Here is a 55,262-nt window from a genome sequence, read left to right on the forward strand (position 1 = left end):
GCGTAGTCGACGCCCTCGGCCCAGTCGTAAAGCACCGACGACGACTCCTTCGTTCGCGCATCCGCCCAGGCGAGACCGCCGCTGGCGTTCATCCAATCGAGCTGGCTCTCCATCAGCAGCAGCGTTCCGATGGCAGGAGTGTTCAGTGTCTGGTTCTGCCGGGAGTTGTCGATCGCGTTCTTCAGGCTGAGGAACTCGGGGATGTAGCGCTCGCCTGCGGCGATCCGCTCCACCCGCTCGATCGCGGCGGGTGAGAACAGGGCGAACCACAGCCCGCCATCGCTGGCGAAGTTCTTCTGCGGTGCGAAGTAGTACACGTCGGTCTCGGCCGCATCGATGTCGACCCCGCCCGCCGCACTGGTCGCGTCGATGACGGTGAGGGCGCCGGCGTCGCCGTCGACGCGCTTCACCGGGGCCATCACACCCGTCGAGGTCTCGTTGTGGGGCCAGGCGTAGACATCCACGCCGCCCCGGGCCTCGATCACAGCCAGTGAGCCGCCGGGCGCCTCGGCGACCTTCGGCGTCTGCAGCCAGGGTGCGCGTGCCGCCGCGGCGAACTTGCTGCCGAACTCGCCGAAGCTGAGGTGGGAGCTTCGCCGCTCGATCAGCGCGAAGGCGGCCGCATCCCAGAATGCCGTCGAGCCGCCGTTGCCGAGCACCACCTCGTAGCCGTCCGGCAGCCGGAACAGCTCGCTGAGGCCGGTGCGCACCCGACCCACGAGGTCCTTCACCGGGGCCTGACGGTGCGAGGTGCCCAGCAGCTCTGCGCCCCTGGTGGAGAGCCACTCCACCTGCTCGGGGCGGACTTTGGATGGGCCGCACCCGAACCGTCCGTCGGCGGGCAGCAGGTCGGTCGGAATCGTCAGAGCCGGCATGGGGTCGATTCTATTGACGCATCCGAGGGCGGGGCTCACTGGGGGCGCCCTCCGGTTCGCCCCGATGCGGAACGCTACGCTGGGTGCGAGCCGTAGGGAGGAGAGGCATGTCGGACCTCGTCGACACCACCGAGATGTACCTGCGGACGATCCTGGACCTCGAAGAAGAGGACATCGTCCCCCTGCGGGCACGCATCTCGGAGCGACTCGGGCACTCCGGCCCGACGGTGTCCCAGACCATCGCCCGCATGGAGCGCGACGGGCTGGTGCGGGTCGAAGGCAACCGTCATCTCGAGCTCACCTATGAAGGACGCCGCCGCGCCACACATGTGATGCGCAAGCACCGGCTGGCCGAGCGCCTGCTCGCCGATGTCATCGGCCTCGACTGGGCGTACGTGCATGACGAGGCCTGCCGCTGGGAGCACGTGATGAGCGAGAAGGTGGAACGCCGCCTGCTCGAGATGCTCGACCACCCCACCGAGTCCCCGTACGGCAATCCCATCCCGGGCCTCGACGAGCTTGGCGACCAGCCGGCCGGACGCTTCATGGAGGGCGTCGTGCGGCTGCTCGACTTCGCCCGCAGCAATGAGGACGGCGCCAGTGCCGTCGTGCGGCGGCTGGGGGAGCCGGTGCAATTCGACCCCGACGTGCTGCAGCAGCTGCAGAGCGCCGGAGTCGTGCCGGGTGCGACCGTCACCGTGACGGGATCCGGAACGGCCGTGACGCTGTCGGTGGAGGGATCCGAGGCGCCGCTGCAGCTGCCGTTCGCCATCGCGTCGCACGTGTATCTCGCAGCCTGATCTCTGGGATTCGAGCGTTCCTGGGCAACGCCTTACATGTCGCTCAATATTCACCCTTGGATCACCCACGGCGCGTCGGAATGTGACATATCCGTTACCTTCCGGTACCTTGGCAACGTCCACCCGGCCAGACCAGGCCAAATGGGCCCGGCTCGAGACGTCTCGTACACCTGTCTCTCAAGCCGCGAGAACCCGCGATCCACGAGAGGGACGGGGCAGCATACGTAGGGCTGTCGAGACGCAGGAGGCTTCCTCTTGACCCACGTAAGACCAGAACTCGAGCCGGACGACGCGAATCGCGGCGACGGCGCCGAAACTCCTCGGACGACCCGCAACCTCACCACCGCCACCCGGAGCGGCAGGCTCGCCCTCCGCAAGGCCGCCGCCACTCCCGCGGTCGTCGCCCCGGCCGGCCGCAGGTCGGCTCCGGTGCAGAAGAAGCACTCCGGCGCCGCGAAGAACGTCGCCGTGATGGCGCTCTCCGCGGGGATCGTCGCCACGCTGGCCCTCCCCGCCTACGCGTTCGCGCCGAACGCCAACAACACGGGCACCGACTCCGGTGCCGCGCTCACCGCGCTCACGACCGAGAACGCTCAGAACGTCATCGTGGCCAAGGGCGCCGCCGCCCCGGTTGCCGAGCGTGACGAGTTCTCCGCCACGACGCCTGAGGAGCTCGCCGCGAGGAAGCGTGAGGCCGAGCTCGCCGAGCAGCGCGCGCAGCAGCGTGCGGCGCTCGCCTCCTACTCCGGGCCCAGCGCCGCTGACCTCCTGGCCAACGCCGAGGCGGCGCCGCCCGCGAACGCCGGTTCGGTCGTCGCGGTCGCCCGCCAGTACATCGGCGTGCCGTACGTGTACGGCGGCGCCACCCCATCCGGCTTCGACTGCTCTGGCCTGACCATGTACGTGTTCGCACAGTTCGGCGTCTCCCTGCCGCACTCGTCCGCCCGTCAGGGTGCGAACGGTGCACCGGTGGCCGCGTCGGAGGCGCAGCCGGGCGACCTCGTCATCCTCGACGGCGGAGCGCACGTCGGCATCTACAGCGGCAACGGCATGATGATCGACGCGCCGATGCCCGGTCGCGTGGTGACGGAGCGGGGAATCTACAGCGCCAACCACTACTTCGTGCGCTACACGATCTAGCCCCTTCGGGACGAATCGTCAAGCGGCGTGCCAGCAGGCGCGCCGCTTGTGGTTTACCCTGTAGCGCAGGAGTTCCACCAACGGGAGAGCCAGATGTCCGGAAGCCGCACCATCCAAACCGTGGATGTGCGCGCGCCTTTCCGGATATGGCACAGCATTCCGCCGATCGTGCCCTGTCACGATCGTCTCCTCTAGGCGCAGCCGTTCGCGGCCGCGCCTTTTGTTTGCCTCCTCGGAGGAGCTCTGCACCAAGGGTCGAATGCCTGGAAGCCGTCCAGGCCGGTTCGAGAGGCAGAAGATGCGCACACTGGTCCTGAACGCGGGATACGAGCCGTTGGCAGTCGTGTCCTTCAAGCGAGCGCTCGTGCTCGTGATGAACGGCAAGGCGACCATCGTCGCCGCCGACCGCGATCACCCCGTCTTCGGCTCCTCGTCAGCGTGGGACCGGCCGTCGGTGATCCTGCTGCGGCGGTACGTCCGCATCCCGAACGGCAGGGCAGTGCCGGTATCGCGCAGGGGAGTGCTACGGCGCGACAACCACCGGTGCGGCTACTGCGGCGCCTCGGCGGCGACGATCGACCACATCCTGCCGCGGTCGCGCGGTGGCGCCGACAGCTGGGAGAACCTGGTGGCGTGCTGCCTGCGCTGCAACAACATCAAGGGCGACCGCACTCCGCAGGAGATGGGCTGGACGCTGCGGCACAAGCCGCGCGCCCCGCACGGATCGCACTGGCTGGTTCGCGGCGTCGAGCGCACGCAGCCCGACTGGGAAGAGTACCTCGCCCCCGCCGCGTGAATCGGCTCCGCCACACGCGGAGATGCCGCAACTCGCTGGATGAGGCGTGCTCATGCGGCACGGTGCGGCAATTCGTCGGCGCGAGTCGTGCCGAGATGACGTGGGTCGCTAGCGGATGCGGGGTGCCCTGCGAAGGCGCGGCAACAGGGCGAGGGTGAGTCCGCCTCCGAGCAGCAGGAGCATGGACGCGCCGAGGGGGAGCCTGAGGTCTGCGCCCGTCTCGGCGAGTTCGGGCGCGGAGGCTGCGCCGTCCCCGTCCCCACCAGCGTCACCTCCGCCGATGTCGCCACCCGTGTCGGTGTCATCGGGGCTGTCGCCTCCCGTGTCGGTGTCATCGGGAGTGTCGCCGTCATCCGTCGGCTCTTCCTCGTCCACCGGCGCTGAAGCCAGAGCGCATGCGGACGAGGCGTCGACAGTGGTGCTGTTCATCGTGACGGCGCCGCTCTGCGCGAGCAGCCGGCCGGCGACGTCGGTGCCCGCGTTCGCGGTGATCGACGCGGAGGCCATCACGGTGCCGACGAAGTCGGTCGCGGTGTCCAGCGTGGCGGAGCTGCCCACCTGCCAGAAGACGTTGCACCAGGTGGCGCCGCCTTCGAGCAGCACCTCGGCGTTCGGTGCGGTGACGAGCGTGCTCGCCGCCTGGAAGATGAAGACGGAGTTCGCGTCGCCAGTGAGTGTCAGCGTGCCGGTGACCTGGAGGGCGCCTCCCGAGTACGTGCCTGGGCCGAGGTCCAGGCCGCCGAGCTCCGTGAGCCCGGACTGCAGCGGGGTGCGGCCGGCCGCCTCGACGATCGCGGTGCCCAAGTCGGTCTGCGCATCGCCGGCGACGGCGTCCGCCTGATACGCGGTGCCGGTCAGCAGGGCGGGCGGGAAGCCGGTGATTGCGGCGGGATCCGGCTCGGGGCTGAGCCCGAGGTCGCCGGTGATCACGGTGCCGAGGTCGACTGTGCTGGTGACGGCCGAGCCGGCGAGGACGCCGAATCCGCTGGCACTGCCGAGCTCGATCGGTCCGTCGGCGGCGGCGCCCGCGCTCATGGCCGATCCGACGCTCAGTGCGACCGCGATGCCTGCGCAGGCGGTGACCCGGGCGGCGTTCCGTGCGATTGATGTGGTCATGGTGCGATTCCCCCGAACGATGCGGAGTGGCTGCACTGGATTCAGCTGTCATCACGCCATGAGCGACTCGGGTCAACGTATCACCGGGCGGCGGATCCTCCGGGATCCGGCCGAACTGGGGGTGCTGTGCCGCTGCGGCTAACGTAGCGACGTGGACATCCCCGGCGCCTGGTCGCGAGTCGCGAGCGGAGCGATGCTGCTCTCCGCCGACGGGGTGCTGCGACCGACGATCTTCGCCGAGATGAGCGCGCTGGCGCTTCGCACCGGCGCCATCAACCTCGGACAGGGCTTCCCCGACGAGGACGGCCCTGCACCGGTGCTCGAGGCCGCTCGCGCCGCGATCGCGGGGGGCGCCAACCAGTATCCGCCGGGCATCGGCATCCCGGAGCTGCGCGCCGCGATCGTCGAGCACCAGCAGCGGTTCTACGGGCTGAACGTCGACCCGGACGCCGAGGTGCTCGTCACCGCCGGGGCCACCGAGGCGATTGCGGCGACGATCCTCGCGCTGTGCGAGCCCGGCGACGAGGTCGTCACCCTCGAGCCGTTCTATGACAGCTACGCCGCCACCATCGCACTCGCGGGGGCGAGGCATGTGACCGTCCCGCTGCGCGCGCCGGATTTCCGGCTGGAACCCGACGATATCCGTGCCGCGGTCACGGATCGCACCCGCATCATCCTGGTCAACTCGCCGCACAACCCGACCGGCACGGTCGTCGGGCGAGAGGTCCTCCAGGTGGTCGTCGAGCTCGCGCACGAGCACGACGCGCTCATCGTCACCGACGAGGTGTACGAGCACCTCACCTTCGGCGTGGAGCACGTGCCGATCGCGACGCTGCCCGGTGCGCGGGACCGGACGATCACCATTTCGAGCGGCGGCAAGACGTTCAGCACCACCGGGTGGAAGGTCGGCTGGGTGGTCGCTCCGCCGGCGCTGACCAAGGCGATTCTCACGGTGAAGCAGTTCCTCACCTATGTGAACGCCGCACCGTTCCAGCCGGCGATCGCGGTCGGGCTGCGGCTGCCGGATGAGTACTTCCGCGATGCGGCAGAGACGCTCGGCCGGAAGCGGGACATCCTCTCGACCGGCCTCCGAAGAGCGGGCTTTCGCGTCTCGAATCCGGACGGCTCGTACTTCGTGATCGCGGATGCTGCGCCGCTCGGCTTCACAGACGCCGACGACCTGTGCCGCCGCCTTCCGGAGCTCGCCGGTGTGGTGGGCGTTCCGCTCGGGGCGTTCGTGCGCGAGGAGCATCGGGAGGGCTACCGCTCGCTCGTGCGCTTCGCTTTCTGCAAGCGGATCGACGTGCTGGAGCGGGCCGCTGCGCAGCTCGCCGGGCTGCGCTCCTGACCCTGGACGACGACGACGACGAGCCCGGGCCAGGGGCGCAGCCGCGAGTGGCGGTCAGGCTCCGCCCTCCGCCTCCTCTTCGGGTGATGCGGTGGCGTCGTCGGGTCGACGCCGTTCACCGAGGAAGGTGACCGACAACCCGCGGTCGGCGGGCAGAACGGCGCCGTTGATCGCCGAGGATGCTGGGCTGGTGAGGAACGCCACGACCTCGGCGATCTCCGCAGGGCTGAGGAGCATCCAGTCCGGGATCGGCTCGGCGTCCTGCGGCGCGAGCCGTCTGGCCTCCAAGGCCCGCTCGGTCATCACGGACCCGGGGGCGACCGCGTTGCAGCGGATTCCCCGGTCGCCGAGTTCGGCCGCCACCACGCGGCACAGTGCCTCGACCGCGCCCTTGCTCGTGTCGTACATGGTGCTGCCCGCGAACGACAGCCTGGCATGCACAGAGCTGATGTTCACGATCGAGCCCCGTGTTCCCTTCCGCACGAACTCCTCGGCGGCCAGACGGGTGCCGAGAACGACCGCTCGTACGTTGACGGCGAGCACGGCGTCGATGTGCGCCGTGTCGAGTTCGAGCATCGGCTGGCCTTGGAGAACTGCCGCGTTGTTCACCCAGGCCTCCAGCCGGCCGATGGACACGGCACGTTCTCGCGCCGCCTGCAGCACGGCGAGGTCGGACACATCGCCCACGACGGAGGTGAGCTGCGGGAGTTCGCTCTCGAGTGCGGCGCACGCATCGGCATCTGTGTCGACAGCCACGACCGTCCACCCATCCGCTGCGTGCCGCTCCGCGGTGGCTCGCCCGATCCCGGCTGCGGCTCCCGTGATTACGACGACGCGTTCATCCAACTGGGGCTCCCCTCGATGGGTGATGGAGGCGCTCATGCTACCCACCCAGCCCGACCGGTTCTCGCGCCGCGGCTAGAATCGACCGGTCAGCCTCTGTAGCTCAATGGAAGAGCAGTTCCGTCCTAAGGAAAGGGTTGGGGGTTCGAGTCCCTCCAGGGGCACCAGCCGATGGACGCCGCCTGCTCAACTCCGACCGCCCGCTTCAGCACCCGAACCTGCTCACCGCGTTACTCTCGAAACGAGAGGCTCGGGGGAACCACATGAAGAAGAGGTTCGCGGCGTTCGTCGCCGTGACACTGATCGCTGGAATGTTCAGCGGGTGTGCCGCAGCAGAATCGCAGTCGTCCGCTCCAAGCTCGCCACCCGCTGCACCAGTCGAGACTCGCGCCGCCGCTCCCGTCACCGCCGAACCGGAGCCCCAAGCCCGGCTCGTTACGGTCACCGCCGAGTCGATAGCCGTCACGGCCGACGACGGTATCGGAATCGCGACGTTCGACTATTTCCAGCCCACCGACGATCTTGTCGTCGGCTTGACCGAGATTTTCGGGTTCGAGCCCATGAAGCAGCGATTCGGGAACCAGACGTCCTGGGATTGGGGCGGATTCTTTCTCCTCGATAACGATGGCCCTGGTGATCCACCGCTCTACACCAACCACTTCGTTCAAGTGACCGTTCCCGCCGTCGGCGAGGCCGAAATCGAAACGGTGGACGGAATACAAGTCGGGGACGAGGCCGCCACTATCGAGCGGCGCTACCCTGACCAAGCGCACCGCGTGACGGCTGGTGATCAACCCGAGCGACTCGACGTATACGTCGGAGCCGTCCCACTACCGGCAACCGGCGACGACCCACCCGGGGCGAACGGGCGCTATGAATTCTCGGTCGCCCTCATCGCGTGGGACCCGGACGGTACCATCTCGGAGTATCGGGCGCCGTCACCGAACTTCGGCGTGTAGTCGAAGCGCTGCCGCAGGCGTTGCATCGTCCCGGCGATCGTTCGTCACCGCTTCCATTCATCGCGCGCTTACCAGGGCGCTAGGCGCCAGCCCTTCACTGTGCAATCTTGTGACGTCGGTCCAGGGGCACAGAATCAGAACGGTCGCCCCGGGCGGCCGTTCTGCTTCTGTCCTCTGGAGGATCCTGAAGCCGTTACGGTTCGTGGGCTCGTCGCCCTCCGGTCACCGCGGGTTCGCGTACCGGAACAGGAACGCAGCCGTCGCTTGACGGTTCACCACGTGCAGCGGCCGGAAGGTTCTCGTGCCGTCGCTCTCCACCCAGCCGGGAGTGATCTTCTTTGACACGAACCAGGTGATCTCCTTGTAGAACGTGTGCGTCCGCGGCACGTCCGTAAACGGCGACACCGATGGCGGCGTGAATTTGGGCTTCCCGGCGTAGCGGTAGAGGAAGGCGGCCATCGTCGCCCGCGATACCGGCAACTGCGGCCGGAACGTCCTGGTGCCGTCCCGCTCGGCGAAGCCGGCGGTGATGCCCTTCGCGGCAAGCCAGGTGATCTGCTTGTAGAACGTGTGCGTTCTGGGCACGTCGGTGTAGGGAGACCGTGACGGCGGGCTGAATGGCGGCGATCCCGCGAGGCGGTAGAGGAATGCAGCCATCGCGTCGCGGTTCACCGACTGCGCGGCACGGAACGTGCCGTCCCCGTACCCGGGAGTGATGCCGCGTGACGCGAGCCAGATGATCTCGTCGTAGAACGCATGTGTCGTCGGTACGTCGGTGAATGACGGCACCAGCCGCTGGTTGATCCCGGTCACCGTCGCACCGCCTGCCACGGGAACGGGATCGGCGTAGCCGAATGATGTCTGGTCGTGGTACCACACGGAGTGGTACGGCAGCACGGAGGGCTCCAGTCCTCCATCGATCGAGTTGCCGGACCGGCCGGTGGAGAAGCCGAGCTTGTAGCTGCCCTGCGCGAGTCCACCAAGGGTGTAATTGCCCTTGGCGTCGGTCTTGGTGCTGGTCACAATCGATTCCCCGTCCGCGGAGCTCGCCGCCGCGTCCCAGGCGACGACCCAAACCCCGGCCATGGGCCCGACCGTGTTGGTGACGGTGCCCTGCAGCCGCGACACCCGCTGCAGCACTGCATCCCTGCCGGTCACCGCGACGCCGGCTCCGACGGTGATGTGGTCGGCCGACGCACGGGAGAGCGAGTCTTCCCACCATTCGGAGGCGTGAGTCGTGTCGTAGGTGTAGAACTGCAGGGTGTAGCTGCCGGCTGGCAGCCCGCCGATCAGGTAGTCGCCGTTCGGGAGCACGTCCGTGGCGCCCGCCCAGCCGCCGGTGCTGGTGAACGCCGTGACGGAAACAGCGTTCAATGGCGCCGTTCCGGTTGCGCTGGCGCCGAGCACGCGCCCGCTGATGGATCCGCCCACCGACACGTAGCTGCGGAGGATGTCCTCCCCGCCGAACTTCTGTTGGCCGTTCGTGTCGGTCCAGCTGTAGTCGGTGAGGATCTCGACGAAGTACGTGCCGAGGGGCCGTTCGACGACCTCATGCACCGTGCCGGAACGGCCGAGGGTGCCGAGCACGGTGTGCTCTGTCTGGCCGTCGACGACCACCGCGATGTTGCCGTCGTCGGCGTTGGGGCCTTGCGACCAGTCGAAGTGAACCGTGATGCTCTCGGTATCGCTGGTGACCGAGACATTGCCGACCTGCACCTTGCTGACGTCCGCGTCGGGAACTGGGACTGCCTGGGCGGGAGCCGCCACAGTCCCCGCTCCGACGAGCACCGTGGCGATCGAGGCGGCCAGCAGGCGCCAGCCGCGAGTGTTCGTGGTTCGTGCGCGTTCAGACATCTGGCTCCCTCGGTGAGGACGGCTCATGTTAGTACTGAGGGAACCGCACGAGCGAGGGTTTTATGCCGAGTCCTTTTGGAGCGGTCCAACGGCCGGCACGAGAGTTCTGGTTGCGGGCGCGATCCTCTGTGCCGGTCGTCTCCCACCACCCGCGGGTATGGACGGCGAACACACCGGACGATCGCTGAGCGACCCGGCAGGGAATGTCATCCTTGCGGCCGATGCCCTCGCGACTCGCGACGGACGTACGCGTCGCGAGAAGCAAGGATGCTCAGACTATGAACAAGACAACCGCCCTCTCAGCCGTTCTCCTTTCTTCCCTCATCGTGCCCCTCACCGGGTGTGCGGCGCTGATGGATCAACTGGAGAATGAGGCATCGACGCAGTTCGATTCGACCGCCGACCTCGAAAAGAACTGGGGGAAGGCCGCGCCATGGCTGCCGTCCGACGCGACAGGAATCCAGACTCACGAATCGACCGCTGGAGATCCGGCGATTCTCAGCGCGAAGAGCGTGGCGCCGCTCGAGCCGTCTGTGTGTGCCGAAACAGAGCGGCATTCAGCCCCGGCCTTTCAGGAAGAGTGGTCGCCGTCCAACGTCTTCGTTGATCGGGTCTACGCGTGTGGCGACTGGACGGTGATCCCGACGGAAGACGGGTGGTTCGGGTGGACCCCCAATGACCCAGACGAGAAGGCGGCGTCACCCGCTTCGTAGTGGGCCTGCCCAAGCCGCGAAAGTCGCCGGTTGCGTCCCGGCTGCCCGCCATGGGCGGCGGGCGGCGTGCTGCCGTGCGCCTGCGCGGCGCACATCCGGGCACGGAACCATTTTCGCCGTGATCGCGCTCCTTGCGGCAGGCTTCGACATCGTCAACACGCTGTTGATGCGACGTCGAAGTCCGCGAAAATGCTGCTCGACTACACGCCGAGGGAGACTTCGTGTAGTGCAATGATCTGGATGTTCTGCTCGCGTAAGTCGGGCCGCCGCCTTCGAGGCGGGGGAGTGGTGGCGTTTGACGTGCTCGGATCGTGACCGTTCTCAGTGCTGGCGGAGCTTCTCCACCTCTGTTTGCGATTCACGTAGCGTCGCAGCAGGGGCTCAAGATGAACGGCCGCTCCCGGGCCGGCGGATCACCGCCGCATCCGGCGGTACCACGTGACCGTGCGCTCCGCCGCAGTCGTGTAGGGCGTCGGATCGGCTCCGAACAGGGCGGTGTAGCGACCGGCGTCGATGGTGAACGGCTGCTCGAACTGGTACACCATCTCCGCGCCCTCGCGGGCGAGCGGCCACACCACGCCGAGGGAGCGCGCCATCCGGCTGCTCACCGAGCGGTACCGCAGCCGTGACCCCGCCGCATCGAACGCGTCCGACATCAGAATGCGACCGGTGACCGGGGGCGGGGTGGGGATGTGCCACACACGACCGTCGGTTCGTGCGTCGTCGGCGAGCCTGATGAGTCCACGGGCGAAGTCGTCGATGTACAGGGGCGCCAGCGGCAACGTCGGGTCGCCGACATACGTCGCTGCGCGCCCTCGGGCGGCGGCGCCGAAGACATTGACCCCGAGCAGCGACCGGACTCCCGGACCGAACAGCTCTGGAGCGCGGCCTATGGCGACCCGCACCCTGCCGGACGCGTGAGCCCGCAGAAGGGACTCTGCGAGGAAGGCGCGAAGCGCTCCCTTGTTGCTGACCGGGAACGAGGGCATGTCTTCCCGCATGGGCGAGTCGACTCGGCCGTACATCCAGGTGTCGTCGGCGAAGACTATTTTGGCTCCGGCGTGGGCTGACGCTTCGATCAGAATGTGTGTGATTCGAGGGAAGTCGTTCAGCCACCGCGACAGGGCGGGCATCACGCAGTGATAGACCACGTCGGATCCGGCGATCGCCTCGCGGAGCGCCGGCGCGTCGAGGGCGTCCGCCCGAACGTGCTCCGCCCCGTCCGCCGCGACGTGAAGCGCACCCCTGGTGATCGCGCGCACGCGTGTGCCGCGCGCGGTCAACTCCCTGAGGAGCACTCGGCCGGTCGCGCCATTGGCTCCGACGATGGTGTGGAGGGGGCGGGTGTCGTTCATGACTTCTCCTAAAACGAATGTTCATTCTTTTTATCAGATCAGATGCTAATCTCAAAACGCACGTTCGTTTTTGGGGGGAGCGCGATGCCCAAGGTCACCGAGCAGCATCGCGCGTCCCGCCGCGAGCAGATCACCCTGGCGGCGTTGCGGACTTTTGCGACGAAGGGCGTCCAGCGGGCGACGATGGCAGACATCGTCGCGGAGTCCGGTCTCTCGGCTGGGGCCATCTACGGGCACTTCGACAGCAAGGAGGCGCTGACACTGGCCGCCGCGGAATACGTCCTCTCGGAGCAAGCGCGGCACGTGCGGAAACGCGACACGGGACGCGGTCTCAGCCCCTCCGACACGCTGACGAGCCTCATTGAAGGTGTCGGCGGTGTCGATCCGTCCCTGTTTCTCCAGTTTTGGGGCGAGGCGACGATGGACGAGGGAATCCGCTCCACCTTCGCCGCGTCCCTTGGTCCACTCCGATCCTCGTTCGAGACCGTGATCGCGCGGTGGGCTCGCGACCACCCCGAGGTGACCAGCGACCCCCAGCTTTTCGCCCAGCACACGCTTCGGGTGCTTCTCGGGCTCATGCAGGGCTACCTCGTGCAGCAGGCGATGTACAACGACTTCGATCGCGACGCGTACTTGCGCACGGCTCGCGCTCTTCTGCCGAATTGACGCGACTCGGTTGCGCTCACCCTGTCAGCCGCACGGCGGGCATGTCTTGATTTCGCGCGTCGACAGCTCGCATCCGGCACGGGACGCGATCGACGCATTTCGGAATGAGTGACGGCAGCGAGTCCGCTCGTCAGCCCCGGGCGAGCTCGGCCTCGTACGCGGCCCGCAGTTCGCCGAAGGCCGACGGTTGGCCTTCCGGGCGGGCGATGCCGAGGTGCTGCTCGCGCAGCTCGTCCATGAAGCGGTCCCAGAATGCGGGGCCGCCGCGCTCCAGCAACTCGGCGCGTACCGAGAGCTCGCGGCTGGCCGGAAGGTGGCGGATGCCCCAGGCGCCGAGATGGGCGAGCACCGGCACCAGCTGGATCGCCGGCTCGGCGAGGCTGTAGATCACCTTCTGCTTGTGGCTCGGGTCCGGCGCCCGGGTGATCATCCCGAGATCGACGAGGCGCTGCAGCCGGTCGGCCAGCACGTTGGAGGCGATCCGCTCATCCGACTTCGCGAGCAGTTCATTGAAGTGCCGACGGTTGCCGAACATCATGTCCCGGATGACGATGAGCGACCACTTGTCGCCGAACACCTCGAGCGAGAGGTTGATCGGGCACCCCGAACGGTGTTCCTCTGCCACGTGTGCTCCTTAGATAACCACTTGCAGTCTACAACCGGTCAAGGTACATTCAAACCAATTGCAATTTACAACTGGTTCGAAGGGACATCATCATGAGCAGAGTCGTCTGCGACATCTCCGTCTCCGCCGACGGGTATGCGGCGGGACCCAACCAGCGTGCCGACGCGCCGTTCGGCGACATCGACGAGGACCGCCTGCACGCCTGGATGTTCAAGACCGGGGATGAGAACCAGGCGGAGGTCGAGGCGATCGTCGACGCCGGCGCGTTCATCATGGGCCGCAACATGTTCGGGCCCGACCGCGGTGAGCCGGATCTGGAGTGGAGCGGATGGTGGGGCGACAACCCGCCCTACCACGGGCCGGTGTTCGTGCTCACCCATCACCCGCGCGTGCCGCTGGTGATGGAGGGTGGCACCACGTTCAACTTCGTTTCGGACGGCATCCACTCCGCCCTCGAGCAGGCGCGTGCTGCCGCGGGCGAGCGAAATGTCGCGATCGCCGGTGGGGCGTCGACGGTCAACCAGTTCCTCGCGGCGGGATTGCTGGATGAGCTCCGGCTGCACATCACCCCGGCGGTGATCGGCGCGGGCTCGAGGCTGTTCGACGGTGTGCCCTCGCTCGACTTCGAGCAGGTCTCGGTGCGAGGCACGTCGCGTGTGACGCACATCACCTACCGCGTGCTGCGCTGACGGGCTCCGTCGGTCCAGGGGCGTCTGCGAAGATCGACCGGTGACTTCAGGCTCAGACCCGCTGCTCGAAATCGCCGGATCGCTCGGTGTCTCCACGTCCTTCGACGACTGGCAGGGGCGCACGGTGGAGGTTCCCCGAGACGCCATCGAGGACGTGCTCGCCGCCATGGGTGTCGACCCGACCGGCTTGGGAAGTGGATCGGCGGTGCTCCCGCACTGCGTCGTCGTCCGCGAGGGCGAGGCCCGTGTCCTCGTCGCGCGTGTGTCGCCGGGTGAGCAGGCCGAGGTCTCGATCGAGTTGGAGGGCGGTGGCTCCCGAGCGCTCGGGGCCGGTGAGCAGAGGAACGCTGAGACCCGGGAGGTGCGCCTCGCGCTTCCCGACGACCTTCCCCTGGGCTACCACGCGCTGAAGGGACGCGTCGGTGACGCCTCCATCGAGACGGCCATCGTGGTGACCCCCCGCTGGCTCGGCCTGCCGGACGCGATGGGGGAGGAGCCATCATGGGGCTTCGCCGTTCAGCTCTACAGCGCACGCTCCCGCGACTCCTGGGGGGTGGGCGACCTCGGCGATCTCGGGGCGCTCGCGGAGTGGTCGGCGGAGCTCGGCGCCGACTACATCCTCATCAACCCGCTGCACGCGGCCGAGCCGGTCGCGCCCCTGCAGCCTTCGCCGTACCTGCCGTCGTCACGGCGATTCTTCAACCCGTTGTACCTCCGGGTGGAGGACGTGCCGGAGTACCGGCAGCTGGATGCGCAGGAGCGGGCCGGCATCGACGCGCTCGGCGACGAGGTGCGGGAGGAGACCGCGGGCAAGGACATCATCGACCGGGACACCGCGTGGGCCGCCAAGCGGGCGGCGCTCGAGCTGCTCCACCGTGTGCCGCGGACGGACGAGCGTGAGCAGCAGTACGCCGCATTCCGCGAGCTCCACGCGGAGTCGCTCAGCCGGTTCGCCGCCTGGAACGCGCTCGCCGTGGAGTACGGCAACGACTACCGCGAGTGGCCTGCCGAGCTTCAGGATGCCGCGAGCGACGACGTGGTGAGCTACGCGGTCCTCCACGAGTCGGAGGTCGACTTCGCGATGTGGCTGCAGTGGCAGCTGGATCAGCAGCTCGAGGACGTACAGCGCCGCGCCAGGCAGGCGGGGATGTCCATCGGCATCATGCACGATCTCGCCGTCGGTGTGCATCCTGGCGGCGCCGACGCGTGGCGGCTCCGTGACGCCTACGCCACCGGCATCCGGGTCGGCGCTCCGCCGGACGCCTTCAATCAGATGGGGCAGGACTGGCAGCAGCCGCCGTGGCGCCCGGACAAGCTGGAGGAACTCGCCTACCGCCCGTTCCGCGACCTTCTCGCCAATGTGCTCCGCCACGCAGGCGGTGTGCGGGTCGACCACATCATCGGGCTCTTCCGGCTCTGGTGGACGCCGGAGGGGCGCGCTCCCTCGGACGGCACGTACGTGCGCTACGACCACGAGGCGCTGATCGGCATCCTGGCGCTCGAGGCACAGCGGGCGGGTGCCGTCGTCGTGGGGGAGGATCTGGGTGTCGTTGAGCCGTCCGCGCGCGAATACCTCGCCGAGCGCGGCGTCCTCGGCACGTCGATCCTCTGGTTCGAGCGGGACGAGGATGGCAAGCCGCTTCCTGCCGAGCAATGGCGCGAACTGTGCCTCGCCTCCGTCACCACCCATGACCTGCCGCCGACCGCCGGCTACCTCGCCGGCGTCCACGTCAAGCTGCGGAACGACCTCGGGCTGCTCACCCGCTCCGTCGAGGAGGAGGCCGAGGCAGACCGGAAGGACCGCCAGAGCTGGATGGCCGAGCTGCGAGGTCGCGGCCTTCTGGGTGAGGACGCCTCCATCGAGCAGACGGTGACCGCGCTCCACCGGTACCTGACGCTTGCACCGTCGCGGCTGCTCAACATCGCGCTGACCGATGCGGTCGGCGACGTCCGCACCCAGAACCAGCCGGGAACGCTGGACGAATACCCGAACTGGCGCATCCCGCTGTCCGGGCCGGACGAGAGGCCGATCCTGCTCGAGGACGTCTTCGCGTCGGAGCGGGCCGCCGCCCTCGCCGCGGCGGTCGGAACACCGCGCCGGCGGTGATCTCGGCGTGCTCAGCGGCGCATCGAGCGGATCCCGGGAGTGCGCGGAGGCGGGAGGATAGCGTACTCGAATCCGCGTAACGTGCCGATCTTCTGAGAGAGGCACGCCGGGTTGTGATTATTTCGTTACCTGACGTAGTCTCGCCAGGTCCTCCCGGCCAACCCTGGGCCATTTGGACCCGGCGCGAGACGCTTCATTCATCCCGTCTCTTGTGCCGCGCAAGGTTGCGATTGAAAAGAAATGGACGGGGCAGCGTACGTAGGGCTGTCGAAGCGCAGGAGAGTTCCTCTTGACCCTCGTACGATTCAACCCGCCGTCGAACCATGTCCCCGAGACGGACGGCATCGGCACCACCTCAACCCCCGCCCCACTCCAGAACCTCTCCCGCCACGACCGGCGCGCGCTCCGCCGAGCGGCGACGACGCCCTCGTCCGCCGGTGGGCGCAGGTGGCGCGCTGCCACCGTCAGCAACGTCGCCGTGATGACGTTCTGCGCCAGCGTCTTCGGCACGGTCGCCCTCCCGGCACACGCCTTCGCTCCGTCCGCGGCTCCCGCCGCAGCCGAGGCTCAGACGACCCTGGCCGAGTTGACCGTCGAGGAGGCGCAGAACGTCATCGTGCCGGCCGGTGCGAAGGCGCCCGAAGCGACCCGGGACGAGTTCGACGCCACCACCATGGCGGAGCTCGAGGCCAAGCGAAAGAAGGAACGGGAGGCCCGTGAGGCCCGCGAGCGGGCAGAGCGAGAGGCGCGGGAGCAGGCCGAAGCGGCAGAACGCGCGCAGACGCAGGCGGCTTCCGTGGCATCGAGCAGCGGCCCGGCGCCCGTCGCGCCGAAGGCCGCCGCTGCCCCCGCCCCTGCCCCCGCGGCAGCCCCGAGCGCGAACGGCGGCTCGATCGTGAGCGTCGCCCGTCAGTACCTCGGCGTTCCGTACGTCTTCGGCGGCGCCTCGCCCTCCGGGTTCGACTGCTCAGGCCTCACGATGTACGTGTACGCGCAGTTCGGCATCTCGCTGCCGCACTCGTCCGCGGCGCAGGGCTCCGGCGGCACGCGGGTCTCGAACCCGCAGCCGGGTGACCTGGTGATCATCGACGGCGGCAGCCACGTCGGCATCTACACCGGCGGTGGCAACATGATCGACGCGCCGATGCCCGGACGTGTCGTCAACGAGCGGCCGATCTACAGCGCCAACCACTACTTCGTGCGGTACTGAGCCTATTTCGTGCGGTACTGAGCCGCCCGAGTGTGCACACCAGAACGGCCGCCTTCCGGGCGGCCGTTCTGCTGTCCATGACGATGGCCGCCGGGCGGTGACCAAAGGCCGGTGACAATCGCGCCGGTTCGGCGTACGCTCACAGAATCCATCCGGCCATCCCGAGGCCGAACGGGTCCGTCGCGCCGACGCGCTCAAGCGCATCGTTCGTCGACGGCACCTGCGACGAAACGGGATGGGCGGCGCAGGCTGTCGAAGCGCAGGAGGTCCCCTCGTGACCCGCGTCTCCCCAGCACGGCCGGACGTTCCGAACGGCAAGCCCCTCGGCCGACACGTCGACCCGAAACGGCATCGCGAGGGTGTGCTCGTCCCGTCCGCTCCGCGGCCACCCGCTCCGCAGGTCTCCGCTCCACACCTGTCCGATGCACGCGTCGCCGCTCCGCGCGCGAAGCGGCACAAGAAGGTCGCCTCGAATGCCGTGACGGTCATGTCCGTGTCCGCCGGCATCGTCGCAACCGTCGCGCTTCCTTCGCACGCCATCCCGCCCGACCAGCTGCACGCCGGCGGCCTGCGCGCCGGGACGGTCCACGCCGTCGAGGTGCAGAGCTTCGCCGTCCCCGCCGCAGCACGACCGGCCGACGCGGCGCGCGACCTGTTCAGCGCCACCACCATGGAGGAGCTCGAGGCGCAGCGGGCTAAGAAGCTGGCCGAGGAGCGCGCATTCGCGGAGGCGAAGCAGCACGCGATCGAGGCGGCAACGGCAGGCTGGCCCATCGCGCCGATCGCGACGACGTCGGTACCCCTGGCGGCGCCCGCGCAGGTTCCGTACGGCGCGCCGCCTGCTCGAGACGGCTCGGTCGTCGCTGTGGCCCGTCAGTACCTGGGTGTGCCGTACATCTTCGGTGGCGCCTCGCCCTCAGGGTTCGACTGCTCGGGCCTCACGATGTACGTCTACGCGCAGTTCGGGATCTCGCTGCCGCACTCTTCTCTCCGGCAAGCCGCTGACGGCAGCCCGGTGACCGACCCGGTGCCCGGCGACCTCGTCGTGATCGACGGAGGAAGCCACATCGGCATCTACAGCGGCGGTGGCTACATGATCGATGCGCCGATGCCGGGCCGCGTCGTCAACGAGCGTCCCATCTACACCTCGAACCACTCCTTCGTGCGGTACTGAGCGGGACTCAGCGCTGCACCCTGCGGTTGCGGCCCTGGAGCGCAACGATCCTCAGCCGCCACAGGTACGCGGTCGGCTGAGGATCGTGCCGGTCCAGGCTCAGGCGATCTTGCGCCGGTACACGACCATGGCGAAGACATAGGCGAGCACGAGCAGGCCGGTGCACCATGCGAGCGCGATCCAGATGTCACCCCCGACGGGCCGTTCGGCGAACAGGTTCTGGATCGTGTTGACGATCGCGGTGACCGGCTGGTTCTCGGCGAAGAACCGCACCGGGCCCGGCATCGTCTCCGTGGGCACGAACGCGGAGCTGATGAACGGCAGGAAGATCAGCGGATAGGAGAAGCCGCTGGCGCCGTCGACCGACTTCGCCGACAGGCCGGCGAGAACGGCGATCCACGTGAGCGCCAGGGTGAACAGCGCGAGGATCCCGGCGACGGCGAGCCACGCCAACGGGCTTGCCGATGTGCGGAACCCCATGGCGAGGCCGACGAGCACGATGATCACCACCGAGAGCCCGTTGGCGACCAATGAGGTCAGCACGTGCGCCCACAGCACCGACGATCGGGCGATCGGCATGGAGTGGAATCGCTCGAAGATGCCGCTCTGCATGTCGGTGAACAGCCGAACGGCGGTGTACGCGATACCGGAGGCGATCGCGATCAGCAGAATCCCCGGCAGCAGGTAGTCGACGTAGTTCTCTGAGCCCGTCTGGATGGCGCCACCGAACACGTAGACGAAGAGCAGCATGATCGCGACCGGCGTGATCGCCGTGGTGATGATGGTGTCCACGCTGCGGAAGATGTGACGCATCGAGCGGCCGAGAAGGGTGGACGTGTCTGAAAAGAAGTGTGTGCTCATGATCGCTCCCGAGATGACGTGTTCTTCTTGCTGTCGTTCCCCACGAGGGCGAGGAAGATCTCCTCCAGCGTCGGCTGCTTCTCGACGTACTCGACCGTCGCCGGCGGGAGGAGCTGCTTCAGTTCGGCGAGGGTGCCGTTCGCGATGATGCGCCCCTCGTGCAGGATGGCGATGCGATCGGCGAGCTGCTCGGCCTCCTCGAGATACTGCGTGGTGAGCAGCACCGTGGTTCCCTGCTCTGCGAGCTCCCGGATGACCTGCCACACCTCGATGCGTGCCTCCGGATCGAGTCCGGTCGTCGGCTCGTCGAGGAAGATCACCGTCGGCTGTCCGATCAGACTCATGGCGATGTCGAGGCGCCGCCGCATGCCTCCCGAATACGTCGACACCTTTCGCGTTGCCGCATCGCTGAGGCTGAAGCGGGCAAGGAGATCATCCGCCACCTGGCCAGGGGCGTTCAGATGCCGCAGCTTGGCGACCAGCGCCAGGTTCTCCCGCCCCGAGAGGATCTCATCCACCGCGGCGAACTGTCCGGTCAGGCTGATGGACTCGCGGACTCCGAGCGGATCCGTCGCGACGTCGTATCCGTTCACGGCCGCTGCGCCGGCGTCTGCACTGAGGAGCGTCGACAGAATCCTCACCATGGTCGTCTTCCCCGCCCCGTTGGAGCCGAGCAGGGCGAGCACGCTGCCTGGTGCCACCTCGAAGCTCACGCCACGCAGGACATGCAGCTGCTTATAGGACTTCTCGATGTTCTGCACGCGAATCGCGGGCTCGCGGACCCGTCCGGCTGTTCCGGTGTTGCTCATCAGTGCTTCCCTTCTGCGGTCGCCCGGGGTCACCGGGCGCGCTGGATCTGGATGTCGCCGTACTGAGTGCGCGCACGAACGGCGACCGCCTGCTCCGACTCGTCGGGGGCGCGGTCCCCGTCGAGCTGGTTGCGCACATGCCCGCCCTTCGAGGACAGGTCGAGCCAGGCGGGGACGCCGGGCGACACCCCGATGGTGATCTGGCCGAAGCCGCTCTGAACCTCGATGGAACCGCTGGAGACCTCGCGCACCTGGATGCTGCCGTACGCGGTCTTCGCCGTGACGGAGGCGAGTGCCTGGCTGATCTCGAGGTCGCCGTAGGAGAGCTTCGCGTCGAGGTCTCCGCCGGACACCCCGATCATGACGGTGCCGTGCGATGACTTGAGGATCGCGTCGCCGGTGACCCTCCCGACCCGGATCTGACCATGGTCGGCCGTGACCTCCATCCCGCCCTCGGCGGTGCCGACGGTGGCGTTGCCGTGCCCGGCGCGAAGCCACAGGTCGCCGGTGGTTTCGACATCGACCTCACCCATGGAGTTCTTGATGCGGGTGGCGCCGAGACGGCCGACGGTGCGCACGTTGCCGAGCGCGTTCTCCGCGGTGAGCCGGGAACCCGCCGGCAGCTCGACCCTCACGTCGACCGACTCGGTCGGGCCGATGAAGCTGATCCGGGGGCGCGGACCCTTGATGGTCAGCCGCTGGCCGTCGAACTCGACCCTGGTCTCCTCCGCTCCTCGTCGGTCGACCGCCTTCTCCGGGTTGGTGGGCGACACGGTCACAACCGTGTCGGCGCGGTCGCCGGCGAGCACATCGATCGCGCCCACCTGCAGGTTGATGGCGAGGTCGATGGGGGCCGGGGTGGTGAACGTGGGCATGCTGATAACTCCCTTTCTCTGGGCGTGTTCGTACTGCCCCGCGGGTCGCGTGGCCGATGGATGCTGGAAGGCGAGCGGTTAGCGCGCCCAGCCGGCGAAGCTGTCGCCGGTGCGCAGTGTCCGCTGCGCGGATCGTCGTTGCTTGGGCTGCAGTGCTCCCGCGATCGCGCGGACCAGCCAGGTGTTGACGGACAGCCCGTCAGCCGCCGCTGCGTCGTCCACCCGCGCCTTCAGCGCGTCCGGCAAGCGGAGGGTCGTGCGCGAGGTGCTGATGTCGTCGAAATCGACGGGTGCAGCGGGCGGGTCGTCGGTGTCGGCTTCGCCGCCGGGCTGCGTGACGACGAACTCGATCTCCCGCCCGCGCAGCCGCAGGTCGACCGAGCCGGGCGCGAGGTCGCGAGTGATCTCGCCGGCCGCGGCCGAGAGCACGTCGAGGAACACGAGCCGCGCGGCGGCGTCGAGCCCCGAGACCAGACGCTCCGCTGCCGCCCGGGTGTCCTCGTTGCCATGCTCGGCAGCTTCGACGAGCTGGCGCTGCAGGTCCGTGACGTACTGGCCGAGTTCCATGCCGTCAGCATGACACCATCGTGGTGTCATGTCAAGCCATGATGGTGTCATTCTGGCACCAGGCCGGGCGCAACCCCCGCGGTGCTGGGCATAGAAGCATCGTCGCCCTGGTTGATGCAGGCGTGGGTACCAACAATGAGGCCATGGACGCGTACTCGCGCGCGGTCATCCGCGTGGCGGAGCGGGTCCTTCCGAGCGTCGCAGCGGTGCGGGTTCGGGGACCTCGCGGGCAGGGGCTGGGCAGTGCGAGCGTGATCACCGTCGATGGCGACCTGCTGACGAACTCGCACGTCGTCGCGGGCGTCGACATCGCCGAAGTGGCATTCGGCGACGGCACCGACGTGGTGGCCGACGTGGTCGGCCGCGACCCGCTCTCGGATCTGGCGGTGCTCAGAGCCCGCGACGCGGTTCCGCCGCCGGTCGAGCTCGGCGACGCGGAGCAGCTCCGTGTCGGGCAGCTCGTGGTGGCGCTGGGCAACCCGCTCGGCTTGGCGGGCAGCGTCACGGCGGGCATCGTCTCCGGACTCGGCCGGTCGCTCCCGACGCCGGCCGGTCGCGTCATCGACGAGGTCATCCAGACCGACGCGGCGTTGAATCCCGGGAACAGCGGCGGTGTGCTGGCGGACAGCGCCGGACGGATGATCGGCGTCAACACCGCGGTCGCCGGCATCGGGCTCGGCCTCGCGGTGCCGATCAACACCACCACGCGGGGGATCATCGAGAAGCTCCGGACCGCGGGCCGGGTGCGCCGGGCGTGGCTCGGCATCGCCGGCGTCGAGGTGGCCCTCGCGCAAGAGGTCGCCGCCAAGGTTGGCTCCCGCACGGGGCTGCAGGTCGCGCAGGTCGTGGCTGACAGTCCCGCCGCTCAAGCAGGCGTCCACCGCGGTGACATCGTGATCCAGCTCGATGGCAGGGGAGTGGTGACCACGAGTGCGGTGCAGAAGCTGATGGTCGAGGACGCCATCAATCGTCGCATCGAGATGACGGTGTGGCGAAACGGCGCTCTCGTCGACGTGTTCGTCACTCCACGGGAGCTCCGCGACGCGTGAGCCTGAATTCGCCGTTGCTTATATAAGCGAACGGTGAAATACTCGCCGTGTGCACGCCTTCGACATCCTCGGGGATCCGGTCCGCAGGCGGCTGCTCGAGCTCCTGGCGACCGGCGAGCACGCGGCAGGCGATCTGGTGGTGGTGATCGGGGAGGAATTCGGCATAAGTCAGCCGGCCGTTTCACAGCACCTGCGGGTGCTTCGCGAGCACGGCTACGCGTCGGTGCGCGCGCAGGGCACACGCCGGCTGTATGCGGTGGAGGCGGACGCGCTGCATGAGGTCGACGAGTGGCTCGACGCGTTCCGCAGATTCTGGACTCCGAAGCTCGCGGCTCTCGACACTGAGATCGCGCGCGGCAAGCGTGCAGCGCGACACGACCCGAGCGGTCCAACCGAAACCAAGGAGAAGAATCCATGACCGACGCACCTTCGCTCGACGCGGCCGGACAGCTCGACAAGGTCGAGCGCCGCCTGACCGTGACGGAGGGCGGCCGCGAAGCCGTCCCCACCGTCGTGACGCTCCGCCAGGAGTACGGCACCGACGCGGCGGATCTCTGGGAGGCCGTCACCACCGCCGATCGGCTCCGCAGATGGTTCTCTCCGGTGTCCGGCGACCTCCGGGCAGGCGGGCGGTACCAGGTGGAGGGCAACGCGAACGGCACGATCGAGACGTGCGACGCGCCGCACTCATTCACGGCCACGTGGGAGTTCGGAGGAGCGGTCACGCGCATCGCGGTGCGCGTGGAGGCGCTCGGGACGGACCGCTCGCGCCTGACGCTCGAGCACTCCGGCGAGACACCTCGCGAGTTCTGGGACCAGTTCGGCCCGGGGGCGACCGGCGTCGGCTGGGACCTGGGAATGCTGGGACTCGCCCTGCACCTCGAGACGGGCGCCGACCGCCCCGCCGAGAACACCGCTTGGGGCGAATCGGATCAGGCGAAGGCGTTCATGGCGGGCAGCAGCCGCCGCTGGGTCGAGGCCGCCATCGCGGCAGGTGTCGAGCCCTCGGATGCGCGCGCGGCGGGGGAGCGCACCACGGCCTTCTACACGGGAGCCGCCGAGTAGGCCGACGCGCGCGCCTGGCCGGTGCCGTCCGGGCCCGAACTCGGTGCGCGCCACTTCCGGTTCTCAGGCGATGATCGACCTCGCTGAGGTGTAGGTTCTCGGAGTCCGCAACGATCGAGAACCGGAGGGATGTTCGTGGCAGAGGTCCGACTGATCGAGGTGACGCCCGCCCATCTGGAGGCACTGCTCCGCTCGAGGACGGCCCTCGCCGAAGCGCTCGACACTCCGGTGCCAGACGGCTGGCCGGAGTTCCCGGAGGCGATCGACTTCACCCTCGGGGTGCTGCAGAAGCATCCCGAGCAGCACGCCTGGTGGATGCACTTCTTCCTCGACGCCGAAAGCGGCGCTCTGGTGGGATCGGGCGGATTCGCGGGTCCGCCGGTCGATCGGACCGTGGAGATCGGCTACGAGATCGCGCCGGGCTTCCGGCGGCGTGGATACGCCTCGGCCGCAGTGCGCGCGCTCGTCGCGAAGGCCCGGCGCACCGGCGTCGTCGATCGGGTGATCGCCCACACGCTTCCAGCGGATCCAGCGTCGGCGGGCGTTCTGCGCATCGCCGGATTCGAGTATGCCGGCGAGGTCGCCGACCCCGAGCAGGGCGCCGTCGCGGAATGGGCGTTCAGCCTTCAGGAATGACGGGCGCTTGCCCGCCGGACAGGAGCCGGCGGGCGGACTGTTCCCGTGGTCAGCGGGCCGGCTGCGACGCCAGCAGGTCGTCGATCTGCCCGGCGGCCTCACGCATCCCGTCTTCCATGCCCATCTCACTCAACTGCTGCAGTGTCTCCGTGTCGGGGAAGTAGGAGACCGTGGTCATCCGGGTTCTGCCGCCCCCTAAATCCTCGAGCGTGACGACACCACGGGTCGGCTTCGCGAGATCCGTCGGCTCGCCGTTCTCATCGGCGAACCCGTCGATGAACTCGAAGCGGTTGGGCTCCTCGATCGCCTCGATGGTCCACCAGCCGTGGGGCTGGTCGCCGTCGGGACCGGTCATGTAGTAGTGCGACCGTCCGCCGACCACGAACTCGTGCCGCTCGAACGTTGCCGGGTATGTCGGGGGTCCCCACCAGCGCTCCAGCTGGCGTGGGTCCTCCCAGATCTGCCAGACGCGTTCAACGCTGGCATCGAACTCGGCGACGAGCGTCAGGGTCAGGGCTTCGGGATCCTTCTTGATATCGATGACAGGCATTGCGTCGATCCTTCCTTGGTTCGGTTGCGGGAGCTGTGGTCATTGCGCCGTGGCGGACGTCGGCTGGTCGTCCGCGAGGATGCCCTCGATCCGAGTCACTCGGTGCCGCCACAGCTGCTCGTACTGGTCGAGGAGCTCACCGGCCCGTCGCAGAGCTTCCGGGTTTCCCGACACGAGCTGCTCCCTTCCGCGTCGCTGCTTCGAGACGAGCGAGGCGCGCTCGAGCACCGCGACGTGCTTCTGCACCGCGGCGAAGCTCATCGCGTACCGCTCCGCCAGGTCCGACACCGACTGCTCGCGCTGCAGAACGCGGCGGACGATGTCGCGGCGAGTCGCGTCCGCGAGCGCCTGAAAGATCCGGTCCACCTCGACGTCGGTGGGCTCGTTCGAGACGCGTACAACCATTTGGTTGTAGATTACGCCGCCGGCGGGACGGGCGCAAGACCGGACGAGAACGCGCCGGCGACCCTGGTCGGATCGCCGGCGCTTCAGGACGCGGTGAGAGTGGCTATCGCACGCTCGCCCGGCGGAGGCACAGATATTGCGCCAGCGCCGAGAGGGCGATGACCACGACCGCCGCGACCGCCAGCCACCACAGCTGGAACGCCTCCGCGATCTGCGGCATGTACGGAACCAGCAGCACCAGCGCGGCTGCCAGCACGATGCCGAGGCCGAGACCCATGAGGGTGGTCCCGCGGTTGCCGAACCGCACCCACACCGCTGCGAACGCGGCGCCGATCGACAGCGAGGTCAATACCGAGAGGAACTGGATCGCAAGAAGCCTGCCCAGGTCGCCGTCGCCGAGGATGATCACGTCGGTGAGGTAGAACCCGACGAACCAGTGATTCGTGGCGATCTCGAGCAGGAACACGACCGCCGTGATGGCGGCCAGGTATGCGGCGAGCGCGACGTGCGTCAGCAGGGTGCCGAGCGTGAACGACCGGCGGGTGCTGCCCAGCGAGAGCCCGAGGGGGAAGGTGGTCGCCACGGACTGCACGCCCATGTAGACCATGAACCCGATGAAGGCCCACAACATGCCCTGGTTGTTGCGGCTGCCGGTGATCCACTCCTCTGAGCCGATCTGGGAGCCCGCGCGCCAGAAGATCAGCGAGATGATCGCCGAGAACGCCAGCACCCCGAGCAGGATGTAGAGGGGGACGCCGAACATCATCGAGCGCTTCGCGTAGTGCAGCCGAAGCACGCTGATCGGGGATGCCCCGTGCTGGACCGGCGTGACGATCGGGGATGCGGTTGCGGTGGTCATGCGCGGATTCCTTCCGTGGTCAGGGGAGCCTCGTCGAGCGCGCCGAGCGCGGCGACGAAATCCTGGAGCGTGGCGCGCTGGACCTGCACGCCGGCCGCCGAGGCCGCGTCGGCCAGCGCCGGGGTGAGGGCGCCCTCGATGGTGAGCGACACGAGCCCGCCCGCTCGGTGGGTGCGGAGCACGCGCGCGCCTCCGACCACCTTCTCCACAGCCGTCGCGGGACCGCTCACGGTGAAAGCCGCCTGCTGTGCATCTTCGACGGTGCTGTCCCGGACGACGCGCCCCCGGTCCAGCACCACGACATGCTCGAGCAGGCCGTCCATCTCGTCGATCAGGTGCGTGGACATGAGGATCGTGCGCGGGTGCGCGGAGTACTCGCGGATGAGCAGGTCGTAGAAGAGCTGCCGCGCGGTGGCGTCGAGGCCGAGGTACGGCTCGTCGAAGATCGTGAGCGGGGCGCGGGAGGCCAGCCCGATCAGTACGCCGAGGGCGGAGAGCTGACCGCGCGAGTACTTCTTCACCGGCGGCTTGGCAGGCAGCCGGAAGCGCTCCGCCACCTCTTCGGCGATCTCGACGCTCCAGTTCTCATGGAACAGCGGCCCGACGCGCAGCACGTGCTTCAGGTAGTAGTCGTCGGGGTAGCGCTGGTTGTCGCGGAGAAAGCTCACCGAGCTCATTGCTGGTGCGTTCTCGAACGGGTCGGCACCGAAGACCTGCACCGAGCCGCGGTCGGCCCGGTCGTGCCCCGCGAGAATGGACATCAGCGTGGTCTTGCCGGCACCGTTCCGTCCGAGCAGGCCGCAGATCGTGTGCTCCGGAACGGTGAACGAGACGTCGGCGAGCGCTTCGGTCCTGCCGAAGCGGCGCGACACACCGTCGATGCGGAGCGCGTGGGTGGTGGTCATTTCGAGCCTTCCTGGTCGAGAAGAGAATGGACGTCGTCGAGGCTGAGCCCGAGGGATCGCGCCTCGCTCAGCAGCGGCCGCACGAACGCGGATGCGAAGCCCTCGGTCCGCTCTGCGACGAGGCGGTCCCGTGCCCCGTCGCTGACGAACATGCCGAGACCGCGCCGCTTGTGCAGCACCCCGCTCTCGACGAGCAGGTTGATGCCCTTGCCCACCGTCGCCGGATTGATGCGGTGCAGGGCCGCGAGCTCGTTGGTGGAAGGCACCTGCGCCCCTTCCGGGTATGCTCCGGCGACGATGCCATCGGCGATCTGCTGGGCGATCTGCTGGAAGATCGGCCGGCTGCTGTCGTCGAGCACTCCGCCTCCTCGGTTCATTACTTCACTAATGAACCTAGCAACCTGGCGACGCGTTGTAAAGGCGAATCCGCCGAAGGACGGGGCGGGCTGGCTAGGATCGCGGCGTGACGAACCCTGAGACCCCGAACCCACCGGCCGGCTGGTACCCCGACCCGGAGGGACTGCAGCGTCAGCGCTGGTGGGACGGTCAACGCTGGACAGCCGATGTCGCCCCCCTGTCGGCGCCGCAGCCGTACACCGGTGCCCGCCCACAGCTGACCGCGCCGGCCGGAACCGACTGGAACACGCCGTGGATCTGGCTCGTGCTGTTCCTGCCGCTGCTGCCGGCGATCCCGCTGCTGTTCGTCGACTGGTCCGCCCTCACCGCGATCGACCCGAACACGCTGGAGTCGGACCTCGACCGTCAGTTCGCGGTCTATACCTCGCCGGCCTACCTGGCGTCGGTGCTCGGCGGGTGGCTGGCGTGGGGGCTCGCCGTGGTGTTCGCCTACCTCGACTTCAAGACGCTCCGAGACCGCGGTGTTCCGTCGCCGTTCCACTGGGCGTGGGCCTTCCTGAGCTCCGTCGTCTACGCGATCGGCCGCGGCGTCGTCACGAACCGGCGCATGGGCAAGGGGATGGTGGTGGTATGGGTCGCCGTCGGGCTGATCGTGCTGGGCATCGCGCTCGGATTCACGATCGCCGCGATGGTGATCGGCTCCGTGTTCTCGCAGCTGCCGGAGCTGTCGGAGCTGCCGACGTCCTGACCGAGGCCAGCCGCGACGAAGAGCCGGCGTCGCCGACCCGCAAGGGGCTGTGCGACGCCGGCTCGTGTCGTCAGGAGGCGAGCAGCTCGTCGAGCTTCTCGTAGCCCTCGTTGACGCCCGTCTCCATGCCGCTCGCGACGAAGGCGTCCCGGTCCTCGAAGGAGTCGACCAGCGAGGTGGCCGTGAGCCGAGTGCGGCCGTTCCCGAGGTCTTCGAAGTGCAGCTTCTCGAGCGCGACGCCGTCCGGGACGCCGTCGAAGGTGAACGTCTGCACGATCAGCTCGTTCTCGCGGACCTCGTGGAACGAGCCGTAGAACCCGGCGACGAATCCCGTGTCCGTGGTGTGGGTGTACCGGTAGCTCCCGCCGGTGCGGCAGTCGAAGTGCGGGACGTCCATCTTGTAGCCGCGCGGGCCGTTCCACTGGCGGAACAGGTCGACGTCCGTATGGGCGCGGAACACCTTCTCCACGGGGGCGTCGAACTCGCGGATGATGCGGACGAGCGGCACTTCGGTGTCGACGAGGATCTGCGTGTCGTGGGTGTTGGTGGTGGTCATGATCGTGCTCCTGCCTGTGCTTATTCGAATGCTGGTGTGGGTTGGGTTGTTGCGTCCGGGTCGTCGGACATGCCCCGGAGGACGTCGTCCAGGCGGCGGTAGCGCTCCTCCGCCTGCAGCCGGTAGCGCTCGATCCATTTGGTCATCAAGCTGAACACCTCCGCTTCGAGGTGGACCGGGCGGCGCTGCGCGTCCCGGGTGCGGCTGACGAGGCCGGCGTCTTCGAGCACCCTGAGGTGCTTGGAGACGGCCTGCACCGACACGTCGTACGGCTCGGCGAGCTCCGTGACCGTCGCGTCGCCAGCCGCGAGCCGTGCGACCATGTCGCGGCGTGTGGGGTCCGCCAGCGCTGCGAACACCCGGGACAGCGGATCCGCCGTCATCGATCCTCCTTATTCAACCTTTCGGTTGATGAAAACGTACGCCGGCGCGCACACTTTGTCAACCAGATAGTTGAATACAGTGGCTCAGGAGGAGAAGCCGCCGTCGCTCTTGAGCAGCTGGCCGTTGATCCAGGCCCCGCGTTCGGAGAGCAGGAACGACACGAGGTCCGCGGTGTCCGCGGGAGTGCCCAGGCGGCCGGTGGGCTGCCGCGCAACAGCGGACTCGCGGATCTCATCGGTCATCCAGCCGGTGTCGATGGGGCCTGGGTTGACCGCGTTCGAGGTGATCCCGAGGTGGCCGAGCTCGCGTGCGGCCGCGAGCACGATGCGGTCGAGCGCGCCCTTGCTGGCGCCGTACGGCAGGTTGTGGACTGCGTGGTCGCTGGTGAGCGCCACGATGCGTCCGCCGGTGCTGGGCACCTGCCTGGCGAACTCGGCGATCAACTGCCAGCTCGCGCGAACGTTGACGGCGAAGTGCCGGTCGAAGCTCTCGAGCGTCGTGTCGAGAATGCTCGAGTCGACACTCTCGGTGTGCGAGAGCACCAAGCCGGAGAGCTGTCCGAGCGCGTCGCGGGCATCGGAGACGAGCGCGGGTGCGGTGGACGGGTCGGCCAGGTCTGCGCTGCGGCGGAAGACCCGGGCCCCGAGCTCCTCGAGTTGTTGCTGCACCGCGGTGGTCTCGTCCGACGCTGTGCCGTGGACCCGCGCGTCGTACGGCGCCCAATAGGCGAACGCGACATCCCACCCGTCGGAGGCGAGTCGGTCGGCGATGCCGGCTCCGATGCCCTCCGGCCGCCCGACACCGGTGATCAGGACGACCGGTCGGCTCATCTCGGTTCCTCTCCCGGGTCAGCGGACGTCGTCGTCGACCCAGTCAAGCGTCTTCGACACCGCCTTGTGCCAGTTGCGCAGCAGCCGGTCGCGCTCGGCCGCATCCATCGTGGGCTCCCACCGCCGGTCCTCCCGCCAGAGCGCGCGGAGCTCGTCGAGGTCAGCCCAGAAGCCCACAGCCAGACCTGCCGCGAATGCGGCCCCGAGCGCGGTCGTCTCGGCGACCTTCGGCCGCACGACCGGCACACCGAGGATGTCGGCCTGGAACTGCATCAACGCGGCGTTGGCCGCCATCCCGCCGTCGACCCGCAGCTCGGCCAGCGGAACGGCGGCGTCGCGGTTCACCGCGTCGAGCACATCCCTGGTCTGGAAGGCGGTGGACTCCAGCGCGGCCCGGGCGATGTGCGCCTTCGTCACGAACCGGGTGAGACCGACCAGGGCGCCTCGAGCGTCGGAGCGCCAGTAGGGGGCGAACAGGCCGGAGAACGCGGGCACCAGATAGGCGCCGCCGTTGTCCGGCACGCTGGTCGCGAGCGCCTCGACCTCGGGTGCCGTGGAGATGAAGCCGAGGTTGTCGCGCAGCCACTGCACCAGCGCCCCGGCCACCGCGATCGACCCCTCGAGCGCGTACCGCGGCGGCCCATCGCCGAGGCGATACGCGACGGTGGTGATGAGACCGTGCTCCGAGCGCACGATCTGCTCCCCGATGCCGAACAGCAGGAAGCATCCGGTGCCGTAGGTGTTCTTCGCATCGCCGGCGCCGAACGCGGCCTGCCCGAAGGTCGCGGCCTGCTGGTCGCCGAGGATGCCGGCGATCGGCACGCTGTGCACCAGGCTCGTCGCGGGCGCGGTGCCATACACCTCGGAGGAGCTGCGGATGCCGGGAAGCATCGCGCGCGGGATGCCGAACGCGTCGAGCAGCCGGTCGTCCCAGTCGAGGGTCTCGAGGTCCATCAGCAGGGTCCGGGAGGCGTTCGTCACGTCGGTGCAGTGCACCCCGCCGCGGACGCCGCCGGTGAGGTTCCACAGCACCCAGGTGTCCATCGTGCCGAACAGCAGCTCGCCTGCTTCCGCTCGCCCGCGGGCGCCGTCGACATGATCGAGGATCCAGGCGATCTTCGTCGCCGCGAAGTAGGTGCTGAGCGGCAGGCCGGTCGTGGGAGCGAACCGGTTCGCGCCGCCATCCGCGGCGAGCCGGTCGACCATGGGCTGCGTGCGGGTGTCCTGCCAGACCAGGGCGTTGTGCACCGGCCTGCCGGTCGAGCGGTCCCAGACCACGGTGGTCTCCCGCTGATTCGTGATGCCCACCGCGGCGAGCTCGTGCCGCGTGAGCTCGGCCCGCGCCAGCGACTGCCCGATGACCTCGCGCACGTTGCGCCAGATCTCGAGCGGGTCGTGCTCGACCCAGCCCGGCCGGGGCAGCAGCTGCCGGTGCTCGACCTGGGCGACGCCGACCGTCTCGCCGCTGCGGTCGAAGATCATCGCCCTAGTGCTGGTGGTGCCCTGGTCGATGGCCAGGATGTGGTCGGCCACGTCAGCGCGCCCGGCTCTCGAGCACCGGCTCGCGCTGCGCGAGGTCCACGCCATGACTGTTCCGGAGGGTTTCCACCGTCGCATCCACCTCGGCCCTGCGCCGCCCCGGATCCCAGCCGAGCACGCCGCCTGCGATGTCGGCCAGCTCGTCGAGCAGCTGCGGCGTCACCGAGCCGGTGAATGCCAGGCTCGTTCTGCGCAGCACCAGATCGCTCAGCGTGACGACCAGCTCGTTGCGCACCAGGAACTCGATCTCGCCGGCGCTGTACGCCGGCGCTGCTGCGAGCGGCCGGTCGCCGGCGGAGGAGATCGCGGCGAGCACCTCGGTCGCCCGGGTGCCGTAGCGGGCCAGCAGCGCGCCGGCCCGGCGCTCGCCGACCTCGTGGGAGTGCGCGGCCGCCCAGGCCCGAAAGCGGCCGGCGCTCCGCGGGAAGCCGGCGCCGCCGCCGATCGCCTTGTCGACCGTGGTCACCGTCTCCGGGAGGCCGAGCTGCTGGAGCACGCGGGAGCCGAGCTGATCACCGAGCGCCCGGAATGTGGTCCACTTGCCGCCGATCAGGCTGAGCAGCATCGCGCGCGGATGCCCGGGGAGCGTGCCCTCCTCGATCCGGTAATCCCGTGAGACGAACCCCGGGTGCAGGTCGCCGTGATGGGGGAGCGGCCGGATGCCGGAGTACCGGAAGACGATCTGCTCGCGGCTCAGCTCGATCGTCGGGAATACCCGGCGCACCAGCCCGAAGAAGTAGTCGACCTCCTCCTCGGTGCACACCGCGGGCTCTGCCGGGTCCGCCTCGATGTCGGTCGTGCCCACGAGCACCCGGCCCTTGAGCGGATAGATGAGCACGATCCGCCCGTCTTCGTTCTCGAAGAAGATCTCGCGGCCCGCGCACGCGGTGAGCAGCTCCGGAGCGTCGAGCACGATGTGCGACCCCTTGGTGCCGCCCATATAGGCGGACGGGTGCCCGAGAGCGGCGTTCGTGAGGTCGGTCCACGGCCCGGTGGCGTTCACGACGACCCGGGCGCGGAACGGGAACTCGATGCCGCTCTCCAGGTCGCGGAGCAGCACGCCGTCCTGGCCCGCACCGATCGCTTCGGTGTAGTTGGCGCTGCGGGCAAGCGGGCTCGCGGCCCGCCCATCGAGCAGCACGTCGAGGGCGAGCCGCTCCGGGTCGTGCACCGAGGCGTCGAAGTAGGTGGCCGTGTACTTGAGCTCCGGGTTGAGCTTCGGCAGCTGCCGCAGAGATCGACGGCGGGCGTGGAACGAGTGGAACGGCAGCCGCTCCTTGCCCATGGACGTCGCCCGTGAGAAGGAGTCGTACAGGATCAGACCGACCTTGATCAGCAGCGCACCGCGCTCCTCGGGCTTGCCGGCGCGGTGCAGGAGGAAGCGCAGCGGTGCACTGAGGATGCCGGAGAACGTCGAGAAGATCGGGATGGTCGTGCGCAGCGGTTTCACGTAGTGCGGCGCGATCCGCAGCAGCGCGTTCCGCTCCTGCACCGACTCGCGGACCAGGCGGAACTCACCGTTCTCGAGGTAGCGGATGCCGCCGTGGATCATGTGGGACGACGCGGCCGTGGCGCCGGACCCGTAGTCCCCGCGCTCGACGAGCGCGACATCCACGCCCTGCAGTGCGAGGTATCGGAACGTCGCGAGACCGTTGATGCCGCCACCGAGGATGAGCACGTCGGCGGTGGGGGTGGCGCGGAGCGACGCGACGTCGGGGCGCAGGTCCGCGCGCGGCTCGGGCGCGGGCGGCTCGGGCGTCTGGGCCGGTCGGCCGGGAGCCGGCCGCCGGCGCAGTCGCCGAAACACGCCGTCGCTCACGTCTCTACCCTGCCAGACGGCGCCTGAACGCACCGGGAAGCCGCATCGAACATGGGAACCGACCCCATCCCTACTCCTCCGCCCGGATTCCGAGGCGCTCGTTGCTCGGCGGGAACTCCTCCTGGATCGCGACGACTGCAGCCCCGCGGGCCCACTCGAAGAAGTCGACCGGGTGGATGACGGGGTCCGGATGCGACGATCCGCCCGCCTGATACTCGTTCATGCCCTCATCGAGTGCCCCGCGCGCCATCTCGGCCAGGTGGACCCCTTCCCCGGAGAGGATGATGCGCTCGACGCCGGTCAGGGCGGTGACCGCTGCCGTCGCGCGCCCGAGCGCGCGAGCGGCCTCGTGGACGATCCGCACGGCCGCTGGGTCGCCCGCCTCAGCGAGTCGCAGCACCTCGTCGTAGCCGATGTCCCGGTGGTGGGCGAGCGAGGCCGCGCGGGTGATGGCGGCCGTGGTCAGCACGGCGGAGAGACAGCCGCGGTGCCCGAGCGAGCACATCGGCCCGCCCGGGTCTGCGGGGAAGTGGCTGATCGGGCCGAGCGGCGTGCGCACCATCTCGTCATTGATGACGAGGCCGTAGCCGATGCCGGCACCGACTGTCAGCAGCGCGAAATTCGCCTGCCCCTTTCCCGAGCCGAACCAGTGCTGCGCTCTCGTGAGCCCCACGACGTCGTTGTCCAGATGCACCGGCACGCCGAGCCGTTGCTCGAGCAGTGAGCGGAAGGGCACGTCGTGCCAGTCCAGATACGGCGAATCCGCGACGATCGCCCCCTTGGCGACCTGCCCGCCGACGGTCACTCCCACCGAGTCGATCCGGGTGTGGCCGAGATGCTTCAGCTCGTCGATGAGGAACGTGACGGTCCTCGTCACCTCCGCCACGTCATGCGAGGGCAGTTCGCTGATCACCTTGTCGAGAACCCGTGCGCGAAGGTCCGTGGCGACCGCGTACGCCGTCTGGGTGGTCAGCTTCACCCCGATGAACCGGTAGTTCTCCGGAACGACGTCGAGGGGGAGTGAGTACCGCCCACGCTGGGAGGCGCGCACTGCGTCCGACTCGATCAGCACGCCCGCGGCAAGCAGGGGCTTCACCAGCCGGGTGAGGCTGCCCGCCGACAGTCCCATGCGTTCGGAAAGCCGTGCCCGAGACTGCGCGCCATGCACCAGGACCTCGATCGCGACGGCGCGCGAGGTCGCCGAGAGGCTGAGGGAATCCTCCCAGGTGGTGATCGTCATGCGTTTCCCATCGGAACTAAATCTGCGACGGTTGCTGGTTCAACTCGCGTTCACCGGCTGTTCGCCGCCCCGGTGTGGCTCCATCTTGACAGCAATGCTTTTGAAGCGAAACTATATCCGTGAGTCAATCGACAGCGCCGGGATGAGCGCCACAACCACACAGCACCCGCCGACGCGCCCCCCACAGCGCGGTCATCGCACCGCAGACGACAAGGAACCGCAATGAAGCGATCAACGACATTCGTGGCGCCGGCAGCTGCCGCCGCCGTCCTGCTCGGACTCACCGCCTGCACCGGAGCCCCTCCGGGAGGCGGCAGTGCGGATGGCGGCGATCAGAGCTCCATCCGTTACCTCGTCGAGCAGCCGGAGGACCCCGCGGTGCTCGAGACCCTCGAGGCGCACATCGCCGACTTCGAGGAGAGCGAGGGCATCGACGTCGAGTTGGAGGCCATGCCGCAGGAGAACATGCGCACCGTGCTGCAGACCCAGCTGCAGTCTGGGGAGGGCCCCGATGTGTTCAGCTGGGGTTCAGGGCCCGGCTATGCCGGGGCGCTCGCCGAAGCAGGGCTGCTGTACGACCTCACCGATGCGTACGAGGAGTACGACTGGCCGATCTACGACTTCGCCAAGGAGCGCGTGACGTTCGACGGGAAGATCGTCGGTGTCCCGGGTGAGATGGAGACGATCGGGCTCTTCTACAACAAGGACATCTTCGACGAGCTCGGTATCGAGCAGCCGCAGGACCTCGGGGATCTCGAGGACGCAGCCCAGGCGATCGCCGACAGCGGCATCGTGCCCATCGGCGTCAGCGACCAGGAGGGCTGGCAGGGCGGGCATCTGCTCAGCATGGCGCTGTCCAGCAAGGTCGGCTCAGACGGCGTGGACGCACTGCTGGCCGGCGAGGAGTCCTGGGACTCACCTGCTGTGGTGGAGTCGCTGCGTCTCTGGGAGGAGTGGAACGAGGCAGGGTATCTGCCGCCCTTCCCGACGTCGCTCAGCTACGACAACGCCAACGCGCAGTTCTACTCCGGTGAGATCGCCATCCTTCCGACCGGCAGCTGGCTGGTGAGCGGGATCGACGAGAACGCGGACTTCGAGGTCGGCTACATCCCGTTCCCGGCCGAGGACGGCCCCGGCATCTTCACCGGCGGACTCGGCTCCGGCCCGTACATCTCCGCGAACACCGACAAGGTCGATGCCGCGTTGCAGTTCGTGGACTTCCTCGTCTCCGAGGAGCACGGCAGGTGGACCGTGGAGAACATCGGCTCCATCCCGCCGTACCCGGTGGACACGGAGGGTGTGGACGCGTCGCCCTTGTTCGCGCAGGTGCTCGAGGACACGTCGAAGTTCTCCGGCGGCACCGGTGACTTCGGCGTGAACATCGACGTGCTCGCGAGCGACACCTTCAACGAGACGATGTGGAACGGCTTGCAGGCGATCCTGTCCGGTCAGGCCACTGCGGAGGAGGTCGCCGCGGACCTCGAAGCAGCCGCGCAGTCATGATCCGCCGCGAAGGGGCATGAGGTGGCGCGCATCAAGGCGGACACGCCGAAGGTGACCAGGCGCGCGCAGACGCGCCTGGGCATCGCCCTCATCACCCCGCTGATGATCCTCGTGATCACCTTCTTCCTCTTCCCGCTGGCGAACGCCGTGTACTACGTCTTCGTCGACTTCAACGGCATCAACCTCAACCCGCCGTTCGTGGGGTTCGCGAACTTCGCAGAGCTGTTCGCGGACCCCCGGCTGTGGCCGGCCCTTCAGAACAACATCATCTGGATCGTCATCGGCACCGTCGCGCCGATGGTGATCGGGCTGGCCCTCGCACTGCTCATGTGGACCGTGCGGAATGGGAGCATCTTCTACCGGCTGGCGTTCTTCTTCCCGTACATCCTTCCCGGCGTCGCGATCGGGGTCGTGTGGGGCTGGATCTACGACCCGGTGCGCGGCTGGCTGAACCAGGCGCTGAACGCGATCGGCCTCAACTGGCTCACCACCGGGTGGCTCGGCAACCCTGACACGGCCCTCTACGCGGTGCTGGCGACCGCCGTCTGGGGGACGTCCGGCTTCATCTTCGTCATCCTGCTGTCCGCGCTGCGGAACGTCGATGTCGAACTGGTCGATGCGGCCCGGATCGATGGGGCGAACGGGCTCCAGCGGATCTGGTACATCATCCTTCCCCAGATCATGCCGGTGTTCCTGATGATCACGACCATCACCCTGGTGGGCGGGTTCAGCGTGTTCGACATCATCTTCATCATGACGGGCGGCGGCCCGGCCGGCGCGACCGAGGTGCTCGGCACGTACGCGTACACCAACGCGTTCCAGCTCAACCGGATCAGCTACGGCACGACGCTGGCACTCGTGATCACAGTGCTCGCCATCCCGTTCGCCGTCGCGCTGAACCGGCTGCAGCGACGGGTCTCACTCCAGGGGACGGGCGCATGACGACGACGCAGACCCCCGCGCCGCCGGTGGCACCCCCGATCAGGAAGCCCGGAAGAGGGCAGTCGGCCGGGCCCAACCGGATGCCACCCAAGCGACGGGCGTGGCTCACCGGCAAGCACCTGCTGCTGATCGTGCTGTCGCTGCTGACCCTCTTCCCGGTGATCCTGACCATCTCCACCGCGCTGAAGACGCCGCAGGATGTGCGGGTGAACCCGTTCGGGCTGTTCTCGTCGTTCTCGCTCGAGAACACCGTGACCGCGTGGACCGTCGGGAACTTCGGCGATTACGTCGCCAACAGCTTCCTGCTGTCGGTACCGAGCACGGTCCTCGTCGTGATCCTGTCCACGATGGCCGGGTACACCTTCGCCCGGCTGCCGTTCCCCGGCCGGTCGTTCGCGTTCTACCTCGTGGTGCTCGGTCTGCTGGTGCCGTTCTTCACCTACATGATCCCGCTCTACTTCCAGCTCCGCAGCATGGCGCTGCTCGACACCCTGGTCGGCACCGTGCTGGTGCTGACGACGACCGGCCTGTCGTTCGGCACGTTCTTCATGCGGGCGTTCTTCTCCGACCTGCCCACCGAGCTGGAGCAGGCCGCCCGCATCGACGGTGCCTCGGAGTGGCAGATCTTCGTCAAGGTGATGCTCCCGCTGGTGAGCTCCGGCGCCGGCGCGCTCGCCGTATTCACCTTCTTGCAGAACTGGAACAACTTCCTGGTGCCGCTGCTCTACCTGCCCGGCGGTGACTTCCGGCCGCTGACGACGGGGCTGTACCTGTTCGTCGGCGGCCGCTCGCTGGACATCGGACCGCTGGCAGCGGGAACGCTGATCACGATCCTGCCGATCATCGTGCTGTTTCTCGCGATGCAGAAGCAGGTCACCGAGGGCTTCCTGTCCGGGGCCGTGAAGGGATGACGGCACGGTGACCCGTACCGAAGGAGACGCCCATGCATGATGTGCTCGATCCGAGGGACCTGGTCCCGGATGAAGCCGAAGAGCTGGAGCTCAGCGGCTTCGCGATCGGTGACCTGCACCGGGCGGCACGCGACGCCGCCGGACGAGACGACTTCGAAGCGCTCGAGGGCATCGGGCGCCGACTCGCGCAGGCGGAACGGAGAGCCGACTGGCCATACGACGAGCCGAGCGACGATGCCACACTTCGGGCACTCGCCGCGGGGGTGGCGCCGATCGAGGTGGACCCCGCCGGGCTCCCCGACCGGATCCGCGGCGCGTGGCTCGGGCGAGCCGTCGGCAACACGCTCGGGAAGCCGGTCGAGGGGCTCACCCGCGACGAGCTGCGCGCCTACTTCCGGGCGGCGGGTGTGGAACGGCTTCAGGGATACCTGCCACTCATCGACCCCCTTCCCGACGGAGTCTCGAGGCTGCATCCGTCTGCCCCGATCGCAACTGCCGGGAACTTCTCCGACGTGCCGCGCGACGACGACATCGACTGGACCATCGTCGGCCTCCATGTGCTCGAGAAGCACGGCCGGGATTTCACCACCGAGCAGCTCGCAGCGGAATGGCTCGACCGGGTGCCGTTCACCCAGACCTACACCGCCGAGCGCGCCGCCTACCGGAACCTGATCCACGGCATCCGGCCGCCGGCGACGGCCACGCACCGGAATCCGTACCGGGAATGGATCGGCGCGCTGATCCGCGGGGACGTCTTCGGGTATGTCAACCCGGGGAACCCGGGTGCGGCGGCAGCGATGGCGCTGAAGGATGCCCGGCTGAGCCACACCGGGAACGGGATCTACGGCGAGCTGTGGGCGGCTGCCCTGGTGTCGGCGGCGCTTGCCGCCGACTCCGCCAAGGGGGCACTCGCCGCGGCGGCGCACGTGGTGCCGCCTCGCTCGCGCCTCGCCGAAGTGCTGGCGCAGGTGACGGAGCTCCACGCCGGCGGAGCGTCCGTCGAGCAGGCGCTCGATTGGGTGGACGAGCGACTCGCTCAGTACAGCTGGGTGCACACCCTCAACAACGCCGCGCTGATCGCCATCGGACTGCTCTGGGGAGTCGACTACCTGGACGCCGTCGGCATCACCATCTCGGGAGGGCGTGACACGGATTCGGCCGGCGCGACCGTCGGCAGTGCCTACGGCGCACTCCACGGCGCGGGCTCCATTCCGGCGGAGCTCGTCGGCACCACACACGTGCACGTGCGGAGCGCGGTGCGCGACTTCGACCGCGTGACGCTCGACGAGCTGAGCAGGAGAACCCTTTCTCTGCTCCCGGCGGCGTCTCGATGAGCCCATCCGATGCGGTGGGCACCGCGCGTCCGGTCGTGCTCACCGCCGCAGGCGTGAGCGTCGTCGTCGACGCGTCCGCTGCCATCCCGCGGGTGCTGTATTGGGGACGCGCCGCTGCGCTCTCCGACTCGGACCTCGACACGCTGAGCGCAATGACCGGCAGGCAATGGACCGTCGACGGCGTGCAGGGGCCGGTGTATCCCTCACTGCTTCCCGAGCAGTCGCACGGCTGGATGGGCACCCCGGGCATCGAGGGTCACCGGAACGGGAGCCGCTTCTCGACCCGCTTCGAACGTCCGCGCGTCGACGCCGGCGACACCCGGGAGGGTGGGCGCTACCTCGAATCGAACAGTGTTGACCCTTCCGCGGAACTCGCACTCCTCGTGAGGCTCGACCTGCTGCCCTCCGGCGTGCTGCGCCTGGCGGCCGAGCTGACCAACACCTCGGCCGACAGCTCGTACGAGCTCGAGGCGCTGCGGATCGCGCTCCCGGTTCCCGCGGAAGCACAGGAGATCCTCGACTTCGCCGGACGCCACCTGCGGGAACGATCCCCACAGCGGCACGCGTTCACCGTCGGCACGCATCTGCGGGAAGGGCGGCGCGGCCGGACGGGCTCCGACGCGACGCCGCTGCTCGCGGTCGGCACCCCCGGCTTCGGGTTCGGGCGCGGCGAGGTGTGGGCGGTGCACACCGCGTGGAGCGGCAACCACCGCACCTACGCGGAGCTGGGACTCCCCGGGCTTCGCGTCGTCGGCGGGGGAGAGGTGCTGCTGCCCGGCGAGGTGCGGCTGGCCCCTGGGGAGCGCTACCGCTCGCCCGAGCTGTACGCCGCGTACGGGGAGGGTCTCAACGAGGTCGCCGGGGCCTTTCACGCGCACCTGCGCTCACGCGCGACCCACCCGCGCTCGCCCCGTCCGGTGGTGCTCAACACCTGGGAAGCGGTCTACTTCCAGCACGATCTGGCGGCGCTGACCGAGCTTGCGCAGGTTGGAGCCCGGGTCGGCGTCGAGCGATTCGTGCTCGACGACGGGTGGTTCCGCAGCCGGCGCAACGACAAGGCGGGCCTCGGCGACTGGCAGGTCGACGAATCGGTGTGGCCGGACGGGCTGCAGCCGCTCGTCGACGTCGTGCGCTCGCTCGGCATGGATTTCGGCCTGTGGTTCGAGCCCGAGATGGTGAACGAGGACTCGGACCTCGCTAGAGCGCATCCCGACTGGATCCTCGGCCCCGGAGAACGGCTGCCGCTGCCCGGACGGAATCAGCAGGTGCTGAACCTCGCCGTTCCGGAGGCGTACGACTACATCCTCGACTCGATCAGCACTCTCGTCGCACGGTACGGGATCGACTACATCAAGTGGGACCACAACCGTGACCTGGTGGAGGCGGGCGACCGCCGCAGCGGCGAGCCGCGGGTGCACGAGCAGACGCTCGCCACCTACCGGCTCATGGACGAGCTGCGCCGCCGCCACCCTCGACTGGAGATCGAGTCGTGCTCGTCCGGTGGCGGTCGAGTCGATCTCGGGGTGCTCCAGCGCACCGATCGGGTGTGGGCGAGCGACTGCATCGACGCCCTCGAGCGCCAGCAGATCCAGCGCTGGACCGGGCTGCTGCTCCCGCCGGAGCTCATCGGCTCGCACGTCGGCGCGCCAGTGGCGCACACCACACACCGCACGCATTCCCTCGCCTTCCGTGCCGCGACCGCCGTGTTCGGCCACTTCGGGATCGAGTGGGACCTGCGCGGCGCCAGCGAGCAGGAACTGGCGGAGCTTGCGCGGTGGGTGCAGCTGTACAAGGAGGAGCGGCAGCTGCTCCACAGCGGCCGCCTCATGCACAGCGACTCCCCGGACCCCTCCTACTGGTCCTACGGCGTGGTCAGCGAGCAGCGCGACCGCGCACTCATCGCGTTCGTCGCGATGGCGACCGGCGTCTCCGCCCAGCCGGGGCGCATCCGGATCCCCGGACTGGACCCCGCCACCCAATACCGTCTCGAACCGGTGGACCTCTCGCTCGAGGCGCTGTTCGCCAATTCCGGTGCGCTGCCGCCCTGGATCAGCGAGCCCCTCACGGTGAGCGGCGAGGCGCTCGCAACGCTCGGCCTGCAGGCGCCGATGCTCTATCCGGAACAGGCCTTCCTGGTCCGCATCACCCGGAGCGACGCGACCGCCCCTCGCTGACCCTCCCCTCGACCACCGCCGATCCCCGCAGAACAGGAACCGCATGCCGCATCTCGTCCGATTCGTCTCGCCCCGCAATGCCGAGGTCGTGGAGGTGGAGGAGGAGCCGCTCGGCGAGGGACAGGTGTCGATCTCGACGATCTACTCCGGGATCTCCGCCGGAACCGAGCTGACGGCCTACCGCGGCAGCAATCCATACCTGAACAGCGAGTGGGACGCGGAGCGAAGGCTGTTCGTGCCCGGCACCACGAGCCGCTCGTACCCGCTGGACGCGTGGGGGTACGAAGAGGTCGGCCGGATCACCGCGGTGGGGCCGGGCGTGCCGGCGGACGCCGTCGGAAGCCTGGTGTGGGGAACCTGGGGGCATCGCTCGCAAGCCGTGAAGCCAGCGGAGTACGCGCTGGCCCGGACACTGCCGGAGTCGGACGACCCGGTGGCCGGCATCTTCGCGAAGATCGGGGCGATCGCCCTGAACGCCGTGCTCGACGCGGACATCCACGTCGGTGAGACCGTCGTGGTCTTCGGCGCCGGTGTGCCTGGGCAGATCGTCGCCCAGCTGGCGCGGCTGAACGGCGGCCGGGTGATCTCGGCGGACCTGGTACCGGCGCGGCGCGAGCTCGCCGAACAGCTCGGTGCCTGGCGAGTCCTCGACCCGAGCGCCGAGAGTGTCGCCGAGCAGGTCCGGGCGCTCACCGGCAACCGCGGCGCCGACGTGGTGATCGAGATGAGCGGCAGCTATCACGCGCTTCAGGAGGCGATCCGAACCGCTGCGTACAGCTCCCGTGTGGTCGTCGGAGGGTTCTTCCAGGGCGAGGCGACGCCAGTGCGGCTCGGGGAGGAGTTCCACCACAACCGGGTGCAGATCGTCGGCTCCCAGATCTCCGGAGTCGCCCCCTCGCTGCAGCACCGGTGGGATGAGCTCCGGATGTCGAGCACCGCCCTCGAGCTGGAGCGCGAGGGCCGGCTGCACCTGACCGAGCTGATCACGCACCTGGTCCCGGCGGAGGAGGCGCCGGAGATGTTCACCATGCTCGACACCCGACCAGAGGCCGCGCTCCAGGTCGTGCTCGACTACCGGGACGAGCGATGAGCACGCCCGCGCCCGCTCCGGCGTAGGCGTCGGCGATGTCCGATCTGCCGGCCGTTCTGGATCTCGCCCTCCGGATCACCGCAGCCATCGTGTTCGGTGCCGCCATCGGGCTCGAACGCCAATGGCGCCTGCGGACGGCGGGCATCCGGACGAACGCTCTGGTCTCCGTCGGGGCGGCGCTGTTCGTCATCGTCGGCGCGGTCGGGTGGACCGGCCCGGGCGCAGACCCCACTCGGGTGGCCGCGCAGGTGGTCTCCGGCATCGGCTTCCTCGGGGCCGGCGTCATCCTGCGCGACGGGCTGAACATCCGTGGGCTCACGACCGCCGCGACGCTGTGGTGCGCCGCCGCCGTCGGGTCGCTCGCCGGAGCCGGGATGTACCTGATCGCGCTGATCGGCACGGTCGCGATCGTGGCCACGAACACCCTGCTGCGGCCGCTCAGCCGGATGGTGAACCGCCGGACCGCCGTCCCGGAGGAGCCGGAGCCGGACGACCAGGAGGATCAGGACCAGGTCAACGACTACTCGCTCGAGTTCGTCACGACGGAGAAGAGCGAGACGAGGATCCGGGCCCTGATCCTCGAGGCGCTGTCCGGTCCGGAGTTCCACCTCCGTGGTGTCGACTCGGCGCCGATGAAGGAATCGCGGCGAAAGATCATCGCGACGGTCAGTGCACCCGCGTCACTGGACCGGGCGGCGCTGGACCGGCTGCTGCGCAGCATCGGGATGGACCCGAAGGTCACGTCGAGCCGGTGGTGGGTGGCCGAGCCGGACGAGTGAAACCGCAGCGGCCGAACGCCGAGACTCAGCCCCCGGCGCGGTAGCGGGCGAGGGCGTCCGCGTCGCGGGCGTGCGTCGCGGCCCGGCGTGCGGCGTCGAGCGCCTCCACCGGATCCGCGGCGTGCAGCGCCAGCTCGAGCTCCCGTTCGGCCTCAGTGAGCCGTGCCCGGGCGCCGGCGCCACCGGACCGGTCGCCGATCGCGCTTCGCGCCGCCGCGATCTGGCTGCGGGCGGAGAAGAGCGCCCCGTCCAGGGCCTCCCTCGCCGACCGCAGCCGCTGCTCTTGATTGCGCGCTGTCGCGAGCGCGGTGTCGAGGCGGCCGAGCGCCACCTGCACCTCATCGACCGCGCGCACCGGATCTCGCCGCGCACCCGGCGCAGTCTGCCCGGCGAGCACCCGTTCGACGTCCGCGACGGCACGGGTGATGGCGTCCGCCGAATCGGCGTCCGGCGCTGCGGCGCTCCGGGCACGCGCCTCGTCGAGCTGAGCCCGCGCCGCTGCGGTGACCCGCTCGAGCTCGCCGGCGGCCCGCTCGAGATTCCGTTCGTTCTCGTCCGCCGCATCCAGCGATGCGCTCGCTCGCTGCAGCTGGAGCTCTGCGGCTGAAATCGCGTCGCCGACCGCCGTCACGGGACCGGCGAGGCCCGACTCGGCCGTGGCGATGAGCTGCGCGGCCTGAGCCAGCTCCGCCGACGACGTCTGCACCGCACCGCGAGCCGGGGACACGGCCAGCTCGTCGTAGGAGGGGGTCAGCTGCTCCAGCGCCCGCGTCCGCTCCGCGGTGCGGGCTCGCAGTTCGTCCAGCCGACGGCGCGCCAGTCGGATTCGTTCGGGCGCGCTCGCTTCGGCGGAGCGCATTGCGCTGAACTCGCGCTCGTGCGCTTCGAGCGAGCGCAGCGATCTCTCCGTGAGCGTGAGGATGCGCCGGTTCCACTCGCGGCGGTGGCGGTCATCGTCCGGCGTCGCGTCGTCCAGCCGGCGCTTCAGCCGGAACGCTTCTGCCAGGTCACTGCGCGCGCTCGCAAGGGCGTCCGCGAACGGCCGAGCCCGGTCCGCGCCGAACTGCGCAGCGGCGAACGCCACATCCGCCGCGCTCGCCGTGACGGCGTCGTCGAGTCGCAAGAGGGCGCTGCCCGCCTCCAGCTCCGCGGCGCGCTCAGGCCGCGATGCGGGTGCCGCGCGGCGGTTCCGCCGCACCAGGAGGGCGATGCCGAGCACCGTCAGCAGGGCGAAGACGACCCCTACAGTGATGCCGGCGACGGTGAGCGCCCGCAGGAGCTCCGGTGCCATATGCCGATTGTACAAACCGCGCGCATCCTCCACGGTTTGGGCCCGATCCACACCTACAGTTGCCACGTGTGGCGTGGAGACAGACGACAAGACGGAATCTCAGAGGAGATGACCGATAACCACGCGCGCGCCCAGACCCAGGTGACCAGCCCGCACGCGATCAGCGTCGGGGATCCGGCGCTCAAGGCCACCAATGCGGCGGCACCGACCTGGGAGGACTGGCGCGCGCAGCTCTCCGGGCTCGGCGGGACTTCGCCGCTGCTCTGCTTCCCGGACAGCCGGCGGACGCGCATCGAGCTCTCCACCACGCATCCCGGCGGTCTCGCCCAGTTCATCACCGGCAAGCGCACCCTGCTCTCCAGCCTGATCCGCGACGAGCTGGCCCTGCGCTCGGCCAAGGTCGCCGCGGGCGCCATCGCCGCGAAGGGGATGGAGCTCTCCAGCGCCCGTGGCATCGACGCGGTGCATCTCGGCATCGGCGTGATCGAGTGGGCCCACGACGGGCTGTCGTTCCGCGCTCCCATCCTGCTGCGGCCGCTCGCCATCCGCCGCCACGGCCGCGACTTCGAGCTGAAGCTCAAGGGCGACGCGTCGCTGAACCCGGGCCTCGCCGCCGCCCTGAGCGAGCAGTTCGGCATCGTGCTCGACGCCGATGCGTTCGTCGCGATGGCGCACGACCAGGGCACGTTCAAGCCGAACGCCATCATCGACCGCCTGCGGGGGCTCACCGGCCACCTGGCCAACATCCGGATCGCGCCCCGCCTCGTCGTCTCCACCTTCGCCGACGTCGCGAGCGGCATGGTCGCGGATGCGGCGGAGCTCAGTCATCCGGTGCTGAACGCGCTCGCCGGCAACAGCTCCTCGCGCCGCGCCGTGAAAGAGGCGTTCAGCCCGGTGGAGCCGGCGCATCCGGACCGGCGCGAGCCCACGACGGACACGCTGCTGCTCGACGCGGACTCCGAGCAGGAATACGTCATCGCGCAGATCGCCGCGGGCAACTCCCTGGTCGTGAAGACCCTCCCGGGAACCGGCGGCACGCAGACGATCGTGAACGCGCTCGGCACGCTCGTGCAGCAGAACAAACGGGTGCTCGTGGTGAGCCCGCGCCGCGCGACGCTCCGCGACGTCGCGCAGCGCTTCGGCGACATCGGCCTCGGCGGCGTCTCGGTCACGCCCCGCACGCTGCGCCGCGACATCCTGCGCTCGATCAGCCGCGCCGAGCGGGCGAAGCAGCCGCAGCTCGCAGAAGTCGACGACGCGCTGGTGCGCCTGCGGAAGGTGCTGCTCGACTACCGCGGCGCGCTCTCGAAGCCGGATCCGGTGCTGAACGTCAGCGTGCTCGACTGCGTGACGGAGCTCAGCAGGCTCGCCCTGCTGCCGACGCCGCCGTCAACAACCGCCCGGCTCAGCCGCCGCGCAGTCGAGTCCCTCGTCACGGACCGGCACCGCGCGGCCGAGCTCATGGCCAGCGCGGCCCGCCTGGGCGAGTTCAAGTACGGCCCCGGGGATTCCGCCTGGTACGGCGCGGAGTTCGCCACGGGTGACGAGGCGAAGCGGGCGCACGCCCTCGCCCGGCGGCTGCACGAGGAGTCCTTGCCGCGGCTCTTGAAGCGAGGACAGGATCTCGTCGATTCGACGCCGTTGCGACCGTTCCGCACGGTCGGCGAGCTCGGCATCTACCTGCGCCTGCTCACGGACCTCCGCGACACCCTCGACAAGTTCGTCCCGTCCGTGTTCGACCGCTCCGTGTCGGAGCTCGTCGCCGCGACGGCGCCGCGCAAGGACAGCCGCGAGATGTCGAGTGTCAACCGCCGGCGCCTGCGCCGCCTCGCCCGCGAGTACGTGCGCCCAGGCGTGAACGTCGGCGACCTGCACGGCGCACTCACCCGCATCCAGCAGCAGCGTGTGCTCTGGCAGCGGTTCGCGAAGCCAGGCGCGACGCCTGAGGTGCCGGTCGGCATCGCCGACGTGCAGGTGCTGTACCAACAGGTCGCTCAGGACCTCCAGGCCCTCGACGGCCCGCTCGGCTTCACCGGCGGCTCCGCGCTGCTCGAGCAGCGCGCAATCGATGCGCTGCAGACCCTGCTGGCGGACCTCGCGGCCGAATCCGACGTGCTGGAGAACCTGCAGGAGCGGGCGCGGCTCGTCACCGACCTGCGCGGGCTCGACCTCGATCCGCTGATCACGGACCTCGCCATGCGGCACGTGCCTGAGCAGCAGGTCGCCGCCGAGCTGGAGCTCGCGTGGTGGAAGTCGGCCCTGGAGTCGCTGCTCGCCGCCGAGCGAGCGCTGCTCGGCGCGGACACCGCGGTGCTCGACCGGCTGGAGGCGGACTTCCGGCTGGTGGACGAGGCGCACTCAGCCGGCAGCTCGAGCCTGCTGGCCTGGCAGCTCGCGGAGGACTGGAAGCTCGGCCTCGCGGACTGGCCGGAGGAGACCGAGCTGCTGCGCAAGCTGCTGCGCACCGAGTCCTTCACCGCGTTCGACCTGCAGACCACCGCGCCGCACCTGTCGCGCACCATCGCGCCGATCTGGCTCGCCTCGCCGTACGAGGTGAACGAGATCGCCGACACCATGCCGTTCGACACGGTGATCCTGGTCGACGCGGGCGCCACGACCCTCGCCGAGAACGTCGGCGCGATCCGCCGTGCCAAGCAGGTCGTCGCGTTCGGCGACCCGGTGACGCAGACGCCGTCGCCGTTCCGGATCGCGATCAGCGAGGCGGAGGAGGCGGAACCCGGTGCGGCACAGTACGACCTCGACGAGCTGCACGCCGACTCGGCGCTCGCCCGGCTGGGGTCCCTGCTGCCGACCCTCGCGCTCACCCGAAGCTACCGCGCGGGCGGCGAAGACCTTGCCGAGCTGGTGAATCGCCGCTTCTACGGCGGCCGGATCGAGTCGCTTCCGTGGGCCGGCAGCTTCCTCGGGCACGGCAGCATCTCGGTGGACGTCATCCGCGACGGGCATGGCATGCCCGACGAGGAGACCGGCGCGGTGGAGAGCCCCGACGCCGAGGTGCACCGCGTCGTGGAGCTCGTCCTCGAGCACGCCGCAACGCGGCCGCACGAGTCGCTGATGGTGCTCACCGCAAGCCTGAAGCACGCGGTGCGGGTGGAGCAGGGGGTGCTCGGCGCGCTCGCCGGCCGCAGCGAGCTGACCCAGTTCCTCACCGGTGAGAGCTCGGAGCCGTTCGTGGTGCTGCCCGTCGAGCAGGCCGCCGCGCAGAGCCGCGACCGGGTCATCTTCTCGATCGGCTTCGGTCGCACGCCGCACGGACGGGTGCTGTCCAACTTCGGCGCGCTGGGGGAGCCGGGCGGTGAGCGTCTGCTCGCGGTGGCGATGACCCGTGCACGCCGGTCCATGACGATCGTCAGCTGCTTCGAGGCAGGCGACATCGATGACGGACGGATGCAGCACGGGGCGGTGGCGCTCGCGGAGATCCTCGGTGAGGTGTCCGCACGTCAGGCGCACGTGCCGCTGCCCGATGACAGCGATCCGATGCTCGTCGACCTGGCCCGCCGGCTGGAGGCCCGCGGCGTGCGCGTCGCGCTCGGGCACCGCGGGAAGCTGGGGCTGGTGGCGTCGAACGGCGGTATCTGCCTCACCATCGAGACGGACACGGTGCTGCACGGCACGAGCCTGCGCGAGTCGCTGCGGCTGCGGCCGGACATGCTGCGGCGGCTGGGCTGGCACTACCTGCGGGTGCACGCGTTCGAGCTGTTCAGCGACCCGGACGCCGTCGCCGACCGGATCTGCGTTCTGCTCGGTGCGAAGCAGGGACCGGTCACCGAGGAGATCGGTGTCGTCATCGCGCACGCCTGACGATGGCGGTGGACCCAGGGACGAGCCGGCCCAGCAGCCGGCTCCGCGCAGGCGCCGACGGGCGACCACGCCGCCGCCGCCCGGCTCGGATGCGGCACCGCTCCCGGAGCCTCCCCGCGGAACCGGCACCGAGAACGACGAGCGCCTGAAGGCCGACAAGCCCCCGCATTACTGACCCGCGTCGGCTACGGCTCGATCGCTACCCGCATAGTCCCCCCACCACCGGGCGGATCGTGCGTGATCACAGCGGTGACGTCACCCGGCCCGATGCCCTCGGGCGTTCCGAACAGATAGGCCGTGCGGGCGGAGTCGGCGGTGCAGCCGTGCATCGGGTCGTCCGTCTCGAAGGGCACGAAGGTGACGGAGATGGTGACTTCATCCAACGACTCGACGGCGATCGGGACCTGCGGGCAGCTGCTGCTGGTCGCGAAGACGATCCCGAACCGGTTCCGCCCGTCGACCCAACGCGCGATGATCCCGTCCTCCGCCGGAAGATCATCCGCCAGCGGGCTGCCCTCGGGAATGTCGTCCGGCATGTCCAGCGCGACGCTGCGTGGATCACCCGACGCCTGCGGCGTGCACGCTGCCAGCGCTGCGCAGAGAAGCGTGAAACCGATCGCCGCTGCACTCCACCGGTGGTTTTGCGGGTCGGCCGCGCGCGCCGGCCGTGACGCCCGTGCTCCCTCCATGAGCCGAGTGTGCGCTGAGCCCGGCTCACGCACAACCCAACGAATCACCGAATGGGCGCAATCCGTGCACGGCCCAGCGTCGAAACGCCGCAAATCGCCGGTTGAAGGCTCCGCAACCGGCAAGTCGACGCATCTCGACGTGCGTTGCGCCCGCGTCAGTGCGGGGGAGTGCGGTCCGTCGGCGCAGCGTCCGTGCGGCGGTCGGCGAGGAGGTCGCGGATGTCCTTCAGCAGCTCGAGCTCGGTCGGGGGAGTGTCGGCGGCGACCGCGGGCTTTCCCTCCTCCTGCTTCGCGAACGCGACGCGCTTCAGCCAGTTCATCGGTGTGACGAGGGCGAAGTACACCACCGTCGCGACGAGCACGAACTGGATCAGCGCGGCGAGCACCGCGCCGAAGCGGATGACGCTGTCGTTCTCGTCGCCGGGCGCGTCCCGGATCGTCCACCTGAGTGACTCGCTCAGGCTCTCCGCGTTGAAAATCGCACCGATCAGCGGGTTGAAGATGTCGTTCACGACGGAGTTCACGATCGCGGTGAACGCCGCGCCGATCACGACCGCGACGGCGAGGTCGATGACGTTCCCGCGGAGCAGGAACTCCTTGAACCCCTTGAGCATCAGCTCGCGGCCTTGGCGGGTGCCGATTCCTTCTTCGCGGGCGCGGGCGTGCTCGCCGGCTTCGAGTCGGACGACGACGACGAGGAGCCCGAGTCAGAGGCCGCGCCACTGGACGAATCCGAGCCCGAGCCCTCGCTCTTCGCCGGCGCGCGGCTGTCGGTGCGGTAGAACCCCGAGCCGGTGAAGCTCACGCCGATGGAGTTGTACACCTTGCGCAGCCGCCCCTGGCAGGTCGGACACTCGGTGAGGGCATCGTCGGTGAAGGCCTGCTGGATGTCGAACGCGGTGTCGCACTCGGTGCAACGGTAGGAGTAGGTGGGCACTTTGGGGATGGGTCCTTTAGAAGGTGAGGATTCCGGAAGGGCGGACGACCCCGTCGACGCGCTGGTCGTGCACCTCGCTGGGCACCTCGTCGACGAGCTCGCTGTCGAAGAGAACAGCATAAACCGGGGGACGCTTCTCCATCGACCCGAGCGTCTTGTCGAAGTACCCGCGGCCCCACCCCATCCGCATCCCGCGTGAGTCGACGCAGGCCGCCGGTGCGAGGATCAACTCCACTTCGCTGATCGCCATCGGGCTCAGCAGCTCGCTGGTCGGGGCCGGCATGCCGTACGGATCCAGCGCCTCCTCGCCGCCGTCATACGGGGCCCAGTCGAGCAGGCCGTCTTCTCGCGACACCGGGAGCAGAACCCTGATCCCGCGGTCGTGGGCCCAGTGCACGAAAGGGCGGATGTCGGGCTCCTCCGGCCGGGACAGATACGCAGCGACCGACCGTGCACCCAAGTCCGTCGCCAGTCGCTCGAGATTCTCGGTCAGCGCCACCGTTGCCGCGTCCCGCTCCGTGGACGGCATGATCCGGCGGCGCTCCCGCAGCTCGGCGCGGAGCGCCCGCTTCTCATTGCTGAGGTCGGCCGGCATGCAGCAATCCTATTTGTAGGCCTCCGCTACCCTTGCGGCATGACCTCCAGAATCACGAAGGCCGTCATCCCTGCCGCCGGGATGGGCACCCGGTTCCTTCCCGCCACCAAGGCGATGCCGAAGGAAATGCTCCCGGTGGTGGACAAGCCGGCCATCCAGTACGTGGTGGAGGAGGCGGTGGCTGCGGGGCTGCGTGACGTGCTGATGATCACCGGGCGCAACAAGAACGCCCTGGAGAACCACTTCGACCGGGTCGCCGAGCTCGAGGCGACGCTTGAGAAGAAAGGCGACACCGACCGGCTGGAGCAGGTCAACTACTCCTCGAGCCTCGCCGACGTCCACTATGTGCGGCAGGGCGATCCGCTTGGCCTCGGTCACGCGGTGCTCCGCGCGCGGATGCATGTCGGCAAGGAGCCGTTCGCGGTGCTGCTCGGCGACGACCTGATCGACGCCCGCGACGTGCTGCTCAGCCGGATGCTCGAGGAGGCGGAGAACCGTCAGGCGAGCGTCGTCGCGCTGCTGGAGATCGACCCCACGCTGACCCACATGTACGGCATCGCGACCGTCGAGACGACCGACCACGACGATGTCGTCAAGATCACTGGCCTCGTCGAGAAGCCGGCGGCGGAGAACGCGCCGTCCAATTACGCGATCATCGGGCGCTACGTGCTGCAGCCGGAGGTCTTCGACGTGCTGGAGGAGACGGAGCCCGGCAAGGGCGGGGAGATCCAGCTCACCGACGCGCTGCAGGTGCTCGCCGCAGACGAGTCGAGTGGCGGCGTCTACGGGCTCGTGTTCCGCGGTCGTCGCTACGACACCGGAGACCGGCTGGACTACATCAAGGCGATCGTGCAGCTCGCATGCTCAAGGGATGACCTGGGCCCGGACCTCCGTCCGTGGCTGAAGTCCTTCGTCGCGGAGATGTGACCCCGGTGGTGACCATTCCCACCCTCAGCCAGGGCGATATCAGCATCCGCCCCATCCGGCTGCGGGATTCCCGGGCGCTGGAGCGTGAACTGCTCGCGAACCGGTCCTGGCTGCGGAAGTGGGAGGCCACGAACCCGCATGCGCCCATGAGCTTCGACACCCGGGCGAGCATCCGCTCGCTGCTGAACAACGCCCGGGAAGGCGCGGGCATCCCGTTCGTGATCGAGTATCGCGGGGAGCTGGCCGGGCAGCTGAACGTCTCCGGGATCGCCTACGGGTCGCTGTCCTCGGCGACGATCGGCTACTGGGTGGCGGAGCGGTTCGCGGGGAAGGGGCTCACCCCCACCGCCGTCGCGCTCGCCACCGACCACTCTTTCTTCTCCGTCGGACTGCACCGAATGGAGATCTGCATCCGGCCGGAGAACGGGCCGTCGCTGCGCGTGGTCGAGAAGCTCGGCTTCCGCTATGAGGGACTCCGCCGTCGCTACATCCACATCAACGGCGACTGGCGCGACCATTTCTGCTTCGCGCTGACCGTCGAGGAAGTGCCCGGCGGCGTACTGCGGAGATGGCTGGACGGCCGGGCGCCGGTTGAGGACGCCGCCATCCCGATGGCTGACCGGGAGAAGGCGGCGTCCCCCCTGAAGATCGCGCCGTAGGTCGTTCCGGCCGGGCCTACAGCGCCATGAACGGCACGCCGAGCATCATCACCAGCGACACGGCGTAGATCACCATCGAGACGCCGATCAGGATGAATTGCACGCGCAGCTGACGCGCGACCGCCGCGACACCGAGCAGGAACAGCGAGATCGCCATCAGCACAGTCGTGAGAGTGAGGGTGTCGCCGTTCTTGTCGGCGATGTCACCGGCGGCGAAGGCGGCGATGGACTTGTCGTCCTCCTCGGCCCACGCGCTGTACAGGGCGTTCTGGTAGTCCTCGGAGTCGAACGGGCTGGCGTACTCGTTCGGGTTGGCGTCGTTCTGCTCGTTCGACCAGACGATCGCCGCGCTGAGCGTCTCGGACACCGACTGGAACTCGAGGGTCTGGAACTGGGTCTGCGCGATCGCCGCGCGAGCCGGGTCCTGGTCGCCCATCTCGATGGAGAGCTCGGTCATCCGGTCCCACAGCTGCACGTCGCGGATGTACTGCTGGTTCGCCTCGAGGTACAGCGACTCCGCCTCGGTCTGGGAATTCTGGCCAAGCGTGAACTGCTTCGCGGTCTCCCCGTCATACAGCGCCGCCTGGAACGAGGCGTACGCGGTGGTCACCGACACGACACCGAGCAGGATCGCGGTGACGAGCTCGACGCTGCTGAGCAAGCGCCCCAGTCGAGGCTGTGCGCGGCGTCGGCGAGCCGTGAGCTCGGCGGCTGCCGGCGCCTGCTCGGTGGCGGGCGCGGGTTCGGTGGGAACGGTGGTCTGGGTCGACACTGGCTGCTCCGTTTGCTGTGAGAGGGTGCGCGAGGCGGCGCAAGCCTAGCGGCGGGCCGACCCGCTGCCCGGGAGGCTCGCGAACTGAAGATTCTCAAGGAATGGTTGAAGCTTTCCGCGCGTCGCGCATCCTTCGGCGGCGTCGCCCCTACTTTTAACGCCATGGAGTTCACGGGCGGCGGTGCGGGCGTCATGCTGGCGCTTGCCGCCGTGCTCTGGCTCACCTACCTGGTGCCGTCCTGGTTCCGCCGCCGCGAGTACCTGGCGACCGAGCGGAACGCTGTCCGGCTGCAGCAGAGCCTGCGGATCCTGGCCGAGACCGCCGAGGTGCCCGCGGTGGTGCGCGCCGAATCGAACGCCCGCAGCGCGGCCGCGCAGGAGCGCGCACTGCGGGAGCTGGAGAAACGGCGGAAGCTCGAAGAGAAGCGGCTCGCCGCCGAAGCCCGGTCGCGCACTGCCGCAGCGTCCCGGGCATCCCGGGGCTCCGCCATCCCGGAGCCGGTCGTCGTCCGGCCTGCCGCGCCCGGTGTGCGTCCCACGCGGGCTGCCGCGACGCCGGCCCGCCCACCTCGCTCGCCGGAGTCGGTTCGCGCCGGTCGCCTGCGCCGCACGCGGCGGCTCGGCAGTCTGATGCTGCTCGTCGGCATCGGCTTGCTGCTCACCTTCGGGTGGATGCTCGCGACCGCGGGGGCGTCATTCATGGTTTCGCTCGGCATCACCGCCGGCGGCACGCTCTTCGTCCTCGCCATCGCGTTGCTCAACCGTCTCGCGGCGGTGTCGCGCTCCCTCGCACGTCCCACGGCGGGTTTCCGCCGGGTTCGTGCGGAGGTCGCCGACTTCGAGTTCGAGTCCGAGGTCCGCGAGTGGACGCCCGTGCCATTGCCGAAGCCGCTCTACATGTCGAAGCCCGTCGTCGCCCCACCGGTCATGGCCGACCCCCGCGAGGACGAGCGGAAGGCCGCCGCCGTGGAGGCCGGGGAGGTCACCCAGCTCGCCCCGGCGTCCAAGTTCGCGGCGATGGGGCACGTCGACCTCGCCGCCGGGCACGCTCCGGACCTCGAAGCCGCCATCCGCCGCCGCCTCAACCGCGCCGTCTAGAAGCGCGATCGCTGAGCCTGTCGAAGCGGCCGGCCTGCTGACACCGGTCCGAGTCAGCGGAGATCCGGCCCGACACAGCGCCGACTGGACGCTCACATCGGCGTGTCGGTGTGCGTCTCCGCGGACTCGTCCCGCCCGAACTAGACGGACGGCTCCACAGCCGCGCCCCGGAGCCGCGCGATCCGCCGCCGCGCCGCCTTCTCCGCGTGCGACGGAGCCCCCAGCAGCGTTCCGGCCGCGGCGAGCGCGATCCGCGTGCCGAGCACCGCGGGCACCGGGGATCTCCTCAGCCCCAGCAGCCTCCGGAACTCCGGCGGGATGGTCGCCACCGCGCCGGCGAACAGGATGCGGTAGGCGGGCATCATCCGCTTGTCGAGCGGCGGGTTCCGGATGAAGCGCACGGCCTGCTCAACACGCTCGTCGCGCCGCAGCACCCCGGTCGCGCGGAGCGTCTCGAGCTCCCCGCGCATCTCGGCGACCGAGGCGGGTGGGGACTGCACGCCGACCAGCTCGCCGGCCTGCGCCCACTCCCGCACGTAGGCGTCGCCGCCGCCCGGGATGGCTCCGCCCCACCGCTGCTGACAGGCGAGGAACGAGTCGGTGAAGGCGAGATGCACCCACCGCAGGAGCTCCGGATCGCCGGCGAAGTATGCACGCTCGCTTCCGCTGCCGTCGGTGTAGGTACCGGCGACCCGGGAGTGGAACCGCGCCACACGCTCGGACTCGCGACGGGCGAGCCCGGTGTCGGCGAACGTCGTCGTGACGAGCCAGCGAACCGTGCCGGAGAGCCGCCCGAGCGGATCCTGCTTATAGCGTGACCAGTCGTGCACCCCCGCCATCGCGCCCGGGTGCAGCGTCTGCATCAGCAGCGCGCGGATACCGGCGACGAGCGTCGGCATCCCGCCGTGCACGATCCACGCGGCGGAGCCTGGGCCGAAGAATCCGGCGTCGTCGCCGCCCTCGATCGCGTCGATCCACGGTGGGCGGCCGCTCTCCGCTCCCGAGAACATGTCGAGCATTCGAGCCTTCATCTGCTCCGACCACCGCGACATATCCCGATTGAATCACGCTCACCTCTGCGCACCCTTCTCAGGAAGTCCCGCTTCTGTCCCGAGTTCCGACCCCACCTCACGGAGGTGATAGCGTTATTTCCCGCATGGGCCTGTGGCGCAGTTGGTAGCGCGTCTCGTTCGCAATGAGAAGGTCAGGGGTTCGAATCCCCTCAGGTCCACCATGAAGGAGGCGTCGCCCGCCAGGGCGGCGCCTCTTCCGTGTGCAGGTCACGGCTGCATTCGCGGGTCCTCGGTCGGGTCGGCGTACATTGCAGGGCAACCGACGCCGATCGCCTCCGGGCGCAGCTCGAAGTGCCAGGACTCGTTCGCGTAGATCTGACACAGCCCATAGGCGGCGCCGTG

56 protein-coding genes and 2 tRNA genes (2 of these 58 running past the window's edge) are annotated in these 55,262 nt (G+C 69.2%); 29 read left to right on the top strand and 29 right to left on the bottom strand.

Annotation, left to right across the window (positions count from 1 at the left end; translation table 11 throughout):
• A protein-coding gene (serC, locus tag ACFFGH_RS23985; protein ID WP_386673048.1) for a phosphoserine transaminase crosses the window boundary here: on the bottom strand, positions 1-875 show its 5' portion. It extends 238 nt beyond the left edge of the window; only the first 875 of its 1,113 coding nucleotides appear in the window; it begins with the start codon at positions 873-875; the stop codon falls past the left edge of the window.
• A gap of 107 nt (positions 876-982) precedes the next feature.
• Here serC and ACFFGH_RS23990 point away from each other — a divergent pair, with 107 nt between their 5' ends.
• From ACFFGH_RS23990 to ACFFGH_RS24000, 3 genes are all read left to right on the top strand, one after another.
• Positions 983-1,675 carry an iron-dependent transcriptional repressor DtxR gene (locus ACFFGH_RS23990; protein WP_386673049.1) on the top strand — a complete coding sequence of 231 codons (693 nt, stop codon included), beginning with the start codon at positions 983-985 and terminating at the stop codon, positions 1,673-1,675.
• 255 nt (positions 1,676-1,930) lie between these two features.
• Positions 1,931-2,815, top strand: a complete 885-nt coding sequence (locus tag ACFFGH_RS23995) for a C40 family peptidase (RefSeq protein ID WP_386673051.1) — start codon at positions 1,931-1,933, stop codon at positions 2,813-2,815.
• 298 nt (positions 2,816-3,113) lie between these two features.
• On the top strand, positions 3,114-3,611 hold the full coding sequence (locus tag ACFFGH_RS24000; protein ID WP_386673053.1) for an HNH endonuclease: 498 nt from the start codon (positions 3,114-3,116) through the stop codon (positions 3,609-3,611).
• Positions 3,612-3,719: 108 nt separating this feature from the next.
• Here ACFFGH_RS24000 and ACFFGH_RS24005 read toward each other — a convergent pair whose 3' ends face one another.
• On the bottom strand, positions 3,720-4,727 hold the full coding sequence (locus ACFFGH_RS24005) for an ice-binding family protein (RefSeq protein ID WP_386673055.1): 1,008 nt from the start codon (positions 4,725-4,727) through the stop codon (positions 3,720-3,722).
• 151 nt (positions 4,728-4,878) lie between these two features.
• Here ACFFGH_RS24005 and ACFFGH_RS24010 point away from each other — a divergent pair, with 151 nt between their 5' ends.
• Entirely contained in the window at positions 4,879-6,075 is a 1,197-nt protein-coding gene (locus ACFFGH_RS24010; protein WP_386673057.1) for a pyridoxal phosphate-dependent aminotransferase, read from the top strand.
• A 54-nt stretch (positions 6,076-6,129) separates the two neighbouring features.
• On the opposite strand, the gene ACFFGH_RS24015 is transcribed toward ACFFGH_RS24010, so the two are convergent.
• Positions 6,130-6,957 (bottom strand): SDR family NAD(P)-dependent oxidoreductase, encoded by an 828-nt coding sequence (locus ACFFGH_RS24015; RefSeq protein WP_386673059.1) that lies wholly within the window; start codon positions 6,955-6,957, stop codon positions 6,130-6,132.
• A 53-nt stretch (positions 6,958-7,010) separates the two neighbouring features.
• Between ACFFGH_RS24015 and ACFFGH_RS24020 the strand changes: the two genes are divergently transcribed.
• Positions 7,011-7,085: transfer RNA gene (locus tag ACFFGH_RS24020), tRNA-Arg, on the top strand.
• A 96-nt stretch (positions 7,086-7,181) separates the two neighbouring features.
• Complete coding sequence (locus ACFFGH_RS24025) at positions 7,182-7,877, top strand: hypothetical protein (protein ID WP_386673061.1); 696 nt, start codon at positions 7,182-7,184, stop codon at positions 7,875-7,877.
• 222 nt (positions 7,878-8,099) lie between these two features.
• Here the strand turns inward: ACFFGH_RS24025 and ACFFGH_RS24030 are convergent, their stop codons facing one another.
• The gene (locus ACFFGH_RS24030; RefSeq protein WP_386673062.1) at positions 8,100-9,731 is read right to left on the bottom strand and encodes an S-layer homology domain-containing protein; all 1,632 of its coding nucleotides are present in this window, start codon (positions 9,729-9,731) and stop codon (positions 8,100-8,102) included.
• A gap of 278 nt (positions 9,732-10,009) precedes the next feature.
• Between ACFFGH_RS24030 and ACFFGH_RS24035 the strand changes: the two genes are divergently transcribed.
• On the top strand, positions 10,010-10,444 hold the full coding sequence (locus ACFFGH_RS24035; RefSeq protein ID WP_386673063.1) for a hypothetical protein: 435 nt from the start codon (positions 10,010-10,012) through the stop codon (positions 10,442-10,444).
• Positions 10,445-10,857: 413 nt separating this feature from the next.
• On the opposite strand, the gene ACFFGH_RS24040 is transcribed toward ACFFGH_RS24035, so the two are convergent.
• Entirely contained in the window at positions 10,858-11,799 is a 942-nt protein-coding gene (locus ACFFGH_RS24040; RefSeq protein WP_386673065.1) for an NAD-dependent epimerase/dehydratase family protein, read from the bottom strand.
• Between the two features lie 84 nt (positions 11,800-11,883).
• Between ACFFGH_RS24040 and ACFFGH_RS24045 the strand changes: the two genes are divergently transcribed.
• Complete coding sequence (locus tag ACFFGH_RS24045) at positions 11,884-12,465, top strand: TetR/AcrR family transcriptional regulator (protein ID WP_386673067.1); 582 nt, start codon at positions 11,884-11,886, stop codon at positions 12,463-12,465.
• A gap of 130 nt (positions 12,466-12,595) precedes the next feature.
• Here the strand turns inward: ACFFGH_RS24045 and ACFFGH_RS24050 are convergent, their stop codons facing one another.
• Complete coding sequence (locus tag ACFFGH_RS24050) at positions 12,596-13,090, bottom strand: winged helix-turn-helix transcriptional regulator (RefSeq protein ID WP_386673068.1); 495 nt, start codon at positions 13,088-13,090, stop codon at positions 12,596-12,598.
• 92 nt (positions 13,091-13,182) lie between these two features.
• On the opposite strand from ACFFGH_RS24050, the gene ACFFGH_RS24055 reads away from it, so the two are divergent.
• The 4 genes from ACFFGH_RS24055 (at position 13,183) to ACFFGH_RS24070 (ending at position 18,270) form a co-directional block, all read left to right on the top strand.
• The gene (locus tag ACFFGH_RS24055) at positions 13,183-13,779 is read left to right on the top strand and encodes a dihydrofolate reductase family protein (protein WP_386673070.1); all 597 of its coding nucleotides are present in this window, start codon (positions 13,183-13,185) and stop codon (positions 13,777-13,779) included.
• A gap of 40 nt (positions 13,780-13,819) precedes the next feature.
• The gene (malQ, locus tag ACFFGH_RS24060; protein WP_386673072.1) at positions 13,820-15,886 is read left to right on the top strand and encodes a 4-alpha-glucanotransferase; all 2,067 of its coding nucleotides are present in this window, start codon (positions 13,820-13,822) and stop codon (positions 15,884-15,886) included.
• 289 nt (positions 15,887-16,175) lie between these two features.
• Positions 16,176-17,096 carry a C40 family peptidase gene (locus ACFFGH_RS24065; RefSeq protein ID WP_386673074.1) on the top strand — a complete coding sequence of 307 codons (921 nt, stop codon included), beginning with the start codon at positions 16,176-16,178 and terminating at the stop codon, positions 17,094-17,096.
• Between the two features lie 274 nt (positions 17,097-17,370).
• A complete protein-coding gene (locus ACFFGH_RS24070; RefSeq protein ID WP_386673076.1) occupies positions 17,371-18,270 on the top strand; it encodes a C40 family peptidase in 900 nt (299 codons plus the stop codon).
• A 99-nt stretch (positions 18,271-18,369) separates the two neighbouring features.
• Here ACFFGH_RS24070 and ACFFGH_RS24075 read toward each other — a convergent pair whose 3' ends face one another.
• From ACFFGH_RS24075 to ACFFGH_RS24090, 4 genes are all read right to left on the bottom strand, one after another.
• Entirely contained in the window at positions 18,370-19,131 is a 762-nt protein-coding gene (locus ACFFGH_RS24075) for an ABC transporter permease (RefSeq protein ID WP_386673078.1), read from the bottom strand.
• A complete protein-coding gene (locus tag ACFFGH_RS24080) occupies positions 19,128-19,940 on the bottom strand; it encodes an ABC transporter ATP-binding protein (RefSeq protein WP_386673079.1) in 813 nt (270 codons plus the stop codon). Before ACFFGH_RS24080 ends, ACFFGH_RS24075 begins: the two co-directional genes overlap by 4 nt.
• A gap of 29 nt (positions 19,941-19,969) precedes the next feature.
• On the bottom strand, positions 19,970-20,815 hold the full coding sequence (locus tag ACFFGH_RS24085) for a DUF4097 family beta strand repeat-containing protein (protein ID WP_386673080.1): 846 nt from the start codon (positions 20,813-20,815) through the stop codon (positions 19,970-19,972).
• A gap of 78 nt (positions 20,816-20,893) precedes the next feature.
• Positions 20,894-21,382: a hypothetical protein gene (locus ACFFGH_RS24090; RefSeq protein ID WP_386673082.1), complete on the bottom strand. Its 489-nt coding sequence runs from the start codon at positions 21,380-21,382 to the stop codon at positions 20,894-20,896.
• A gap of 143 nt (positions 21,383-21,525) precedes the next feature.
• Between ACFFGH_RS24090 and ACFFGH_RS24095 the strand changes: the two genes are divergently transcribed.
• From ACFFGH_RS24095 to ACFFGH_RS24110, 4 genes are all read left to right on the top strand, one after another.
• Entirely contained in the window at positions 21,526-22,431 is a 906-nt protein-coding gene (locus ACFFGH_RS24095) for a S1C family serine protease (RefSeq protein ID WP_386673084.1), read from the top strand.
• A gap of 49 nt (positions 22,432-22,480) precedes the next feature.
• Complete coding sequence (locus tag ACFFGH_RS24100; protein WP_386673085.1) at positions 22,481-22,849, top strand: ArsR/SmtB family transcription factor; 369 nt, start codon at positions 22,481-22,483, stop codon at positions 22,847-22,849.
• Positions 22,846-23,496 carry an SRPBCC family protein gene (locus ACFFGH_RS24105; RefSeq protein ID WP_386673087.1) on the top strand — a complete coding sequence of 217 codons (651 nt, stop codon included), beginning with the start codon at positions 22,846-22,848 and terminating at the stop codon, positions 23,494-23,496. Before ACFFGH_RS24100 ends, ACFFGH_RS24105 begins: the two co-directional genes overlap by 4 nt.
• Before the next feature lie 135 nt (positions 23,497-23,631).
• Positions 23,632-24,132 (top strand): GNAT family N-acetyltransferase, encoded by a 501-nt coding sequence (locus tag ACFFGH_RS24110; RefSeq protein WP_386673089.1) that lies wholly within the window; start codon positions 23,632-23,634, stop codon positions 24,130-24,132.
• Positions 24,133-24,181: 49 nt separating this feature from the next.
• Here ACFFGH_RS24110 and ACFFGH_RS24115 read toward each other — a convergent pair whose 3' ends face one another.
• The 5 genes from ACFFGH_RS24115 to ACFFGH_RS24135 all read right to left on the bottom strand — a co-directional run bounded on the left by ACFFGH_RS24115 (position 24,182) and on the right by ACFFGH_RS24135 (position 27,210).
• Positions 24,182-24,682 (bottom strand): SRPBCC family protein, encoded by a 501-nt coding sequence (locus tag ACFFGH_RS24115; RefSeq protein ID WP_386673091.1) that lies wholly within the window; start codon positions 24,680-24,682, stop codon positions 24,182-24,184.
• A 39-nt stretch (positions 24,683-24,721) separates the two neighbouring features.
• The gene (locus ACFFGH_RS24120; protein WP_386673092.1) at positions 24,722-25,087 is read right to left on the bottom strand and encodes an ArsR/SmtB family transcription factor; all 366 of its coding nucleotides are present in this window, start codon (positions 25,085-25,087) and stop codon (positions 24,722-24,724) included.
• 103 nt (positions 25,088-25,190) lie between these two features.
• On the bottom strand, positions 25,191-25,946 hold the full coding sequence (locus ACFFGH_RS24125) for a hypothetical protein (RefSeq protein WP_386673094.1): 756 nt from the start codon (positions 25,944-25,946) through the stop codon (positions 25,191-25,193).
• Positions 25,943-26,851, bottom strand: coding sequence for an ABC transporter ATP-binding protein (locus tag ACFFGH_RS24130; RefSeq protein ID WP_386673095.1), 909 nt, complete (start codon positions 26,849-26,851; stop codon positions 25,943-25,945). The genes ACFFGH_RS24125 and ACFFGH_RS24130 overlap by 4 nt, the downstream gene beginning before the upstream one ends.
• Positions 26,848-27,210, bottom strand: a complete 363-nt coding sequence (locus ACFFGH_RS24135; RefSeq protein WP_386673097.1) for a GntR family transcriptional regulator — start codon at positions 27,208-27,210, stop codon at positions 26,848-26,850. Before ACFFGH_RS24135 ends, ACFFGH_RS24130 begins: the two co-directional genes overlap by 4 nt.
• A 104-nt stretch (positions 27,211-27,314) precedes the next feature.
• On the opposite strand from ACFFGH_RS24135, the gene ACFFGH_RS24140 reads away from it, so the two are divergent.
• Positions 27,315-27,956, top strand: coding sequence for a DUF2510 domain-containing protein (locus ACFFGH_RS24140; RefSeq protein ID WP_386673099.1), 642 nt, complete (start codon positions 27,315-27,317; stop codon positions 27,954-27,956).
• Between the two features lie 70 nt (positions 27,957-28,026).
• Here the strand turns inward: ACFFGH_RS24140 and ACFFGH_RS24145 are convergent, their stop codons facing one another.
• The 6 genes from ACFFGH_RS24145 to ACFFGH_RS24170 all read right to left on the bottom strand — a co-directional run bounded on the left by ACFFGH_RS24145 (position 28,027) and on the right by ACFFGH_RS24170 (position 34,324).
• Entirely contained in the window at positions 28,027-28,512 is a 486-nt protein-coding gene (locus ACFFGH_RS24145) for an SRPBCC family protein (protein ID WP_386673101.1), read from the bottom strand.
• A 20-nt stretch (positions 28,513-28,532) separates the two neighbouring features.
• Complete coding sequence (locus ACFFGH_RS24150; RefSeq protein WP_386673103.1) at positions 28,533-28,895, bottom strand: ArsR/SmtB family transcription factor; 363 nt, start codon at positions 28,893-28,895, stop codon at positions 28,533-28,535.
• A gap of 84 nt (positions 28,896-28,979) precedes the next feature.
• The gene (locus ACFFGH_RS24155) at positions 28,980-29,726 is read right to left on the bottom strand and encodes an SDR family oxidoreductase (protein ID WP_386673105.1); all 747 of its coding nucleotides are present in this window, start codon (positions 29,724-29,726) and stop codon (positions 28,980-28,982) included.
• Between the two features lie 18 nt (positions 29,727-29,744).
• Positions 29,745-31,259: a glycerol kinase GlpK gene (glpK, locus tag ACFFGH_RS24160; RefSeq protein WP_386673107.1), complete on the bottom strand. Its 1,515-nt coding sequence runs from the start codon at positions 31,257-31,259 to the stop codon at positions 29,745-29,747.
• 1 nt (position 31,260) lies between these two features.
• On the bottom strand, positions 31,261-33,084 hold the full coding sequence (locus ACFFGH_RS24165) for a glycerol-3-phosphate dehydrogenase/oxidase (RefSeq protein ID WP_386673109.1): 1,824 nt from the start codon (positions 33,082-33,084) through the stop codon (positions 31,261-31,263).
• Between the two features lie 70 nt (positions 33,085-33,154).
• On the bottom strand, positions 33,155-34,324 hold the full coding sequence (locus tag ACFFGH_RS24170) for an ROK family protein (RefSeq protein ID WP_386673111.1): 1,170 nt from the start codon (positions 34,322-34,324) through the stop codon (positions 33,155-33,157).
• Between the two features lie 222 nt (positions 34,325-34,546).
• Here ACFFGH_RS24170 and ACFFGH_RS24175 point away from each other — a divergent pair, with 222 nt between their 5' ends.
• From ACFFGH_RS24175 to ACFFGH_RS24205, 7 genes are read left to right on the top strand one after another with little or no spacing between them, the layout of a single operon-like run.
• Positions 34,547-35,827, top strand: a complete 1,281-nt coding sequence (locus tag ACFFGH_RS24175) for an ABC transporter substrate-binding protein (RefSeq protein WP_386673112.1) — start codon at positions 34,547-34,549, stop codon at positions 35,825-35,827.
• 21 nt (positions 35,828-35,848) lie between these two features.
• Entirely contained in the window at positions 35,849-36,769 is a 921-nt protein-coding gene (locus ACFFGH_RS24180) for a carbohydrate ABC transporter permease (RefSeq protein WP_386673114.1), read from the top strand.
• A complete protein-coding gene (locus ACFFGH_RS24185; RefSeq protein ID WP_386673116.1) occupies positions 36,766-37,680 on the top strand; it encodes a carbohydrate ABC transporter permease in 915 nt (304 codons plus the stop codon). Before ACFFGH_RS24180 ends, ACFFGH_RS24185 begins: the two co-directional genes overlap by 4 nt.
• Before the next feature lie 32 nt (positions 37,681-37,712).
• Positions 37,713-39,014 (top strand): ADP-ribosylglycohydrolase family protein, encoded by a 1,302-nt coding sequence (locus ACFFGH_RS24190; RefSeq protein ID WP_386673118.1) that lies wholly within the window; start codon positions 37,713-37,715, stop codon positions 39,012-39,014.
• Positions 39,011-41,188: an alpha-galactosidase gene (locus ACFFGH_RS24195; RefSeq protein ID WP_386673120.1), complete on the top strand. Its 2,178-nt coding sequence runs from the start codon at positions 39,011-39,013 to the stop codon at positions 41,186-41,188. The genes ACFFGH_RS24190 and ACFFGH_RS24195 overlap by 4 nt, the downstream gene beginning before the upstream one ends.
• A 43-nt stretch (positions 41,189-41,231) precedes the next feature.
• Positions 41,232-42,278: a zinc-dependent alcohol dehydrogenase gene (locus tag ACFFGH_RS24200; protein ID WP_386673121.1), complete on the top strand. Its 1,047-nt coding sequence runs from the start codon at positions 41,232-41,234 to the stop codon at positions 42,276-42,278.
• A 35-nt stretch (positions 42,279-42,313) separates the two neighbouring features.
• Positions 42,314-43,057, top strand: a complete 744-nt coding sequence (locus tag ACFFGH_RS24205; RefSeq protein WP_386673123.1) for an MgtC/SapB family protein — start codon at positions 42,314-42,316, stop codon at positions 43,055-43,057.
• A 25-nt stretch (positions 43,058-43,082) separates the two neighbouring features.
• Here ACFFGH_RS24205 and ACFFGH_RS24210 read toward each other — a convergent pair whose 3' ends face one another.
• On the bottom strand, positions 43,083-44,348 hold the full coding sequence (locus tag ACFFGH_RS24210) for a coiled-coil domain-containing protein (protein ID WP_386673124.1): 1,266 nt from the start codon (positions 44,346-44,348) through the stop codon (positions 43,083-43,085).
• A 108-nt stretch (positions 44,349-44,456) separates the two neighbouring features.
• Between ACFFGH_RS24210 and ACFFGH_RS24215 the strand changes: the two genes are divergently transcribed.
• Positions 44,457-48,170 (top strand): hypothetical protein, encoded by a 3,714-nt coding sequence (locus ACFFGH_RS24215; protein WP_386673126.1) that lies wholly within the window; start codon positions 44,457-44,459, stop codon positions 48,168-48,170.
• A 185-nt stretch (positions 48,171-48,355) separates the two neighbouring features.
• Here ACFFGH_RS24215 and ACFFGH_RS24220 read toward each other — a convergent pair whose 3' ends face one another.
• From ACFFGH_RS24220 to ACFFGH_RS24235, 4 genes are all read right to left on the bottom strand, one after another.
• Positions 48,356-48,859, bottom strand: a complete 504-nt coding sequence (locus tag ACFFGH_RS24220) for a hypothetical protein (protein WP_386673127.1) — start codon at positions 48,857-48,859, stop codon at positions 48,356-48,358.
• A gap of 155 nt (positions 48,860-49,014) precedes the next feature.
• Positions 49,015-49,473: a large conductance mechanosensitive channel protein MscL gene (mscL, locus tag ACFFGH_RS24225; RefSeq protein ID WP_386673129.1), complete on the bottom strand. Its 459-nt coding sequence runs from the start codon at positions 49,471-49,473 to the stop codon at positions 49,015-49,017.
• Entirely contained in the window at positions 49,473-49,796 is a 324-nt protein-coding gene (locus tag ACFFGH_RS24230; protein ID WP_386673131.1) for an FmdB family zinc ribbon protein, read from the bottom strand. The genes mscL and ACFFGH_RS24230 overlap by 1 nt, the downstream gene beginning before the upstream one ends.
• A 16-nt stretch (positions 49,797-49,812) precedes the next feature.
• Complete coding sequence (locus ACFFGH_RS24235; protein ID WP_386673133.1) at positions 49,813-50,391, bottom strand: 5-formyltetrahydrofolate cyclo-ligase; 579 nt, start codon at positions 50,389-50,391, stop codon at positions 49,813-49,815.
• Positions 50,392-50,430: 39 nt separating this feature from the next.
• Between ACFFGH_RS24235 and galU the strand changes: the two genes are divergently transcribed.
• The gene (galU, locus tag ACFFGH_RS24240) at positions 50,431-51,318 is read left to right on the top strand and encodes a UTP--glucose-1-phosphate uridylyltransferase GalU (RefSeq protein ID WP_386673135.1); all 888 of its coding nucleotides are present in this window, start codon (positions 50,431-50,433) and stop codon (positions 51,316-51,318) included.
• An 8-nt stretch (positions 51,319-51,326) separates the two neighbouring features.
• Entirely contained in the window at positions 51,327-51,977 is a 651-nt protein-coding gene (locus tag ACFFGH_RS24245) for a GNAT family N-acetyltransferase (RefSeq protein WP_386673136.1), read from the top strand.
• Positions 51,978-51,993: 16 nt separating this feature from the next.
• Here the strand turns inward: ACFFGH_RS24245 and ACFFGH_RS24250 are convergent, their stop codons facing one another.
• Entirely contained in the window at positions 51,994-52,749 is a 756-nt protein-coding gene (locus tag ACFFGH_RS24250; RefSeq protein WP_386673137.1) for a hypothetical protein, read from the bottom strand.
• Positions 52,750-52,911: 162 nt separating this feature from the next.
• Here ACFFGH_RS24250 and ACFFGH_RS24255 point away from each other — a divergent pair, with 162 nt between their 5' ends.
• Positions 52,912-53,847: a hypothetical protein gene (locus ACFFGH_RS24255; protein ID WP_386673139.1), complete on the top strand. Its 936-nt coding sequence runs from the start codon at positions 52,912-52,914 to the stop codon at positions 53,845-53,847.
• Between the two features lie 140 nt (positions 53,848-53,987).
• On the opposite strand, the gene ACFFGH_RS24260 is transcribed toward ACFFGH_RS24255, so the two are convergent.
• Positions 53,988-54,899: an oxygenase MpaB family protein gene (locus ACFFGH_RS24260; protein ID WP_386673140.1), complete on the bottom strand. Its 912-nt coding sequence runs from the start codon at positions 54,897-54,899 to the stop codon at positions 53,988-53,990.
• Between the two features lie 106 nt (positions 54,900-55,005).
• On the opposite strand from ACFFGH_RS24260, the gene ACFFGH_RS24265 reads away from it, so the two are divergent.
• Positions 55,006-55,081, top strand: a tRNA-Ala gene (locus ACFFGH_RS24265).
• Positions 55,082-55,127: 46 nt separating this feature from the next.
• Here the strand turns inward: ACFFGH_RS24265 and ACFFGH_RS24270 are convergent.
• A protein-coding gene (locus ACFFGH_RS24270) for a M15 family metallopeptidase (RefSeq protein ID WP_386673142.1) crosses the window boundary here: on the bottom strand, positions 55,128-55,262 show its final stretch. The gene runs 426 nt beyond the window's last position; 135 of the gene's 561 nt are visible here — the last part of the coding sequence; its start codon lies beyond the right edge, outside the window; it ends in the stop codon at positions 55,128-55,130.

Source organism: Lysobacter korlensis, assembly GCF_042434515.1.

Bases quoted from the DNA above. Each gene is read 5' to 3' on its own strand.
- ACFFGH_RS23990 (WP_386673049.1), top strand. From the start codon at position 983: ATGTCGGACCTCGTCGACACCACCGAGATGTACCTGCGGACGATCCTG.
- ACFFGH_RS24000 (WP_386673053.1), top strand. From the start codon at position 3,114: ATGCGCACACTGGTCCTGAACGCGGGATACGAGCCGTTGGCAGTCGTG.
- ACFFGH_RS24005 (WP_386673055.1), bottom strand. From the start codon at position 4,727: ATGACCACATCAATCGCACGGAACGCCGCCCGGGTCACCGCCTGCGCA.
- ACFFGH_RS24015 (WP_386673059.1), bottom strand. From the start codon at position 6,957: ATGAGCGCCTCCATCACCCATCGAGGGGAGCCCCAGTTGGATGAACGC.
- ACFFGH_RS24025 (WP_386673061.1), top strand. From the start codon at position 7,182: ATGAAGAAGAGGTTCGCGGCGTTCGTCGCCGTGACACTGATCGCTGGA.
- ACFFGH_RS24030 (WP_386673062.1), bottom strand. From the start codon at position 9,731: ATGTCTGAACGCGCACGAACCACGAACACTCGCGGCTGGCGCCTGCTG.
- ACFFGH_RS24035 (WP_386673063.1), top strand. From the start codon at position 10,010: ATGAACAAGACAACCGCCCTCTCAGCCGTTCTCCTTTCTTCCCTCATC.
- ACFFGH_RS24040 (WP_386673065.1), bottom strand. From the start codon at position 11,799: ATGAACGACACCCGCCCCCTCCACACCATCGTCGGAGCCAATGGCGCG.
- ACFFGH_RS24045 (WP_386673067.1), top strand. From the start codon at position 11,884: ATGCCCAAGGTCACCGAGCAGCATCGCGCGTCCCGCCGCGAGCAGATC.
- ACFFGH_RS24055 (WP_386673070.1), top strand. From the start codon at position 13,183: ATGAGCAGAGTCGTCTGCGACATCTCCGTCTCCGCCGACGGGTATGCG.
- ACFFGH_RS24075 (WP_386673078.1), bottom strand. From the start codon at position 19,131: ATGAGCACACACTTCTTTTCAGACACGTCCACCCTTCTCGGCCGCTCG.
- ACFFGH_RS24080 (WP_386673079.1), bottom strand. From the start codon at position 19,940: ATGAGCAACACCGGAACAGCCGGACGGGTCCGCGAGCCCGCGATTCGC.
- ACFFGH_RS24085 (WP_386673080.1), bottom strand. From the start codon at position 20,815: ATGCCCACGTTCACCACCCCGGCCCCCATCGACCTCGCCATCAACCTG.
- ACFFGH_RS24090 (WP_386673082.1), bottom strand. From the start codon at position 21,382: ATGGAACTCGGCCAGTACGTCACGGACCTGCAGCGCCAGCTCGTCGAA.
- ACFFGH_RS24095 (WP_386673084.1), top strand. From the start codon at position 21,526: ATGGACGCGTACTCGCGCGCGGTCATCCGCGTGGCGGAGCGGGTCCTT.
- ACFFGH_RS24105 (WP_386673087.1), top strand. From the start codon at position 22,846: ATGACCGACGCACCTTCGCTCGACGCGGCCGGACAGCTCGACAAGGTC.
- ACFFGH_RS24115 (WP_386673091.1), bottom strand. From the start codon at position 24,682: ATGCCTGTCATCGATATCAAGAAGGATCCCGAAGCCCTGACCCTGACG.
- ACFFGH_RS24120 (WP_386673092.1), bottom strand. From the start codon at position 25,087: ATGGTTGTACGCGTCTCGAACGAGCCCACCGACGTCGAGGTGGACCGG.
- ACFFGH_RS24125 (WP_386673094.1), bottom strand. From the start codon at position 25,946: ATGACCACCGCAACCGCATCCCCGATCGTCACGCCGGTCCAGCACGGG.
- ACFFGH_RS24130 (WP_386673095.1), bottom strand. From the start codon at position 26,851: ATGACCACCACCCACGCGCTCCGCATCGACGGTGTGTCGCGCCGCTTC.
- ACFFGH_RS24145 (WP_386673101.1), bottom strand. From the start codon at position 28,512: ATGACCACCACCAACACCCACGACACGCAGATCCTCGTCGACACCGAA.
- ACFFGH_RS24150 (WP_386673103.1), bottom strand. From the start codon at position 28,895: ATGACGGCGGATCCGCTGTCCCGGGTGTTCGCAGCGCTGGCGGACCCC.
- ACFFGH_RS24155 (WP_386673105.1), bottom strand. From the start codon at position 29,726: ATGAGCCGACCGGTCGTCCTGATCACCGGTGTCGGGCGGCCGGAGGGC.
- ACFFGH_RS24170 (WP_386673111.1), bottom strand. From the start codon at position 34,324: ATGACGATCACCACCTGGGAGGATTCCCTCAGCCTCTCGGCGACCTCG.
- ACFFGH_RS24175 (WP_386673112.1), top strand. From the start codon at position 34,547: ATGAAGCGATCAACGACATTCGTGGCGCCGGCAGCTGCCGCCGCCGTC.
- ACFFGH_RS24185 (WP_386673116.1), top strand. From the start codon at position 36,766: ATGACGACGACGCAGACCCCCGCGCCGCCGGTGGCACCCCCGATCAGG.
- ACFFGH_RS24190 (WP_386673118.1), top strand. From the start codon at position 37,713: ATGCATGATGTGCTCGATCCGAGGGACCTGGTCCCGGATGAAGCCGAA.
- ACFFGH_RS24195 (WP_386673120.1), top strand. From the start codon at position 39,011: ATGAGCCCATCCGATGCGGTGGGCACCGCGCGTCCGGTCGTGCTCACC.
- ACFFGH_RS24200 (WP_386673121.1), top strand. From the start codon at position 41,232: ATGCCGCATCTCGTCCGATTCGTCTCGCCCCGCAATGCCGAGGTCGTG.
- ACFFGH_RS24205 (WP_386673123.1), top strand. From the start codon at position 42,314: ATGTCCGATCTGCCGGCCGTTCTGGATCTCGCCCTCCGGATCACCGCA.
- ACFFGH_RS24210 (WP_386673124.1), bottom strand. From the start codon at position 44,348: ATGGCACCGGAGCTCCTGCGGGCGCTCACCGTCGCCGGCATCACTGTA.
- ACFFGH_RS24215 (WP_386673126.1), top strand. From the start codon at position 44,457: ATGACCGATAACCACGCGCGCGCCCAGACCCAGGTGACCAGCCCGCAC.
- ACFFGH_RS24220 (WP_386673127.1), bottom strand. From the start codon at position 48,859: ATGGAGGGAGCACGGGCGTCACGGCCGGCGCGCGCGGCCGACCCGCAA.
- mscL (WP_386673129.1), bottom strand. From the start codon at position 49,473: ATGCTCAAGGGGTTCAAGGAGTTCCTGCTCCGCGGGAACGTCATCGAC.
- ACFFGH_RS24235 (WP_386673133.1), bottom strand. From the start codon at position 50,391: ATGCCGGCCGACCTCAGCAATGAGAAGCGGGCGCTCCGCGCCGAGCTG.
- galU (WP_386673135.1), top strand. From the start codon at position 50,431: ATGACCTCCAGAATCACGAAGGCCGTCATCCCTGCCGCCGGGATGGGC.
- ACFFGH_RS24255 (WP_386673139.1), top strand. From the start codon at position 52,912: ATGGAGTTCACGGGCGGCGGTGCGGGCGTCATGCTGGCGCTTGCCGCC.
- ACFFGH_RS24260 (WP_386673140.1), bottom strand. From the start codon at position 54,899: ATGTCGCGGTGGTCGGAGCAGATGAAGGCTCGAATGCTCGACATGTTC.